The sequence below is a fragment of the Pseudomonas agarici genome, from assembly GCF_900109755.1.
In the GTDB taxonomy this organism is placed as follows: domain Bacteria; phylum Pseudomonadota; class Gammaproteobacteria; order Pseudomonadales; family Pseudomonadaceae; genus Aquipseudomonas; species Aquipseudomonas agarici.
Genome location: NZ_FOAR01000026.1, coordinates 1 through 57671, shown reverse-complemented (window position 1 = coordinate 57671; position 57671 = coordinate 1). Strand labels below are relative to the sequence as shown.

44 protein-coding genes and 3 pseudogenes (1 of these 47 running past the window's edge) are annotated in these 57671 nt (G+C 58.4%); 21 read left to right on the top strand and 26 right to left on the bottom strand.

Features of this window, described 5'->3' with window-relative positions:
• The 3 genes from der to BMX68_RS20490 form a co-directional block, all read left to right on the top strand.
• Positions 1-28: the final stretch of a ribosome biogenesis GTPase Der gene (der, locus tag BMX68_RS20500; protein WP_017131702.1), read on the top strand. The gene continues 1445 nt to the left of window position 1, outside the view; the window shows 28 of its 1473 coding nt (coding positions 1446-1473); its start codon lies off the left edge, out of view; the stop codon is at positions 26-28.
• Positions 29-148: 120 nt separating this feature from the next.
• Positions 149-1297: a pyridoxal phosphate-dependent aminotransferase gene (locus BMX68_RS20495; protein WP_017131703.1), complete on the top strand. Its 1149-nt coding sequence runs from the start codon at positions 149-151 to the stop codon at positions 1295-1297.
• Positions 1285-2079, top strand: coding sequence for an amidohydrolase (locus BMX68_RS20490; RefSeq protein WP_026013142.1), 795 nt, complete (start codon positions 1285-1287; stop codon positions 2077-2079). The genes BMX68_RS20495 and BMX68_RS20490 overlap by 13 nt, the downstream gene beginning before the upstream one ends.
• Before the next feature lie 84 nt (positions 2080-2163).
• On the opposite strand, the gene leuA is transcribed toward BMX68_RS20490, so the two are convergent.
• From leuA to xseA, 3 genes are all read right to left on the bottom strand, one after another.
• Positions 2164-3846 (bottom strand): 2-isopropylmalate synthase, encoded by a 1683-nt coding sequence (gene leuA, locus BMX68_RS20485; RefSeq protein ID WP_074862559.1) that lies wholly within the window; start codon positions 3844-3846, stop codon positions 2164-2166.
• A 367-nt stretch (positions 3847-4213) separates the two neighbouring features.
• Positions 4214-5035, bottom strand: a complete 822-nt coding sequence (locus tag BMX68_RS20480; protein WP_017131706.1) for a peptidoglycan DD-metalloendopeptidase family protein — start codon at positions 5033-5035, stop codon at positions 4214-4216.
• An 18-nt stretch (positions 5036-5053) separates the two neighbouring features.
• Positions 5054-6433: an exodeoxyribonuclease VII large subunit gene (xseA, locus tag BMX68_RS20475; RefSeq protein WP_026013143.1), complete on the bottom strand. Its 1380-nt coding sequence runs from the start codon at positions 6431-6433 to the stop codon at positions 5054-5056.
• Positions 6434-6565: 132 nt separating this feature from the next.
• On the opposite strand from xseA, the gene BMX68_RS20470 reads away from it, so the two are divergent.
• The 4 genes from BMX68_RS20470 to guaA all read left to right on the top strand — a co-directional run bounded on the left by BMX68_RS20470 (position 6566) and on the right by guaA (position 11171).
• Positions 6566-7333, top strand: a complete 768-nt coding sequence (locus BMX68_RS20470; RefSeq protein ID WP_017131708.1) for a sulfite exporter TauE/SafE family protein — start codon at positions 6566-6568, stop codon at positions 7331-7333.
• Positions 7334-7387: 54 nt separating this feature from the next.
• On the top strand, positions 7388-7936 hold the full coding sequence (locus BMX68_RS20465; protein ID WP_017131709.1) for a hypothetical protein: 549 nt from the start codon (positions 7388-7390) through the stop codon (positions 7934-7936).
• Positions 7937-8018: 82 nt separating this feature from the next.
• Positions 8019-9488: an IMP dehydrogenase gene (gene guaB, locus BMX68_RS20460; protein WP_017131710.1), complete on the top strand. Its 1470-nt coding sequence runs from the start codon at positions 8019-8021 to the stop codon at positions 9486-9488.
• A gap of 105 nt (positions 9489-9593) precedes the next feature.
• Positions 9594-11171, top strand: coding sequence for a glutamine-hydrolyzing GMP synthase (gene guaA / locus BMX68_RS20455; RefSeq protein WP_017131711.1), 1578 nt, complete (start codon positions 9594-9596; stop codon positions 11169-11171).
• Between the two features lie 355 nt (positions 11172-11526).
• Here guaA and BMX68_RS20450 read toward each other — a convergent pair.
• Positions 11527-12640 (bottom strand): annotated as a pseudogene (locus tag BMX68_RS20450) (IS3 family transposase).
• A gap of 419 nt (positions 12641-13059) precedes the next feature.
• On the bottom strand, positions 13060-13563 hold the full coding sequence (locus BMX68_RS20435) for a YybH family protein (protein ID WP_060782722.1): 504 nt from the start codon (positions 13561-13563) through the stop codon (positions 13060-13062).
• Positions 13564-13734: 171 nt separating this feature from the next.
• Here BMX68_RS20435 and BMX68_RS25680 point away from each other — a divergent pair.
• Positions 13735-14486 (top strand): annotated as a pseudogene (locus BMX68_RS25680) (IS5 family transposase).
• A 1045-nt stretch (positions 14487-15531) separates the two neighbouring features.
• Here BMX68_RS25680 and BMX68_RS20415 read toward each other — a convergent pair.
• The 10 genes and pseudogenes from BMX68_RS20415 to BMX68_RS20365 form a co-directional block, all read right to left on the bottom strand.
• Positions 15532-15891 carry a hypothetical protein gene (locus BMX68_RS20415; RefSeq protein WP_017131717.1) on the bottom strand — a complete coding sequence of 120 codons (360 nt, stop codon included), beginning with the start codon at positions 15889-15891 and terminating at the stop codon, positions 15532-15534.
• Between the two features lie 22 nt (positions 15892-15913).
• The gene (locus tag BMX68_RS20410; RefSeq protein ID WP_017131718.1) at positions 15914-16759 is read right to left on the bottom strand and encodes an RNase A-like domain-containing protein; all 846 of its coding nucleotides are present in this window, start codon (positions 16757-16759) and stop codon (positions 15914-15916) included.
• Positions 16760-16770: 11 nt separating this feature from the next.
• A pseudogene (locus BMX68_RS25675) lies at positions 16771-17265 on the bottom strand (Hcp family type VI secretion system effector).
• A 547-nt stretch (positions 17266-17812) separates the two neighbouring features.
• Positions 17813-19060 (bottom strand): phthiocerol/phthiodiolone dimycocerosyl transferase family protein, encoded by a 1248-nt coding sequence (locus BMX68_RS20395; RefSeq protein WP_017131721.1) that lies wholly within the window; start codon positions 19058-19060, stop codon positions 17813-17815.
• 110 nt (positions 19061-19170) lie between these two features.
• Positions 19171-19581 (bottom strand): nuclear transport factor 2 family protein, encoded by a 411-nt coding sequence (locus tag BMX68_RS20390; protein ID WP_017131722.1) that lies wholly within the window; start codon positions 19579-19581, stop codon positions 19171-19173.
• 163 nt (positions 19582-19744) lie between these two features.
• Positions 19745-19978 (bottom strand): tautomerase family protein, encoded by a 234-nt coding sequence (locus BMX68_RS20385; RefSeq protein ID WP_017131723.1) that lies wholly within the window; start codon positions 19976-19978, stop codon positions 19745-19747.
• Positions 19979-20035: 57 nt separating this feature from the next.
• Positions 20036-20746 carry an SDR family NAD(P)-dependent oxidoreductase gene (locus BMX68_RS20380; RefSeq protein WP_017131724.1) on the bottom strand — a complete coding sequence of 237 codons (711 nt, stop codon included), beginning with the start codon at positions 20744-20746 and terminating at the stop codon, positions 20036-20038.
• A gap of 636 nt (positions 20747-21382) precedes the next feature.
• Positions 21383-21649: a pentapeptide MXKDX repeat protein gene (locus BMX68_RS20375; RefSeq protein ID WP_017131725.1), complete on the bottom strand. Its 267-nt coding sequence runs from the start codon at positions 21647-21649 to the stop codon at positions 21383-21385.
• A 54-nt stretch (positions 21650-21703) separates the two neighbouring features.
• Positions 21704-22489 carry a molybdopterin-dependent oxidoreductase gene (locus BMX68_RS20370; RefSeq protein ID WP_017131726.1) on the bottom strand — a complete coding sequence of 262 codons (786 nt, stop codon included), beginning with the start codon at positions 22487-22489 and terminating at the stop codon, positions 21704-21706.
• On the bottom strand, positions 22486-23103 hold the full coding sequence (locus BMX68_RS20365; RefSeq protein WP_026013146.1) for a cytochrome b/b6 domain-containing protein: 618 nt from the start codon (positions 23101-23103) through the stop codon (positions 22486-22488). Before BMX68_RS20365 ends, BMX68_RS20370 begins: the two co-directional genes overlap by 4 nt.
• Positions 23104-23992: 889 nt before the next feature.
• Here BMX68_RS20365 and BMX68_RS20360 point away from each other — a divergent pair.
• Complete coding sequence (locus BMX68_RS20360; protein WP_074862556.1) at positions 23993-26716, top strand: AAA domain-containing protein; 2724 nt, start codon at positions 23993-23995, stop codon at positions 26714-26716.
• 139 nt (positions 26717-26855) lie between these two features.
• Here the strand turns inward: BMX68_RS20360 and treR are convergent, their stop codons facing one another.
• Positions 26856-27560: a trehalose operon repressor gene (treR, locus tag BMX68_RS20355; RefSeq protein WP_017131728.1), complete on the bottom strand. Its 705-nt coding sequence runs from the start codon at positions 27558-27560 to the stop codon at positions 26856-26858.
• Positions 27561-27787: 227 nt separating this feature from the next.
• Between treR and treP the strand changes: the two genes are divergently transcribed.
• From treP to tadA, 7 genes are all read left to right on the top strand, one after another.
• Positions 27788-29230 carry a PTS system trehalose-specific EIIBC component gene (gene treP / locus BMX68_RS20350; RefSeq protein WP_017131729.1) on the top strand — a complete coding sequence of 481 codons (1443 nt, stop codon included), beginning with the start codon at positions 27788-27790 and terminating at the stop codon, positions 29228-29230.
• A gap of 44 nt (positions 29231-29274) precedes the next feature.
• Complete coding sequence (gene treC, locus BMX68_RS20345) at positions 29275-30924, top strand: alpha,alpha-phosphotrehalase (RefSeq protein WP_017131730.1); 1650 nt, start codon at positions 29275-29277, stop codon at positions 30922-30924.
• A 99-nt stretch (positions 30925-31023) separates the two neighbouring features.
• A complete protein-coding gene (locus tag BMX68_RS20340) occupies positions 31024-32250 on the top strand; it encodes a maltoporin (protein WP_026013147.1) in 1227 nt (408 codons plus the stop codon).
• A gap of 63 nt (positions 32251-32313) precedes the next feature.
• Positions 32314-34848, top strand: a complete 2535-nt coding sequence (gene ptsP / locus BMX68_RS20335; RefSeq protein WP_017131732.1) for a phosphoenolpyruvate--protein phosphotransferase — start codon at positions 32314-32316, stop codon at positions 34846-34848.
• Positions 34849-34850: 2 nt separating this feature from the next.
• Complete coding sequence (locus tag BMX68_RS20330) at positions 34851-35141, top strand: PTS sugar transporter subunit IIB (RefSeq protein ID WP_017131733.1); 291 nt, start codon at positions 34851-34853, stop codon at positions 35139-35141.
• 239 nt (positions 35142-35380) lie between these two features.
• Positions 35381-36757 carry a multicopper oxidase family protein gene (locus BMX68_RS20325; protein WP_017131734.1) on the top strand — a complete coding sequence of 459 codons (1377 nt, stop codon included), beginning with the start codon at positions 35381-35383 and terminating at the stop codon, positions 36755-36757.
• The gene (tadA, locus tag BMX68_RS20320; RefSeq protein ID WP_017131735.1) at positions 36757-37251 is read left to right on the top strand and encodes a tRNA adenosine(34) deaminase TadA; all 495 of its coding nucleotides are present in this window, start codon (positions 36757-36759) and stop codon (positions 37249-37251) included. The genes BMX68_RS20325 and tadA overlap by 1 nt, the downstream gene beginning before the upstream one ends.
• Before the next feature lie 70 nt (positions 37252-37321).
• On the opposite strand, the gene cmoB is transcribed toward tadA, so the two are convergent.
• The 4 genes from cmoB to lon form a co-directional block, all read right to left on the bottom strand.
• Positions 37322-38278 (bottom strand): tRNA 5-methoxyuridine(34)/uridine 5-oxyacetic acid(34) synthase CmoB, encoded by a 957-nt coding sequence (cmoB, locus tag BMX68_RS20315; RefSeq protein WP_017131736.1) that lies wholly within the window; start codon positions 38276-38278, stop codon positions 37322-37324.
• Positions 38275-39018: a carboxy-S-adenosyl-L-methionine synthase CmoA gene (gene cmoA, locus BMX68_RS20310; RefSeq protein WP_017131737.1), complete on the bottom strand. Its 744-nt coding sequence runs from the start codon at positions 39016-39018 to the stop codon at positions 38275-38277. The genes cmoB and cmoA overlap by 4 nt, the downstream gene beginning before the upstream one ends.
• 214 nt (positions 39019-39232) lie before the next feature.
• Entirely contained in the window at positions 39233-39625 is a 393-nt protein-coding gene (locus BMX68_RS20305; protein WP_017131738.1) for a protease inhibitor I42 family protein, read from the bottom strand.
• Between the two features lie 70 nt (positions 39626-39695).
• The gene (lon, locus tag BMX68_RS20300) at positions 39696-42128 is read right to left on the bottom strand and encodes an endopeptidase La (protein ID WP_017131739.1); all 2433 of its coding nucleotides are present in this window, start codon (positions 42126-42128) and stop codon (positions 39696-39698) included.
• 489 nt (positions 42129-42617) lie between these two features.
• Here lon and BMX68_RS20295 point away from each other — a divergent pair, with 489 nt between their 5' ends.
• The gene (locus BMX68_RS20295; protein WP_017131740.1) at positions 42618-43640 is read left to right on the top strand and encodes an NAD-dependent epimerase; all 1023 of its coding nucleotides are present in this window, start codon (positions 42618-42620) and stop codon (positions 43638-43640) included.
• A gap of 163 nt (positions 43641-43803) precedes the next feature.
• Here the strand turns inward: BMX68_RS20295 and BMX68_RS20290 are convergent, their stop codons facing one another.
• Complete coding sequence (locus tag BMX68_RS20290) at positions 43804-45828, bottom strand: TonB-dependent receptor (RefSeq protein ID WP_017131741.1); 2025 nt, start codon at positions 45826-45828, stop codon at positions 43804-43806.
• A 265-nt stretch (positions 45829-46093) separates the two neighbouring features.
• On the opposite strand from BMX68_RS20290, the gene BMX68_RS20285 reads away from it, so the two are divergent.
• The 3 genes from BMX68_RS20285 (at position 46094) to BMX68_RS20275 (ending at position 47659) form a co-directional block, all read left to right on the top strand.
• Positions 46094-46318: a VF530 family protein gene (locus BMX68_RS20285; protein WP_017131742.1), complete on the top strand. Its 225-nt coding sequence runs from the start codon at positions 46094-46096 to the stop codon at positions 46316-46318.
• Positions 46319-46342: 24 nt separating this feature from the next.
• Positions 46343-47002 carry a Pr6Pr family membrane protein gene (locus tag BMX68_RS20280; RefSeq protein ID WP_017131743.1) on the top strand — a complete coding sequence of 220 codons (660 nt, stop codon included), beginning with the start codon at positions 46343-46345 and terminating at the stop codon, positions 47000-47002.
• A gap of 135 nt (positions 47003-47137) precedes the next feature.
• Positions 47138-47659: a C40 family peptidase gene (locus BMX68_RS20275; protein WP_081503026.1), complete on the top strand. Its 522-nt coding sequence runs from the start codon at positions 47138-47140 to the stop codon at positions 47657-47659.
• Here the strand turns inward: BMX68_RS20275 and BMX68_RS20270 are convergent.
• The gene (locus tag BMX68_RS20270; RefSeq protein ID WP_017131745.1) at positions 47561-50773 is read right to left on the bottom strand and encodes a transglycosylase domain-containing protein; all 3213 of its coding nucleotides are present in this window, start codon (positions 50771-50773) and stop codon (positions 47561-47563) included. The two genes, BMX68_RS20275 and BMX68_RS20270, sit on opposite strands and share 99 nt — an antisense overlap.
• 527 nt (positions 50774-51300) lie before the next feature.
• Here BMX68_RS20270 and BMX68_RS20265 point away from each other — a divergent pair.
• Positions 51301-52722, top strand: coding sequence for an amino acid permease (locus BMX68_RS20265; protein WP_017131746.1), 1422 nt, complete (start codon positions 51301-51303; stop codon positions 52720-52722).
• A 71-nt stretch (positions 52723-52793) separates the two neighbouring features.
• Here BMX68_RS20265 and BMX68_RS20260 read toward each other — a convergent pair whose 3' ends face one another.
• From BMX68_RS20260 to BMX68_RS20245, 4 genes are all read right to left on the bottom strand, one after another.
• On the bottom strand, positions 52794-53918 hold the full coding sequence (locus tag BMX68_RS20260; protein ID WP_017131747.1) for an OpgC family protein: 1125 nt from the start codon (positions 53916-53918) through the stop codon (positions 52794-52796).
• A gap of 420 nt (positions 53919-54338) precedes the next feature.
• Positions 54339-55958, bottom strand: coding sequence for an FMN-binding glutamate synthase family protein (locus tag BMX68_RS20255; protein WP_017131748.1), 1620 nt, complete (start codon positions 55956-55958; stop codon positions 54339-54341).
• A gap of 89 nt (positions 55959-56047) precedes the next feature.
• Positions 56048-57331, bottom strand: coding sequence for a glycoside hydrolase family 3 C-terminal domain-containing protein (locus BMX68_RS20250; protein ID WP_256218814.1), 1284 nt, complete (start codon positions 57329-57331; stop codon positions 56048-56050).
• 79 nt (positions 57332-57410) lie between these two features.
• Positions 57411-57671, bottom strand: a 261-nt coding sequence (locus tag BMX68_RS20245; protein WP_143063334.1) for a transposase, incomplete at its 5' end; no start/stop codon positions are given.

Genomic DNA, 57671 nt, shown 5'->3' with positions numbered 1-57671 from the left:
CGACAAGAAGCGCCGCGACAAGCGCTGATTGCCCGCTTGCCAAAGGGCGCTCATGGTTGGGCGCCCTTTTTCATGCGTGGCCGATACGTTATCCTCCAGGCTCCCCGTGCTGTCGTAGCGCCGGGTGCTCAGCAGGGAAAACAACCCCATGATCACCAGCAAGCTGCCGAATGTCGGCACCACTATTTTTACCCGGATGTCCCAGCTCGCGGCGCAAACCGGCGCGCTGAACCTGTCCCAAGGCTTCCCTGACTTCGATGGCCCGCAAGCGCTGCGCGATGCAGTTGGCTGGCATATCGCCAATGGCCACAACCAGTATGCACCGATGACCGGCCTGCCAGCCCTGCGCCAGCAGGTGGCGGCGAAGGCCTTCAACCGCTATGGCGTCCATGTGAATGCCGATACGGAAGTGACCATCACCCCCGGCGCGACCCAGGGAATTTTCTGTGCGATTCAGGCGGTGATTCATCCTGGCGATGAAGTCATTGTCTTCGACCCCAGTTATGACAGCTATGAGCCTTCGGTGGCGTTGGCGGGTGGGCGTTGCATCCATGTGCAATTGAGCCTAGGCGACTTCGCCATCGACTGGCAGAGACTCAGGGACGCCCTGAGCCCGCGGACCCGGATGATCATCCTCAACTCGCCGCACAATCCGAGTGGAGCACTGATCAGCCGTGCCGAACTGGATCAACTGGCGAGGCTGATCGCCGACCGGGATATCTATCTGCTCAGCGACGAGGTCTACGAGCACCTGGTATTCGATGGCGTGTCCCACGCCAGCGTGTTGGCCCATGAAGCACTGTATCAGCGCGCCTTTGTCGTCAGTTCGTTCGGCAAGACTTATCACATTACCGGTTGGAAGACTGGCTATGTGATCGCGCCGCCAGCGCTGACCACCGAACTGCGCAAGGTGCACCAGTACGTCAGCTTTTGTGGCGTGACCCCGCTGCAACATGCCCTGGCCGACTATATGGCGGCGCACCCGGAGTATGTCGAGCAATTGCCAGCGTTCTATCAGGGCAAGCGCGACCTGTTCTGCGACCTGCTCAGCCCGTCACGGTTCAGCTTCAAGCAGACGGCGGGGACTTACTTCCAATTACTCGACTATTCGCGGATTCGCCCGGATCTGAACGATATCGACATGGCCGTGTGGATGACCCGCGAGCATGGCGTGGCGGCGATTCCAGTCTCGGTGTTCTACCAGAATCCACCGGCAGGCCAGCAACTGGTCCGTCTGTGTTTTGCCAAACGCGAGGAAACGTTGCGCGAGGCGGCAGAGAAACTATGCGTGATTTGAGTGCACTGCCTGATCTAAACGTGGCGCTGGTACAGACCACCTTGGCCTGGCACGACCGTCAGGCCAACTTCGAGCATTTCGAGCGGCTGCTGGAGCAGGCGGTCGGGGCCGATTTGGTGATCTTGCCGGAAATGTTCACCACCGGCTTTTCCATGGAGTCACACACTTTGGCCGAAGCCGAAAACGGCCCGACCAGCCACTGGTTGCGTGAGCAGGCAAACAAGTTGGCGGCGGTGATCACTGGCAGCGTGATTATCCGTGCCGCCGATGGCAGTCACCGCAATCGGCTGTTATGGGCGCGGCCGGATGGCGAGGTGTTGCACTACGACAAGCGCCATCTGTTCCGCATGGCCGGTGAGCACAACCATTACACGCCCGGCGAGCGCCAGGTGCAGTTTGAACTCAAGGGGTGGCGGGTGCGTCCGTTGATCTGCTACGACCTGCGTTTCCCGGTCTGGAGTTGCGATGCCCAGGACACCGACCTGCTGCTCTACAGTGCGAACTGGCCGGGAGCCCGGCGCCTGCACTGGAATCGCTTGCTGCCGGCCAGGGCGATCGAGAACCTCTGCTATGTGGCGGCGGTGAATCGTGTGGGCACCGATGGCAAGGGTTTTTCCTATGCAGGTGACAGCCAGATTCTGGATTTCCAGGGCGAATTGCTCCTGGGGGCAGGGGAGGCCGACGGGGTCTTTCAGGCGACCTTGAGCGTGGCGGAGTTGGCTGCCTACCGCGCGCGCTTTCCGGCCAACCTGGACGCCGATAGTTTCGATCTGCATCACTGAGACCGCGTCGTCGTTGATCGTCGACAAGCCCACAAAAAGGCCCCGGGGTTTTCACCACCGGGGCCTCTTCATTTCAGCCCGCGCTTAGGCTGCCTTGCTGGCATCCAGCTGGCTCAGCGAACGGTTCAGCGCGCTGAACAGCGCCTTGAAACTGGCGGTGGTGATGTTTTCATCGATACCTACGCCATGCACTGCGCGTTCGCCGTTCACCCGCAGTTCGATATAGGCCGCCGCCTTGGCGTTGGTCCCGGCACCGATGGCGTGTTCGTTGTAATCCATGATTTCCACTGGAACCGGCAAACCGGCCACCAGGGCTTCCAGGGCGCCGTTGCCCTTGCCGCGCCAATGCAGGTTGGTTTCGCCCTGGCCTTTGCCGGAGACTTCCACTTCCACCGCGCTGTGGCCGTTCTCTTCCTGCAGGCGATGGCTAACCAGCGCATACGGAGTGTTGGCCTGCAGGTACTCGCTGTGGAGCAGAGCGTGGATCTGCTGTGCGGTCATTTCCAGGCCGAGACGGTCGGTTTCGCGCTGCACCACCTGGCTGAACTCGATCTGCATGCGACGCGGCAGGCTGATGCCGTATTCCTGTTCCAGCAGGTAGGCAATGCCGCCTTTGCCCGACTGGCTGTTGACACGGATCACCGCCTCGTAGCTGCGACCGATATCGGCCGGGTCGATCGGCAGGTACGGCACTTCCCACAGACCGTCGGCTTGCTGCTGGGCGAAGCCCTTGCGGATCGCATCCTGATGGGAGCCGGAGAAGGCGGTGTGCACCAGGTCGCCGACATACGGGTGGCGCGGGTGTACCTGGATCTGGTTGCACTCCTCGACCACCTTGCGCACGCCGTCGATATCGGAGAAGTCCAGCTCGGGGTTGAGGCCCTGGGTGTACATGTTCAGGGCCACGGTCACCAGATCGACGTTACCGGTACGTTCGCCGTTGCCGAACAGGCAGCCCTCGACGCGGTCGGCGCCGGCCATCAGGCCCAGTTCGGTGGCGGCCACGCCAGTGCCACGGTCGTTGTGAGTGTGCAGGCTGATGATCACGCTGTCGCGCCGGTTGATATGGCGACCGAACCACTCGATCTGGTCGGCGTAGATGTTCGGCGTGGCGCACTCGACGGTCGCCGGCAGGTTGAGGATCACCTTGTGCTCGGGCGTCGGGTTCCAAACCTCGATTACCGCGTCACAGACTTCCTTGGCGAACTCCAGTTCGGTGGCGCTGAAGGTTTCCGGCGAGTATTCGAACTGCCACTGGGTTTGCGGCTGCTGGGCAGCGTATTTGACGAACAATTTGGCGGCGTTCACCGCGATGTCCTTCACGCCCTGCTTGTCCTGGTTGAAGACAATACGGCGGAACGACGGGCTGGTGGCGTTGTAGAGGTGCACGATGGCCTTCTTGGCGCCGCGCAGGGATTCGAAGGTGCGAGCGATCAGGTCTTCACGGGCCTGGGTCAGTACCTGGATGGTGGTGTCGTCCGGGATGTGGCCTTCTTCGATCAGGGTACGGACGAAGTCGAAGTCGGTTTGCGAAGCGGCTGGGAAGGAGGCTTCGATCTCCTTGACGCCAACGCTGACCAGGGTTTTCCAGAAACGCAGCTTTTTCACCGCGTCCATGGGCTCGATCAGCGACTGGTTACCGTCGCGCAGGTCGGAGCTGCACCAGATCGGCGCGCGGGTGATGGTTTTCGACGGCCAGGTGCGGTCCGGGAGATCGATGGTCGCAAATGCGCGGTACTTCGAAGACGGGTCTTTGAGCATGCTCATGGAAAAATTCCTTGTTGTCAGGGCCGAAAAGAGGCGGCCAGCCGGTAAAACGTTATCAGGGAGAAACCTTGGGAATGAGGCACCGCGATTCAGCCCGGCAGTCGTGCGCTGACGAGGCAGAGGCTGCGGTGTTGACGGCGCTGAATGAGGGTATGGAACGTTTTCATGCGTTCAACCCTAACCACTGGGGTGCAAGATGGCAAGCCTGTGAGGGAAGTTGGGAGAAATACCCGACAAGTTGACTTGGGCGAGATTTTATTCTGCTTGAACGACGAAAAATCTAGAATAATTGCGCACTATTTTAGCGCTGCGCAATCTTCGTCGCGACGGAACGCAGTCGATGGGGAGGGCGACGCCGTCTCGGCGATCAGGGTTGGAACGCCCCGATAAAGATCGCCGGATCGACCCGGGTTTCATTCAGACTGATATTCCAGTGCAGATGTGGCCCTGTCGCCCGTCCTGTCGAACCGACCAGGCCGACTACCGTACCGCGTGTCAGGGATTGGCCTGCTTTGACGTCGATTCTGGACAGATGGCAGAACATGCTGATAAAGCCCTGGCCGTGATCGACGAAAACCGTGTTGCCGTTGTAAAAGTAATTTCCGGTCAGGATTACCTTGCCGTTCGCCGGTGCCTTGATCGGCGTGCCGGTTGGCACCGCGAAATCCAATCCCGCGTGTGGATTGCGTTCTTGATCATTGAAAAAACGCCGCACGCCGAACTTGCTCGACAGCCGACCGTTCACCGGTTTGTCCAACAGCAGGTTGCTTGGGACCATCGGACTGAAGGTGCGATAGGCCGCCAGTTGTGCGACCACCTCGGCATCAATGCGTTTGACGTCTTCGGGGTTCGGATTGACCTGGCGTTGGTTCTTCAGGGTAATGCGCTGTTCCTGGTATTGCTTGCTGCCGACAGTGAAGTCCAGGTGGCGATTGCCCGAACTGATCTGCTGGCGACCGGGCTTGACGGTCAGCGGGATACCGACAATCGCCAGCCAGGTGTCCTGCTCCTTGACCACCAGCACCGGTTTACCCTGGTAGCTGGCCTTGGGCGACTGGACCGCCGGGCCGAGATCGATTACGGCTACGCCGCCTGGCACCGGCTTGTTCAGCAGGCGGGTGATATAGCTGTCCGCATGGGCGTTGAAGGTTAGGCCCAGCACCAGCAGGGCGGCAAGAAAACGGGGCATGTACGGATCTCTTGAAATTCAGTCCAGTAGCGACAGGGTGACGGGCGTCAGGTGATTGTCCTCGACTCGGACCTGCAATTGCCCTTCAGCGAGTTTCGCCTTCAGACGCTGGCCGGCGTGGGTCTGCTCGGCGTTGCGGATCGCCTGGCCGCGCTCGTCCAGCAGGATACTGTAGCCTCGGCCCAAGGTGGCTAGAGGACTTACTACATGAAGTGTCTGCATCTGGCTTTGCAGTTGCAGGCGCCGGGCTTTGAGGCCTTCGCGCATGGCTCGGGGCAGGCGTTCGGACAGGCCGTCCAGGCGCTGGCGCAACAGCGCCAATTGCCGCCCCGGATGCTGCCCGGCGAGACGGGTTTGCAGACGGATCAGCTTTTCCTGACGAATGTTGAGCTGGCGCTCGAATGCCCGACGCATGCGCATGTCCAGGTCATCCAGGCGCTGGGCCTGCTGGCGCAAGCGTTCGCCGGGATGACTCAGCCGGCGGGCCAAGCCGTCGAGGCGCAGACGATCGCGCAGGAGACGGTCGCGGATGCGCATCACCAGGCGTCGATGCAGGCTTTCGACCCGGCGTTGCAAGTCGCTGGCGTCCGGGGCCAGCAGTTCGGCGGCGGCCGAGGGGGTCGGCGCCCGGACATCGGCGACAAAGTCGCTGATGGACACATCGGTTTCATGGCCGATGGCACTGACAATCGGTGTGACACAGGCGTCCACTGCCCGTGCCACAGCTTCTTCGTTGAAGCACCAGAGGTCTTCCAGCGAGCCACCACCACGGGCCAGGATCAGCGCGTCGAAACCCTTGGCATCGGCCAGCTTCAGCGCTCGGACAATTTGCCCGATGGCTTCGCGGCCCTGCACGGCGGTGGGGATCAGCGTCAGCTCGACCTGCGGTGCGCGGCGGCGGAACACACTGATGATGTCGCGGATCACCGCGCCGGTGGGCGAACTGATAATACCGATACGTTGCGGATGGGCGGGCAGCGCAACCTTGCGCTCGGCACTGAACAGGCCTTCGGCGCCGAGTTTTTCCTTCAGCGCATCGAAGGCCAGGCGCAGCGCGCCATCGCCAGCGGGTTCCACGCTGTCGAGGATCAACTGATAGTCGCCGCGACCCTCGAACAGCGAGACCTTGCCGCGTACCTTGACCGCCAGGCCGTCTTTCAGTGCCTGGCGCACGCGGGCGGCGTTCTGCCGGAACAGTGCGCAACGCACCTGGGCGCCGCTGTCCTTGAGGGTGAAATAGATGTGCCCGGACGCCGGGCGGGCGAGGTTGGAGATCTCGCCTTCGACCCAGACATGGCTGAACACGTCTTCGAGCAACACCCGTGCGCGGTTGTTGAGCTGGCTGACAGTGAGGACTTCGCGGGCGAGGCCCAGGCGTGAAAAGGGATCTTTAATCATGGCGGGCATGATAAAGGCATTCGCTGATCAATCTCCATGCCTGTTCGAGATGAGTGGCGAACGGTGAATGTATTGGCCGCCAGGCTCACTCCTGGTTAAAGTCAATCGAGCCCATTATGGAAATCGGTTTCCATGTCGCTTGTTGAACTGGTGAGTCTTTGGCCATTCACCGCCGCCGACTGGCTGGTGATGGAATTGGGCATCGCCCTGGCCTATATCGTCTTTGGCGTTGCAGGTTTTGGTACGGCGCTGGTGGCGGGGCCGATCCTGATCCTGTTCATGCCGCTGTCGAAGATCGTACCGCTGCTGGTGCTGCTGGATTTTGTCGCGGCGTTCGGCAACCTGCTGCCGTCACGCCAGGATGTAGTCAAGCCCGAGTTGCTGCGGTTGCTGCCGTGCATGGCGGTGGGTTGCATCCTGGGGGCGATTTTCCTGTTGAATCTCAAATCCGACATTCTGTTGCTGCTGATGGGCTTGTTTATCAGCACCTATGCGATCTACAGCCTGTTGGTGAAGGTGCGACCGAGGCAATTGGCAGCGGGGTGGGCGGTGCCCATGGGCACCGTGGGCGGGATGTTCGGTGCGTTGTTCGGCAGCGGCGGCTTTCTTTATGCAATCTACCTCAACAGTCGGTTGCCCAAGGAGGCGGCCCGCGCCACGCAAAGCGCGCTGATCAGCTGCAGTACGGTGGTGCGTCTGTCGCTGTTCGTGATCGCCGGGGTCTATGCCGAGTTACCCTTATTGCTGCTGGCGGTGTGCTTGCTGCCAGCGATGGCGGTAGGCTTGTGGATCGGTCGGCGCCTGACCCGCCGGCTGTCCCGCGAAGCCTTCGTGCGGTTGGTGACCTGGTTGGTATTGGCCAGTGGGATAGCCCTGATCAGCCGTTACTTGAGTACTTGACCTCGGGGTTTGAGCGATTAAGCTGCCGGGTCGCGAACGCTCCAGGCCGTACCCATGAACTCCCAAAGCATCATCGTCCCGAAGATTTCCACCTTGGCGGTCCACGAACCACGAGCCCGGGCCATCGTGCGTTGGCTGGTGCGCAAGAATATCATCGAGCAAGAACTGAGCACCTGCGGTCGCACCGGCAATCGCATGGGCCATGCCATTGCACTCGGCGCCCGCGAGGTTGTGCTGCATCCCGAGGCGTTGCCGTTCGGCGAACCGATCAACGGCCTGGAGATCATCACCCGGCGCTGCATCTACACCCCGGCCAAGGGCTTTCTCGAAGAAGCCGGCTGCGCCCAGTGCCGCCAGGAAATCGGCGAGGCATTGTTCGACAGCCTCGAAGAGTGGATGCCGGGACGCACCGAAAACTTCATCTGCCCATTATGCGGGCACGAAGACGATATCAACGGTTTCCTGTTCCTGCAGGAGTGCGGATTTTCCAACCTGGGGTTTATCTTCAATAACTGGGCGCAGGCGGGCTTCAAGCAGACCTTTCTCGATGAGTTCGCCGACTGGTTGGATCAGCCGGTGGCCTGGGTGAAAGTCGAGCTGTAAATAGGCCAAGGTTTACATTGAGCCGGAGGCCTTGTATGAGTATAATGGCGCGCTTCCATTTTCCCGCTCGGGAGCCCCCGCGATGCTGCGTATCAGCCAAGAAGCTCTGACCTTCGACGACATTCTCCTAGTGCCCGGTTATTCCGAGGTGCTGCCTAACGAAGTCAGTCTCAAGACTCGTCTTACCCGTGGCATCGAGCTGAATATTCCGCTGGTTTCCGCCGCCATGGACACCGTGACCGAAGCCCGTCTGGCCATTGCCATGGCCCAGGAAGGCGGGATCGGTATCATCCACAAGAACATGACCATCGAGCAGCAAGCGGCCGAAGTACGCAAGGTCAAGAAGTTCGAGGCCGGTGTGGTCAAGGACCCCATCACCATCGAGGCCGATGCCTCGGTACGTGACCTGCTCGAACTGACCCGCATGCACAACATCTCCGGTGTGCCGGTCTTGCACGACGGCGACCTGGTCGGCATCGTCACCTCCCGTGACGTGCGTTTCGAAACCCGCATGGATGTCCCGGTTCGCGAAGTGATGACGCCCAAAGAGCGTTTGGTCACTGTCCGCGAAGGCGCCAACAAGCACGAAGTCCGCGAGTTGCTGCACAAGCATCGCCTGGAAAAAGTGCTGATCGTCGATGACAAATTTGTTCTCAAGGGCATGATGACCGTCAAGGACATCGAGAAATCCAAGGCCTGGCCGCTGGCGAGCAAGGACGACCAGGGACGTCTGCGGGTCGGCGCCGCGGTCGGCACTGGCAAGGACACCGGTGATCGCGTTGCCGCGCTGGTCAACGCCGGTGTGGACGTGGTGGTGGTCGACACCGCTCACGGTCATTCCAAGGGGGTGATCGACCGCGTTCGCTGGGTCAAGCAGAACTTCCCGCAAGTGCAGGTGATCGGCGGCAACATCGCCACCGGCGCCGCCGCCAAGGCCCTGGCCGAGGCGGGTGCCGATGCGGTCAAAGTCGGTATCGGCCCTGGCTCGATCTGCACCACCCGTATTGTCGCCGGTGTCGGCGTTCCGCAGATCAGCGCCATCGCCAACGTCGCCGCCGCCCTTGAAGGTACTGGCGTGCCGTTGATCGCCGACGGCGGTATCCGTTTCTCCGGTGACCTGTCCAAGGCCATCGCTGCCGGTGCCTCTTGCGTGATGATGGGGTCGATGTTCGCCGGTACCGAAGAAGCGCCGGGCGAAATCGAGCTGTTCCAGGGCCGTTCCTACAAGGCCTATCGCGGCATGGGTTCGCTGGGTGCGATGTCGCAATCCCAGGGTTCCTCCGACCGCTACTTCCAGGACTCCTCCGCAGGGGCCGAGAAGCTGGTGCCGGAAGGTATCGAAGGCCGTGTCCCGTACAAGGGCACCCTGACCGCCATCGTCCATCAACTGATGGGCGGCCTGCGTTCCTCGATGGGTTACACCGGCAGCGCCAACATCGAGGAAATGCGCACCAAGCCTGAATTCGTGCGTATCACCGGTGCCGGCATGGCCGAATCTCACGTCCACGACGTGCAGATCACCAAGGAAGCTCCAAACTATCGCGTAGGTTGATAGTGATTGCCTCCTGGCGCTGGCCTGGAGGCGATTGATGAATTTGAACCGGGGCTGTTGATGACAGCCCCGTGTTGTTTCTGATTTCACAGACGAGAATGACTCATGGCCCTCGACATTCACGCCCACCGCATCCTGATCCTCGACTTCGGTTCCCAATACACCCAACTGATCGCCCGTCGCGTGCGTGAAATCGGCGTGTACTGCGAACTGCATCCGTTCGACATGGACGATGAAGCGATTCGCCAATTCGCTCCCAAAGGCATCATCCTCGCCGGTGGTCCCGAGTCGGTGCACGAAGCCAACAGCCCGCGCTGCCCGCAAGCGGTGTTCGACCTGGGGGTTCCGGTCTTCGGTATCTGCTACGGCATGCAGACCATGGCCGAGCAGATGGGCGGTAAGGTCGAAGGTTCCGAACTGCGTGAATTCGGTTATGCCCGAGTCGATGTGGTCGGCAAGAGCCGCCTGCTGGACGGCATCGAAGACCACATCGATGCCGATGGCCTGTTCGGCCTCGATGTCTGGATGAGCCACGGTGACAAGGTCACCCGGATGCCGGCAGACTTCCATATCCTGGCCAGCACCCCGAGCTGCCCGATTGCCGGCATGTTCAACGATGAACTGGGCTACTACGGCGTACAATTCCACCCGGAAGTGACCCACACCAAGCAGGGCGGTCGCATCCTGTCGCGCTTCATCCTCGATATCTGCGGCTGCGAAGCGCTGTGGACCCCATCGAAAATCGCCGAAGACGCCATCGCCCAAGTGCGCGCCCAGGTCGGTACCGACAACGTTCTGCTGGGGTTGTCCGGCGGTGTCGACTCCTCGGTGGTTGCGGCCCTGCTGCACAAGGCCATCGGCGACCAACTGACCTGCGTCTTCGTCGACAACGGCCTGCTGCGCCTGCACGAGGGTGAGCAGGTAATGGCGATGTTCGCCGAGAACATGGGCGTCAAGGTGATCCGCGCCAACGCCGAAGAGCAGTTCCTGAACAACCTGGCCGGCGAATCCGACCCGGAGAAGAAGCGCAAGATCATTGGCCGGACCTTTATCGACGTGTTCGATGCCGAATCCTGCAAGCTGGACAACATCAAATACCTGGCCCAGGGCACCATCTACCCGGACGTGATCGAGTCGGCTGGCGCGAAAAGTGGCAAGGCCCACGTGATCAAGTCTCACCACAACGTCGGTGGCCTGCCGGAAGAGATGAACCTCAAGCTGGTCGAGCCGCTGCGTGAACTGTTCAAGGACGAGGTTCGTCGCCTTGGCCTGGAACTCGGCCTGCCGTATGACATGGTCTACCGCCACCCGTTCCCAGGCCCGGGCCTGGGAGTGCGAATCCTCGGTGAAGTGAAAAAGGAATATGCCGACCTGCTGCGTCGTGCTGACCATATCTTCATCGAAGAACTGCGCAAGGCCGACTGGTACCACAAGGTCAGCCAGGCCTTCGTGGTGTTCCAGCCGGTGAAATCAGTGGGCGTGGTCGGTGATGGCCGTCGCTATGCGTGGGTCGTGGCCTTGCGTGCGGTGGAAACCATCGACTTCATGACCGCTCGTTGGGCGCACCTGCCTTACGAACTGCTGGAAACCGTCAGCGGCCGGATCATCAATGAGATCGAAGGTATCTCCCGCGTCACCTATGACGTGTCGAGCAAGCCGCCGGCGACGATTGAGTGGGAGTGAAAATACGTCCTTCGAGGACTATCGCCAGCTATCGAAAAACTGCCATAACGTGTTGATTTAGAACAAAAATGCGTCGCGGCAGCTATCGGTGACTATCGCCGGCCAGCAAAATAAGTTGGCGGTAAAGCTGACGGTAAGAATCGAGGCCGAATTAAGACTTTCTCATTCACTACTCAGACTTTTACCGTCTTTGACGGTAAAAGGAATCTCGGAGAAGCTTGTTTTACGCGGCTTCCCGGGCATCAGCAGGTCTCCTGATCCCTGACGGTAAAGCCGTCAAAAAAACAGGAGGAAAACCTCGATGCTAACCGACGCTGCACTACGCAATTTAAAGCCTAAGTCCAGGATGTAGTGGTCAACTGATCCCGGACACGACGTTAAGTTTTTTCTCGGCCTGAGCCGGTGGCAGCCCACCATTAAATTGGTGCGGTCGAATCCAGTTGTACCGGTGCATCAAAAAATGGCTGATATCCCGCTGAGCTTGTTGGACCGTCGTGTAGCCCATGGTCGGTATCCACTCGGTTTTCAGGCTCCTGAACACCCGCTCCATCGGCGCATCCCAACGGTTTCCTCGCCTGCTCATGCTCTGACCCATGCGATATCGCCAAAGGCGCTGGCGAAAACTCCGGCTTCCATATTGCGAGCCCTGGATGCCCTTCTAAAGGTCAAGCTGTAATTTGGCTCCGGCTTTCCCGACAAAGCCCAGCCCACAACACGGCGGGCAAAAAGATCTAGCACAACCGCCAGATACTGCCATTTCCCTTGAGCCCAGATGTAAGTGATATCGCCACACCAGACGTTGTCAGGAGCAGGCACATCAAACTCCCGGTTCAAAATATTAGGGATGTCGGGCCGCTCGATCGTCGCCTTTTTGTAAGCATGCGATCCCGGTTGTTTGCTGACCAACTCCAGCTCACGCATCAGGCTGCGTACCTTGAATCGCCCGATCTGCTCACCGTCGTCCTGCATCATGGCCATGATGCTACGGCTACCGGGAGCACTGCGGCCTCTGGTGAACAACTCGTTCACCCGACTGCGCAATCGAAGGCGTTCTATATCCGGTGTGCGGCGCCTGAGACGCCGAGCGTAGTAGCACGAGCGGGTCACTTCAAACACCTTGCACAGCCAATCAACCGGCTCGTGGATGCTCAACTGGTCAATCAGCGCGAACGCTCGAGATCTTCCGACATCAAGAGCGCGGTAGCCTTTTTTAAGATCGATTTTTCCCGCTCAAGGCGAGCAATTCGGGCTTCCAGCTCTTGGATTTTCTGCTGCTCCGGGGTCAGCGCTTTGCTCTGCGGGGTGACGCCCGTGCGTTCTTGCTGCACCTGGTCGACCCATCGGCGCAAAGCCGACTCGCCGATACCAAGCGAGCGGCTGGCCTCAATGAGGCTGTAATCCTGCTTGAGAACGAGGTCGGCAGCCTCGCGCTTGAATTCAGGGGAAAAGGTACGGCGTTGTTTGGTCATCTGACACCTCGTTCTGGCGAGCATTCTCGCCTAAATGAGTGTCCGGGATCATTAGACCACTACAAATTGACGGCTGAACCTCGGAAATCACTCGCCACAGCTCCTCGATGAAATTTGCGGGTCAGTTTGTGCTCGAAGAGATCAATCTGGTGCGCCTGCGGCCCGGCTAACGCGCCTATTCGCGCTGCTCCCGGGTTTGATCGAAAACAACCAACGCGCGGCCTGCTCTTCGGCGAAGTCCAGTGCTTCGCGAAATGTAGGGCAGTCGGCGATACACGTGACACCGTGCAAGCCGATCGGATCGTCTTGCCACTCCGGATCGAAATGGAGATAGACGCTGTAGAAATCGCCTACCCCGTCATCGCAGTGCTCAACCGCGCCCTCGACCTCGCGGCAACCCAAGGTCTCTCGCCAGCCCGCTACGGGGCCTTGGCCGGCGGAGCCGGCTGTTCAATGTTCCAGCTGTCCACCGCCGTGAGCCATTTCCCATCTTCTTTTACGAAGGTAAGGGCGAAACTGCCTTTGCTTCCCTCGCCCTTGTGCGGGTCGTTCGGGGTTGTGGTCCAATGACCGCTAATGGCAACAACTGTGTCGCTGAGCTTCTGGGCATGCTCGCAGACGCCTTTGAAAGTGACGTCTGCAGGTGATTCCGCATAGCTTTTTCGAATAGCTTCCCGACCGATCAGTATGCCTCCAGGTAGCGTCGGGCCGATGTACATCGCGTTTTCGGTGTAGAAGCCATTGACCAACTGGTCCGTAGTGCTCTTTGCAGCCAAAGCGCCGAAACCGTCGCATGCCTTTTTTGCACCGATCACCGGATCTTCATTATCCAGCGTCTGTTGAGTCTGCGCTTCGGCAGCGAAGGGGGGGCAAACCAATCCCACAGTCACAAGCGCGCCAATCAGAAGTAGTCCAGTTTTCATCGCGGTCGGCCCCTTCTCATGATTGAAAAATGAATGATAGCAGCATTGAGCAGCGTCAGTTCAAGACCCTCAATACGCTCCAGGACACCAGGACCGTAGACGAGATTTCTGAATAAATCGCTAGGGTCTGTGGCGATTCATAAATTGACGCGGATATGATTCATACTTCGGATGGATCGAGATGTTCTGACGGATGCCCAATGGGTGAAGATCGAGCCGCACTGCCTTGGTAAGCCAAGCGACCCCGGTCGCAGCGGGAAAGACAATCGACTGTTTCTGGAGGCAGTGCTGTGGATCGTGCGCACAGGCAGTTCGCGGTGTGATCTGCCGGATCGGTTCGGCAACTGGAACACGGCATTCCGTCGTTTTCGCGATTGGCGGGAAGCCGATGTTTTCAGGCGCATATTCGACGCGATCTCGGACGAACCCGACCTGGAATATGTCATGGTCGATGCGACAATTGTCAAGGTCCATGGCCATGGCCAAGGCGCAAAAGGGGAAGTTCGAGTCAGGCCATTGGCCGCTCCAAAGGTTGCATGACAACAAAGATACTGGCGCTCACCGATACCCTGGGCAACCTCGTGAGCTTCCGTCTGATGCCGGGTCAGCGCCATGACAGCGTCGAGGTACCACCACTGATCAATGGGATCGCCTTCGACGGGCTGATCGCCGACAAGACCTTCGACAGCAGCGCGCTGGTTGCCGAACTGAACGACCGCGGCGCCCGGGTCGTCAGCTCGCAGCACCCCGCACGTGCGCAGAAGCTCAGGATAGATGCTGACATCTACGCCTAGCGCCTCCTCATCGAGAACTTCTTCTGCAAACTCAAAGAGTTCAAACGCATCGCCATGCGGGCATGCAAAACCGATCAGAGTTTCGAAGCCATGGTCTACCTCGCTGGTGCTGTCGTCAACTCAAGATGAATCCCCACAGACCCTAATTCACGGTCGGCCTGCGGTTCGCAGAATCGAGCATGGTATTTTTCATGGTATCTTGAATTTTCGTGAAAATAACATGCTGATTTATATATAATTTTTATCGAAATTTATAATCGAGTGGGAGTAGAGGGTATCCTCAACTATCTAATTTTATTGTGAACATGAGAATAGATGGTGAATTTTACTGCATCATCAATGGCGTTTTTCATGGCGTACATTGTAGGCATTAGTAGAGAATGCCTACAATGTACGGCTTAGTAATGTCAGCATGATATCGAGAGTGCTAATATATCATGATTATGAGGCGACTCGCTTCTACTGTTTAGATTGCTACCAACTCGGAAAAACTTTGGTTGTGGATGACATAAAGCTTTCAGCCACGCCCTGTAAATCCTGATAAGAAATTTCGTGAGCGGGCTTTGTACTCGTTATCAAGCAAGCTTAAAACATTCGTTAGAAATGCATACAAGTCTCCTTCGAAATAATCTTCAATGAAGGATGTTTCTTGCCCAAACGGAGGGTGTACATATTCTAAACCCTCCGAAGTCATATGATTTTTAATACTCACTATCCTATGAATATCATTCTCCAACCGATTTTTTATAAGTTCTTGCCTCGCCTAATCGCACTTTCTTGGTGATCGTGCCCGAAATTCGATAGTTTAGGGTGCTCAAAGAAGACTTTAGTGATCCGGCTAGCGTCCGCGTCTACGCGGCCTTCACGGGTGTGGAATTTCTTCAGCGATTGATCTCAGAGTGTAGGGGGTATTCGCAACTATCTGATTTTGTTGTGAAAATAAGGATAGGTAGTGACTTTTACTGTGTCATTAATGGCGTTTTTCATGGCGCGGATGGTTGGCATCAGCACAAGTGCCTCGATACCATAATCGGCATTAGCAATGCCGGCATGGTATCGAGAGTGCTAAGCTTGGAGATGTCAGTCAGGAACTGAGTTGCCAGTATTAAATACTCTTTCCTGCCCATTCTCATGGTTTATGTAGCCGTTAGTATCATTCGTACACGTAGAATCTTTATTTGTAGCCTAACCAGCCAAAACACTTAACAAAGAAGGCTTTTCTCTTTTTCTCAATATGAAAATCAATCAAGCCGAGGATGCTAGTAAGAAAAATATGCTCTTCAACACCGAATCTCTCAGGGATGAAACAAAGGTCGTACCATGACAATATCTCATCAACTTCGAAATTTCCGGACCGTTGAAGCTTTATATAATTTGTAACATCCTTTCTTAGCGAAAGGGCGGAAAAATATGACTTTTTCGCCATCCATTGGTCGATTATTTCTTCGACGGTAAGCTGTCCGGTTCTTTGGTCTTCAGGGAGATAGTCGAGTATTCCGTCACCCAGACTCTTCATGAGGTCTATCAATTCCATATATCCACGCATTACAAAAACCTCAAAGTATCGGAAAGGCAGTAAGGATATATCTTGGCATATAGTTGTATTCTTCGAATTCTATGATAACTCTCAACTTTGTCATGCTGACTGGAGTATTTTGGGCGGAGCGATGGATACCCCATCCTACAACCTGTTTCGCGTCAAAATCCAAAATTAGCCGATTGCTCTTGCGAATAAATTGAGTTTTAGAATGCATCAAGATTCTAAGTCGATTTGCTTTCAGTGACTGGCTTACTGCCCATTCCGCAATATCCATTTTTTCGAATGTAGACATAACACTCGCTGATTTTACCTTTTTTAAGCGCAACTGCAGTGCTGCAATATCTTTTTGGAAGTGGAGCTTCTTAGTATGTCCGCCGATACTGTTGTTTGGTGCGTGGAGTGGCTTCTCGCTTGTAGTAATGCTCATCCTGCCAGCACGTACCGAGGAAACTCGAAAAGCGTTGTACATAGATGCAGTAGTTAAAGGCACTACGAACTCGGTAGCTAACCCAATAACCTGGCCTGTTGCTCGAGAGGCACCTAAAGCCTCAGCCGCCGTCGCTCCAGCTTTGAATGCATATGAGTCAGTTTGCTGGCCTGTCACAATTTGCGTAGAGGCAGCTGAAAGTTGATCAGAAGCGTGAACCCCCATTGCAACGCACCCGACTTTTGAAATCATCGTTGGCTCAGGTAACGCACACAGCACACTTGAACCTGCGAGCTCGATAATCCCGCCGACAAGCCGAAGGCTTCCAAATATACGATTGGACATAATCTCAGCGGGTGTAAGTGACTCGTGCGTAAGTATTGCAGCCATCTGAGCAAAATTGAGGATGACGCGAAAACTTCCATCATCAGACATAATGCGTTTCCTTACGCAAATGGCTTGTTAGCGGTCCTGTCCCAACCACCAGAAACGATGCCTGCGCTTCCACCATCGGCACGACGCTGTTGTGAGTATTCGAATTTGATACGTCCGTAATTTAGGGTTACGACTTCAACAGGGAAGCCGGACTGTTCTGCGCCCTGTCCGCTGACCAACGCGATCAGCACCTCTTCCAGCACGATGTCCAAGTACTTGAATTTTTCAGTCCCGGCACGATGGACTCGAATGGTCACGGTTTTGATATGCTACCCTCCGCAGCAAAGCTCAAATAGCTTAGGAGTCGCACGGTCAATGTACTTGCTGATTTGGAAGTCTCCGAGGGAAACACCTCCAGCGGAGGCACCACCACTGGAGCGGGCTGTTTGACTGATGGACTGCATGGCGTCGTAGTGGTATGAAAGCAGTTCGATCCAACCTTTGTGCCCATCGTCAAGCGACTCGCCCTCAACGCCATCAACCTTCATAAATGCATCAAAGGACATGGTAGCTCCCTGCTATTCACAAAATCTGAGGCAAAGACACTAACTGAATTTGCGCTCAAATTACCAGCCCGACGTGTGCTTGGGTTAGTCGCACGTTGAGAGATGACCATGAGCCTTGCCAATCGACAGGCGTGTGTGATCGGAATGCCTGCAAGCATCAGCCATGATCGGAATGGTATATTTCAAGGTGTCTGAGCTTATAAATTTTATAATTCAATGATTTATATCTATTTTTATTTGTTATTGATAATAGAGTGAGAATGATCCGGCATCCGGCATCCGGCATCCGGCATCCGGCATCCGGCATCCCGCATCCCGCATAGAACGGCAGACCGGCAGCGATTGGCAAAAATACCCCTGAAGCCCGCGTAATTGCGGATTTTTGGCTTTTTGGGTCTGGCAAATTCTGGCGGCTTTGTGCATCGCCAAGCGCCGTGTTTGTGCGGCATGGTACGGGGCGATTCAGGCTGCCCTCAATAAACGGACTTTTTCGTGCGCTAAGAGGAGGTGTTACTTAAGCTGCCGAGCCACATCATTCCGGATGCATTCAGCGCAGCTGCGAAATGATGAGATCTCTTGCCCCTATTAGAAGATCGGAAATGGGTTCGGCGCTGACATTGGTCATGCAGAGAAGTCCATCGAGTGTTGCGAGCGAGACGGTCTGCGTGTGCGAAACTCCACTGGTTATCATCGGGCGGATGAACAACAAGCGCAGCGGCCCATACTCAGACGGTATCGCAAGTCGCCCGTAATTGGTCACCATCAACGCCTGCGCACGCCGGTCAGCCGCTTCTGATATATGGCTGGGGGCCATTTCGGCGCTGAGCGTTTCTCGCAAAGGCGCAAAGCTGCGGGCAGCGGCCTGAATGTTTCCCAACGCTGAAACATCACTTCTCACCTGTCGCGCCAGATCCCAAAAGTCGTATGGCTTTGCCGATTCGAGTTCGGTGTGGGCGAGGGTCAGTAGAACACCCGGAATGTCACCGATGCCCAGCATTTTTCGGTTGTCAATGGGGCTTACACAGCGAATCGCTGTTTCGGCCCAACGCTGGGATTTTGCTCGCCCTGCAATTAAAATCCCGGCAGTCAGCGCACCATGAACGGTCGTTTGTTCTTGGCGTGCGCGTTCCGTTATCGCGGCCACGGTCTGCGGCGCTAACGAGATTTGCTCCAATTGATGTTGAGCTGCCAATTGAGTGACAGGGTGTTCAATCGGTTCGGAAAACCCGCTGTATGCTGGTGAGGGCGTTGAATAAATGTCTGCACCGTGCAAGCCAAGCAACTCGTCTAGCGAAGGCAAAAAGGGCTTTTGCTTTCCCAGATCCTTTCCTGCGAGCGAGCTAATTAAGTCGCGGATCAAGTAGACCAGCGATCTGCCATCGAAAGCCACATGATCGGCAGCCAGCACTAACGTGGAACGATGCTTTTCGTGCAGGACGGTAGCTCGTAAAAGCAGCTCATTCTCGGCGAAACCAGTTTCGAGTTCTTTCGCGCAGTAGTCGAGCAATGATTGGGCGGAGCCGAATGGCAATACTTCCAGCGGCAGATCGACGCCAGGAGCCGTGACAAAGCAAGGGCGAAAACCAGGGGACTTTCGAACGCGCGCCGAAAGTATTGGATGATGCGCTTGAAGTGCATTCAGTGCCGTTCGCCACCCGTCGATCGTTGTCGGGCCCTCCAGCGCGGCGACGACCACTATTGTGCGCGGCGTTTTTCGCTCCACAAGCCAGAAGTACTCTTCGAAAGTCCCGAGAGGGCGTAGTTTTGCCGCGATTCCAAGCTCGGATTCAAGCATATAGCTCTCTCATCAGTTGCGCCTTTCTCGGCGCAATCGGCTGCACTTGAAGTCTTAGCGAAAAAAATCCCTTTCTTGAGGGCCCTCTGATCGCCCGGCAGAGTGGTGGATTAAGTGGCCGACGCGGGGACGAGGCGCATCGGCTCGAAGCCCAGCTTGTTGGCGAACACCTCCTGGACGAGCACTGCGCTGGGAAGTGGCCGCCACGCGACCTCGATCTGGTCGATGAGACCGTGTTCGTCCAGGTGCAGATGCTCGTTCCCCTTGACCGTGATTCCATTGCACGTGAAAGTGAAAAAGACGGCCACGTCCCGATCCGATGTAAACCTCAGGTTGACCTCCAGGGTGTCGATGGTCTCGAGAAACCCGGAAAGGACCTCTGCGACCGCGTCCTTCCCTTCGGTGGGTTCAGGAAAGATAGGACCGAGAAGAACGATGTTTTCCGCAAGATGCGGAAGGATCTGCAGATTATCTTTGTTGCTCAGCGCCTTGAAATAGGCGTCTACATGCGTGGTTGTCATCTGAGACACTCCTCTGAATGGGGCCGGTAGTGGAGACATCGGATCGCGCGGGCTGACGTGGGCGGCCTGTAGGAGGCCACCCGGTCTTCACCGATGTTTCGGGGCGTTGTCATTTCGGCGTCTCGTGCCGGTGTCGCTTGCCCGAGACGCTCTGCGTCCCACGTCAGGAGTCTTTCTGACGATCCCCAGCGTGACGGCTTAGATACTCTGCCAGCGGCAGGCCGCCTTTTCCGAGGTCGTCTATCTCATGTTCGTGAAAGATAACGGTTGTCTCCTCACGCGGCTTGCCCATGACGTCGAAGAGCAGGTCGGCGACCCCTTTGTAGACTGCGGCCTTTTGCTCGCTGGTGGTGCGTTTCGCACCCTCACGGGTCACAAGTATGTTCACGATTGGCATATGTCTCTCCTAGAAGGTGGGGAGCGCACCCATTGCGCTCTCCCCTTGAGGGTTGGGTTAGCGACCGGCGATAAGGCCGCCATCGACGTGGAGGATTTCACCGGTCGAGAAAGTGGCGTCCTCAAGATAGAGCACAGCCCGAACGATGTCCTCGACTTCGCCCAGCTTGTTCATGGGGTGGAACGCGGCCAATTGTTCGACGATCTGCGGATCGTGCATGGGCGTGCGAATGATTCCGGGAGCAACGGCGTTCACGCGGATGCCGCGCTTGGCGTACTCGATCGCTAGACTCTTGGTGGCAGAGTTCATTCCGCCCTTCGTCAGCATGGCGATAAAGGCAGGGGAGCTCGAAACGGCGAATTCCGCCGCCGACGCCGTGATCTGGACGACATGGCCGCTGCCCTGCTCAAGCATCACGGGGATGACATGCTGGGTGGTAAAGAAAAAGCCATCGAGATTGGTCTTCAGCTTGAGCCGATAGTCCTCTTCCGTATATTCGGTGAACGGCTTGCCGATGAAGATACCGGCGTTGTTCACCAGTGTGTCAATGCGACCGAACCTGTCGAGCGCTGCCGCGACCAGACGTGCGCCTGTCTGCGGGTCGCCGATGTCGCCGCGGACGGTCACCAGGTCTGGATCGGTCGAGGGCTGGATCGAGCGCGACGTGGCGACGACGCCGTAACCGCGAGCACGAAACCCATTCACGATGCCCTCACCCATGCTCTGCGAGGCGCCAGTGATGATGGCTACTTTCTTGATCTCTGACATTGTTGAACTCCTTTATGTTTGCGCGTTGACCAGAATGTACGTCCCTATCGAGAGCTGGAAAATTAGCTATCTCCGATCAATGGCTGATAAAAAACGCACAGACATCGACTGGCTGGATCTCCGAATCTTCGTGGTACTGGCGCGTCGTAGCCTGTCTGCCGCGACCCTGAAGGCTATGTGCTGACGCCTGCTGGAACGCCCTCGCTCAAAACGGCAGGCGGCCCTGATCCCGAGATTTGGATGGTGCAATCCGATCTTTGAAATCGAGCTTGCGGCAGGCCGCCCAGGGCGGGCTTGGCTGATGCCTTGAAGGCGAGGAAGGCGTGTGCGGCACTGTGCGTGCTGGGGCTGCAGCGCACCCGCGAAGCGCAGTTGCGGTGACTGGAATTTACGGCGAAGGACGCATTCTGCTTGCTGCCTGGGCAACCAACGAATACGCGGTCAAGGTTGTGTCGTCTTGCTCTCCTTCGACCGGTCGAGACGCTTACGAAGGGAAAGAAAACTGGCAAGCCACAATGATCAAGTGAATCTGACCTGACAGTCATGGCCGCAAATCCAGTAACTGTCAGATCAGCTCAGAGCTTCTACAACGTGATCAATTCAGGCTCGGTCCCATAGGGACCGCGGTGATCGGAATTACTGCGACATTCCGCCTTTTTTCATGGCGTCCTTGGACATTTCATCTTTCTTCATCGCATCTTTGGACATGCCGTCTTTAGACATACCGTCTTTGGACATTCCATCTTTCTTCATTGCATCTTTCTTCATCGCATCCTTGGACATGCCGTCTTTGGACATAGAGTCTTTGCTCATGCTGTCGTGGCTCATAGTGTCAGCAGCAAAAACACTGGCGGCACCAACGGCCAGGCACATGGACAGAACAACGGTAGTCAACTTCTTCATGATGATACTCCTTGGAACATGGGTTTATGGACGGGTGAAAGGATTAGGCACTGATCAACTACCACCGAACCAGTTGTAGCCCTGGTCTTCCCAGTAGCCACCGCTGTAGGTGTTGCTGACGAAAATCGCCTGAATGTGTTTGGGATTCTTGTAGCCGAGTTTGGTGGGCATGCGCAGCTTCATCGGGAAGCCGTATTCGCGCGGCAGCACCGCGCCGTCATAGGTCAGCGTCAGCAACGTCTGCGCGTGCAACGCGGTGGCCATGTCGATGCTGGTGTAGTAATCGTCGGCGCATTTGAACCCGACATATTTGGCGTCGGTGTCGGCTCCAACCCGTTTCAGAAAGTCGCTGAAGCGCACGCCCCCCCAACGCCCGATCGCACTCCAGCCTTCGACGCAAATGTGCCGGGTGATCTGCTCGGTCTGGGCCATGGCGCGTAACTCTTCAAGGCGCCAGTTGCGCTTGTCGGCGACCAGGCCGGTGACTTCCAGGCGATAGCTTTCCTCTTCCACCGTCGGCGCTTCATCGATGCCGTAAAAGGCATTGAAGGGAAAGGGTCGGGTGATCATCGATTCGGGATAAGTCGGGGCCATCGCGTTTGGGTTGAACAGCCAGCCTTGCACCCGGTCATTAAAACGCGACATGGACGACAACGCGGTGTCGACGCTTTCGTTGTCGGTGATGTTGCAACCGGACAACATCGCCACACTTCCAAGGGTCAGGCCACGCAGCAGAAACGAGCGGCGCGAGCGGTCTTCGATTTGCGGGGCAAGGATCTTGCGGGCGTCGATCAGGATCGAAGTCTCGTCCAGCCCAGGTATCTGGATACGTTTTTTCATACCTGCTCCTTGCGGGTGACGATCATGGCCAACAGTGTTTTCGGAACCAGCGCGACCATCACCAAGTGCACCATCACGAAGGCCACCAACAGTGCCATGGTGAAGAAATGCACGCGGCGCGCCCCTTCGTAACCCCACAGCAGTTCACGCAGTAATGGAAACTGCACCGACTTCCACAACACCAGCCCGGACAGCACTAGCAATGCGATGTCGACCATCACGAACAGGTAAGCCAGTCGTTGCACTTGATTGTATTGATTGAGGTCGGCGTGCCCGAGCTTTCCGCGCGCGGCCGCCCACAAATCATGCAGTACTCCTTTGGGTGACACCGGGAAGAAACGCCGCTTCAGGCGCCCACTGAAGAGATTGAAGATCAAGTAAATCAGGCCGTTGATCGCCAGAAACCACATTGCCGCGAAATGCCATTGCAACGCGCCGCCGAGCCAACCGCCGAGGGTAATCGACTTGGGAAAACTGAATTCGTAGATCGGCGAGGCGTTGTAAATACGCCAACCGCTGGTGACCATCACCAGCACCGCCAACGCGTTGAGCCAATGAGTAAGCCTTAGCCAGCGTGGATGGTTGGCTCTGGGTGAAGCAGATGACTGCGACATATCTGGCTTCCATTCGTTATTCGTTGGGCCCGAGTATAGGCGATGGAATATTTCTGAGTCCTCACGCAAAATTAAATTAATCGTGATAACTCGCCTCTGACGATACTGGCGCTTGAACAGCTCACATCTGATCCGACGTTATGATCGGATCGAAAAGTATCATTCCGACATCATGTGGAAAGCTGGTTGAGGTGCTTTCTTTCAGAAATTCCAGGCTAGCAGGCATATGTCTATAGTGCTATGTAGATGTGACAATTAAGTTTCTCCGTACATGGTGACATGATGTTTCTCATGGCTCTGTGGGATAGCGTGTAGACAATGATTGAATGGATAAAATACCCTACTTTATAAGCGTGGAGATCGATAGGTATGGATTCATTAAGTTGCTGTAATTTCAGACCTTTGTGGCCCGCATATACTGTCTATGGTCGCGGATTGATGTTGTATTTCGGGGGATTTGCTGACGTCGCCCGGTCGACCGGGGCGTCAAAAAATCGGACAGATTTGGACGGCACTTAACTTAACCTTCTTCGGATGTCCGTTTTTTCTCAGCTCGGCCCTCGCATCTCTAGCAGTGTTTGCTCATCACCTCCCGTCAGGCGAACGGGAAACGCTCGTGAACATGACCTAGCGTCCGCTGGACCGGCGTATCGGCAAGACCGAGCGTGACCGCATCGGCTATTGGCTGGGCGAAACCCGTTTTTACCTAGGATGGTTTGCGGCTGTTGCGGGAGCATAAGAACACTCAGCCAGCCCCTATGGCGACGACGGCCATGACGAGTCACCGCAGGTCAGGAGTGGATGAATAATGGCGTAATGAGGCTATCCAGGGATATTCTGAAACCATTGTGACGTTTCCTTCCTCCGAGCAATTTTTGCATAAAATCATATGATTTCTATCTACATGGATGGTGAAGATCAAACCGGAAAGCTCCGTGACTGGAGGATACGGCCGAATACTCAAGGTACAGAGCCGATACTGACTTGTTATTTTCGCTCGGGCGGGGAGTCCAGTCGCCCATTGAGCGCTTGCCGAGTCGTCCCCACCCAGGTGCTACAGGGAAAGCTTCTCATGCAGAAAAAGCAGGCGGAGTTCAATCCCGTGGACAGTGCGCATATCTATGGGGAGAAGTATGCCGTCGTTAAATACCCGGGAGGGCAGAAGAGCTACGTCAACAAGCTGGATGATGTTGTGTTCGTTGCGCAGACCACGCTCAAGGACGAAGCAGTCTTTCGCTATTTCGTTTCTGTGGCAAATGCGCGGATAGAACGGGCAACGCCGCAGGACAAAGCCATCGCCGAGAATGTATTGCGCCAATTGGATAAGGTGCTCTCCCATGGCGATACGGCATTGCACGCCTATTGCACGGGGCAAAGTCAATCGCGGCAGTCTGAGGGCGGTTTTATCTACCCTTTCGGCGTCAACGAAAGCCAACTCGACGCAGTAGAACGGGCCTTCAGCTCTCAGATCAGCTTGATCGAAGGTCCTCCAGGCACCGGGAAAACCCAGACAATATTAAACATCATCGCCAATATTGTATTACGCGGAAAAACCGTCGCGATTCTGTCGAATAACAATGCGGCGGTGGAGAACGTCTATGAAAAGCTAGGCAAAGTCGGGCTGGATTATCTGCTTGCCAAGCTGGGTAGTACGGAGAATCGCAAAAGCTTTTTCAACGACCTGGCGGCCATACCCTCGGCAGCCAGCGGATCCGCCCCCGATATGCAGCACATTCAAGCCGTTCTCCAGCGCTTGAAGCAGTTTCTTCATGCCCAGAACGAGTTGGCGCGGTTGCAGGGCGAGATCGATGAGTTGACGATAGAGCAACAATATCTGTTGCAATGGCAGCGCGAGAACATGGCGACAGCCCCTGTTCCCTTGGGCAAGTACAAGTTGTCTGCAAAAAGCAGCGTGGATCTGATGGCTTATATGACCCACCTTGCGCACAACCGTATCAGGCTAAGGGACAGGATCGAGTTGCTGTTGAATTTCAGAATCCTACGCATGAAGCCTTTCGATGATTGGGGCAAGCGTCAATCCCTGATCTATTCCTTGCAGCTACATTTTTATGAGAGGTCGCTACAGGATAAAAAGTCTGCATGGGCAAGCTGTCGGGAAGTATTGGAGCGAGGTAACTTCAAGACATTGTTGGAGGAGCTGACCAGCGCTTCGATGGCCCATCTGAAACACCATCTTTATCAGCATGCCGGCGTCCACCAGGAATTCGATTCGGACAGCTATCGGAATAACTTTGATAAATTTCTGAAACGCTACCCGATCTTGGGTAGCAGCACGCATTCCATTATCAACTCGATCGGCCGTGGTGCACTTCTCGACTATGTCATCATCGACGAGGCTTCGCAGCAGGACATCGTGCCGGGAATACTGGCATTGGGTTGCGCCAGAAACCTTATTGTCGTTGGCGATCGCAAACAATTGCCGCATATCCCGGCGAAACTGGGTATCGCCGCTGCCGCCGACGCCTATGATTGCGAGAAATACAGCCTGCTCGATTCCTGCGTCAGTGTTTTCAATGACTCGGTTCCGATGACGCTGCTCAAGGAGCATTATCGTTGCCATCCCAGGATCATCCAGTTCTGCAATCAGCAGTTTTACGACAACCAGCTTATCCCGATGACATACGATTCAGGTGAAAAGCCATTGCAGCTGCTCGTCACCGCCCAGGGCAATCACACACGAAAGAATGCCAACCTTAGAGAGTTGGATTCAGTGCTCGAAATGCTGAAGTGGGATGGCGAGAGTGATTGGGACAATGCCAACAGCAGAGGATTCATTGCTCCGTACAGAGCGCAGGTTGCTCTTTCGCAGACGCATTTGCCAGAGCATTTCGTCAAGAATACCGTGCACAAATTCCAAGGGCGCGAGTGCGACGAAATTGTTTTTTCCACCGTGCTGGATAAAAAACAATACAGTCAGCGAAACCTCGGTTTTGTGGATAATCCACATCTGGTCAATGTGGCGGTATCGAGAGCCAAGACTCGCTTTACGCTAGTGACCGGCGACGACGTCTTTACCGAGAACAACGGTCATATCGCTGCCCTGGTGCGTTACATGGAGTATTACGCTGGCGAGCAACAGATTCATCGTTCACTGCTCATTTGCGCTTTTGATCTGCTCTACAAGGCATACGATCAATCCCTGGAAAGGCTCAATGCCCGATTGCGACCGAGCGACTCGCGATTCAAGTCCGAGCAGATCGTCGCACAGCTGCTGCGTGAGGCGTTATCTCGCGAAGGCAATCAGGCGATGACGTTCCATGCCCAGATCCGCTTGAATCAGTTGGTTTCAGCGGACAACGAGGCATTGACGCCGCCCGAGCGAAACTTCATGAGAAACCGCGCCAGTTGCGATTTCGTACTCTATTTCCGGGTAGGAAAAACACCTTTGGGTGTCATTGAAGTCGATGGTGGGTATCACGACACGACGCTGCAGGCTGCGCGGGATCAGTTGAAAAACAGCATCCTGATGAAGAGCGGTATACCGTTGCTCCGATTGCGAACCGTCGAGAGCCACATTGAGGACCGGATCGCGAAATTTCTGGCCCAGTGGGCAAGCGCCAACAATACCTCGGCATCGCCGCTTATGCCTTAGGCTCTGTACGAAATGCATCTGCGTTCGCCCATGCGGGGTTGAAGGTCGGCTCGTCATGCTCATTGAGCATCCGTCGACGGCGCTGGCTCGCCTGCTTTCGCCTGGCCTGGCCTTCGCTCGAAAACATTTCCTACAGATTCTAGCGCCTGGCCACGTCCGAAAAGTAGAACTTGTCCAGGGTATGCCGCGACTCGGTGTACTCGAATTGCCGGCCATCCTGCAGGAAGGTCTGGTTCTTCACTACGATCACATGGCTGGCTCCATCCAGGTCCAGGTGTTGCTGATCGTCCTTGCCACAACGCTCCGCTTCGATGGTGCGCTCGGCGAAACTGATGCTCAGTCGCAGGGTCTGCTCGATATAGGCATAGATCGAGTGCTCGGCAATGTCCCGCGTCAGGCCGGGAATCAGCTCGGCGAGGAAATGGTTGATATCGAGAATGATCCGTTTGCCATCAATGCGCCGCACCCGCTTGATGCGGATCAGCGGACTGTCGGGTTCGGCCTGAAAGCGTTCCCGCAGGGCGCCCGTCAGCGGGATTTCGCTGAACTCCACGACTTCGGTGCCGATATGGCTGCCCATGCTCACATGGGCTTCCTGGAAGCTGACGATGCCGCCGAGTTGGAACTCGATGGGGCTGCGTGACAGCACGAAGGTGCCCTTGCCATGGATTTTTTGCGCGAACCCGCGCTCCTGCAGTTGCTCGATAGACTTGCGCACCGTGCCGCGACTGGCTTGATAGCGGTTCATCAGTTCGGTTTCCGAGGGCAGCCGATCGCCTTTTTCCAATTGCTCCGTGGTGATGCTGGCAAGCAGATCGTTGTAGATCTGGTTGTATTTGCTCATGGTGTTCGCTCTGGATTGGACGTCGCCGGCTGATAGCGTAGCGGGCGCGGTGCCCCAAGGCATGAAACCTTAAGGGCAGGCCGAAGCTTTGTCCATTTGTCGGGTCGTTTGCCAATAAACGCTCAACTCGTCTATACGAGTTATTGCTTTAACTCGTATAGACGAGTATTTTTTGTTTCTATGTGCTGCCAAGCCTTTCCAATAACAAGAAACAGCGGAAGAAAAGTATGAGCCACGACTATCCGAATATCGCTCGCGAGCTGCTGCAAAGTCTCGGCGGCGCCGAAAACCTCGAGCAGGCCGCTCATTGTGTCACCCGTCTGCGGCTGGCGCTCAAAGACCCGAATAAGGTCGACAAGGTCGCCCTGTCCGCGATCGAGCTGGTCAAGGGCTCATTCTTTAGCGCTGGCCTGTTTCAGATCGTCATCGGCCCCGGTGAGGTGGAAAAAGTCTACGCCGCGTTGCGCGAGCTCACGGGCCTGGCGGTGTCGACCATTGCTGACGTCAAGCAGAAAGGGGCCGACAAGACCCACGCCATACAGCGGCTGGTGCGGGTGTTTTCCGATGTGTTCATGCCTATCCTGCCGGCGCTGATCATTGCCGGGCTGCTGATGGGGGTGAACAACCTCATGGGCGCCAAGGGCATGTTCATCGACGACAAAACGCTGCTCGAGGCCTATCCGTCGCTGGACGGCCTGTGGAGCCTGATCAATCTGATGGCCAACACGGCCTTCGTGTTCCTCCCGGCGCTGGTCGGCTGGTCGGCGGCCAAGCGCTTTGGCGGCAGCGAAATCCTCGGTATCGTCCTGGGCCTGATGCTGGTCCATCCGGACCTGCTCAATGCCTGGAACTACGGTAAGGCGGTCGCCGGCCTGGACGGCCAAAGCCTGCCGTACTTCGATATCTTCGGCTGGTTTCGTATCGAGAAAGTCGGCTACCAGGGACAGATTCTGCCGATCCTGATGGCCGCCTATGTCATGAGCGTGATCGAGAAGTGGCTGCGGGCGCGAGTGCCCAATGCCATTCAACTGCTTGTGGTGCCGATCACCACCATCGTCGTCACCGGTGTCCTGGCGCTGGCGATCATCGGTCCGGTGACCCGCCACCTGGGGATCCTGATCACCGAAGGGATGGTCTGGCTGTTCGACGTGGCGCCGGCGCTCGGTGGTGTGATCTTCGGCTTGCTCTATGCGCCGCTGGTGATCACCGGCATGCACCACATGTTCCTCGCGGTGGACCTGCAATTGATCTCGGGCCATGGCGGCACTTTTATCTGGCCGATGATCGTTATGTCCAATCTGGCCCAGGGCAGCGCGGCCTTCGCCGTGTTCTACATGAGCCGCAATGCCCGCGACCGCGGCATGGCCTCGACCTCGGCGATCTCCGCCTACTTCGGTATCACGGAACCGGCGATGTTCGGCGTCAACCTGCGCTACAAGTTTCCGTTCTACTGCGCGCTGATCGGCTCGGCACTCGCCAGCGTGTTGCTTTCGCTGAACCAGGTGCTGGCCTCGGCCATCGGCGTTGGCGGTTTGCCGGGGTTCATTTCGATCATTCCGTCGTTCATCCCGATGTTTATTGTCGGCATGCTGATCGCGATTGTCGTGCCTTTTGTCCTCACCTGCGGCTTGAGCGTGAAGATCGTCCGTCCCGGCTACCGCGTCGCTTGAGGTGCAAGCCCGATACCGACGCCACTGACGACAAGGGAATTCCCATGCAAGACTGGCAACATTCGGTGATCTATCAGATCTACCCGAAGAGCTTCCATAGTCATGCAGGCCAGGCCACCGGCGATCTGCTGGGGGTGGTCGACAAGCTCGACTACCTGAAGTGGCTGGGCGTCGATTACCTGTGGATCACTCCGTTCCTGGGGTCGCCGCAACGTGACAACGGTTACGACATCAGCGACTACTACGCCATCGACCCGAGCTACGGTACCATGGCCGACTGCGAGTTGTTGATCGCCGAAGCCGGACGGCGCGGCATCAAGCTGATGCTCGATATTGTGGTCAATCACACGTCCATCGAGCACGCCTGGTTCCAACAGGCCCGCAGCAGCCTGGACAACCCGTACCGCGACTTCTACATCTGGCGCGACCAGCCGAATAACTGGCAGTCCAAGTTCGGCGGTAGCGCCTGGGAGTACGAGGCGCAAACCGGCCAGTATTTCCTGCATTTGTTCGATCACACCCAGGCCGACCTGAACTGGGACAACCCCAAGGTGCGCCAGGAAGTTTTCAAGATGATGCGCTTTTGGCGCGACAAGGGCGTCGGAGGTTTTCGCCTCGACGTGATCAACCTGATTTCCAAACCGGCGGATTTCCCCGAGGACGCCAGCGACGGACGGCGTTTCTACACCGACGGTCCGAATGTCCATGAGTACCTGCGGGAAATGCATCGGGAAGTGTTTGCCGGTCATGATCTGATCAATGTCGGTGAAATGTCTTCCACCAGCCTGGAGCACTGCATCCGTTATTCGCGTGCGGAGTCGCGGGAGCTGTCGATGACCTTCAACTTCCATCACTTGAAGGTCGATTACCCGAACATGGAGAAATGGGTGCGCGCCGATTTCGACTTCCTCGAACTCAAGCGCATCCTTTCCGACTGGCAGCTCGGCATGCAGGCTGGCGGCGGCTGGAACGCCCTGTTCTGGTGTAATCACGACCAGCCACGGGTGGTCTCGCGATTTGGCAATGACGGCGAGTACCGCACGGTTTCGGCCAAGATGCTCGCCACCGCACTGCACTTTCTCCAGGGCACGCCCTACATCTACCAGGGTGAAGAACTGGGTATGACCGATCCTGGCTTTGACCATATCGCCCAGTACCGCGATGTCGAGACCCTGAACATTTACCGCATCAAGCGTGAAGCCGGCGAGTCCGACGCACAGAGCATGGCGGCGATCATGCAGAAGTCCCGTGATAACGGTCGTACACCGATGCAGTGGAGCGCAGGGCCGAACGCCGGCTTCAGTTCGGTGCAGCCGTGGATCGGTGTACCGTCGAATGCAGCGCAGATCAACGTCGAGCAACAGCGACAAACGCCTGACTCAGTGCTGCATCACTATCGTCGTCTGGTGGCCTTGCGCCGTACCGAAAGGCTGATGGTCGAAGGGGTTTATCGTCAGTTGCTTCCCGAGCATCCACGGGTCTGGGCCTATGTGCGCGAAGGGCAGGGCGAGCGTCTGCTGGTCATCAATAACTTTTACGCCGATAGCTGCGAGGTCCTGTTGCCTGAGGGAGTCTTCAGTCCGGGACAAGAGCTGCGCGTGGTGATCAGCAACTATCAGGATTGTCCTGCACACGGTCGCGAATTGTTGCTGCGACCCTACGAGTCTTTTGTGCTGTATCTGTCAGAAAAGTAGGAAAAATCCTTCGTCAAATACGGTTCGCACCACATCGTGCGCTGGGAGGTTGCGCCTGACAATTGAGCATTGATCACAATAAAAATAATGAGGTGGTTCATGAAAACAATAATAAATAGAAGCCTTGTGGTGGGCTGTGTATCCCTGGGGCTGCCATTCTCTGCTTACTCCCTGGAGTTCTCCGGATACCTGCGTAGCGGGTTGGGAAGTTCACTCAACAGCAGTTCGCAAAGTTGTTTCCAGTTACCGGGCGCACAATCCAAGTACCGCCTCGGCAATGAGTGCGAGCACTATGGGGAGCTGGAACTGCGCCAGGATCTGCTGACGCTCGACGATGGCTCGGTGTTCAGTGTCGATGCCATGGCCTCGCTCTATAACAAGTACGATCGTGACCTGAGATTCCAGGGCAATGACCACGGTTCAGCGCGTATGCCGCAAATGTACGCGCATTGGTCGAACATGCCGTCGCTCAATGGCGGTTCCCTGTGGACGGGGCGTCGTTACTACAAGCGAAACGATATCCATATCTCCGATTTCTACTACTGGAACCAGAGCGCTACCGGCGCTGGTGTCGAGGATGTGCGGATCGGCGACCTGAAGTACAGCTATGCGTTTTCGCGCAAGGACAACCTGTACCAGAAGGATTCTATCAATCGCCATGATTTCAACGTGGCAGGATTCAAGACCCACGCCGAGGGTGAGCTGGAGTTCGGTTTCAGTTACATCGATGCCCCTCGGCATGGCGATACCCAACGAGGGTGGGCGATCACCGCGCAGCATGTGCGCAACGACTTCCTGGGTGGCAAGAACAAGTTTGCCCTGCAATACGGCGAGGGGCCGGGCACCGGCCTGGGCTACACCGGCGATAAGCATCTGGATACCGGCAACAAAAGCTACCGCGCGGTGGAGTTCTTCGATTGGCAGGTGACCCGGCGTTTTGGCGGGCAGGTTGCGGCGGTTTATCAGAAGGACATTCGTCCCGATGGCCAGGGCCAGACCTGGATGTCTCTTGGCGTGCGCCCGTCCTACGCCATCAGCGAACAATTCAAGCTGGTTACCGAGCTGGGCCATGACCGGGTCGAGGCGCCAGGCGGCACCCGCAAGCTCAGCAAGTTTACCTTCGCCCCGACCTGGTCACCCAAGGGCGCGGATTTTTGGGCGCGTCCCGAAGTCCGTCTCTACTACACCTACGCTAGTTGGAACAAAGCAGCGCAGCGGGCGGCCAACGAGTGGGCGGCGGGCTCTGCGTTGTCCGATACCGGGGCTTTCGGTAGGGCGCGAAATGGCGCCAACGTGGGTGTGCAGATTGAGTACTGGTGGCAATAAGTTCATGCGGGTGGGGCATTTGCCCTGCCGGCGTTTCAAAGAATAACGATAGAAGGTGATGTCATGACCGCAACCTCTTCCCTGGAACTGCTCGCGCCGTTATCAGGGGTGCTGATGCCATTGGACCGGGTCCCCGATTCGGTGTTCTCCAGTCGCCTGATCGGTGATGGCCTGTGTATCGATCCGACGTCCAGCGTGCTCTGCGCACCGTTGGCCGGAGTGATTAGCAATGTTCAGGACAGCGGGCATGCCATCAGCCTTACCGATGAACATGGCGTGCAGGTTCTGTTGCATATCGGCCTGGACACCGTGAATCTGGCGGGCAAGGGCTTTACCGCACGGGTCCGCGCAGGCGAACAGGTACAGGCAGGGCAAGCGCTGATCGAGTTCGATGCGGACTATCTGGCCCTGCATGCCCGCAGTTTGTTGACCCTGGTGGTGCTGGTCAGCGGTGAGCCCCTTACCCTGCACGTGCCTGCTGACGGGCGGGTCGAAAGCGGCCAGACGTTGCTAAGCCTGAGCCTGGCCGCGACGCCCGGCATCGCGCCAGTGAAGGGCGAGGGCGAAGTGTTATTCTCCCGCCCCCTTAGCCTGCCCAATGCCAATGGCCTGCACGCCCGTCCGGCGGCGGTGCTGGCCCGGGCGGCGAAAGATTTTGCCGCCAGTATCCATCTGCACAGGCACCAGGACAGCGCCAACGCCAAGTCGCTGGTGGCGATCATGGCGTTGCAGACCGGTCCGGGCGATGTCCTGCAGGTCAGTGCCGCGGGCGAGGATGCCCAGGCTGCCCTCGATACGCTGACGACCCTGATTGCCCAGGGATGTGGTGAAACCATTACGAGCGAGAGCACCGTGGCAACCTTCGATGCCCCGCAGGCATCGTCCGCGACCCTCTTGCGCGGAGTCTGCGCCTCGCCAGGCTCGGCCTTCGGCAAGGTGGTGCAGATCTGCGAGCAAGTGCTGAGTGTCCAGGAGTCGGGTGTTGGCGAAGATCACGAACGTGCCGCCCTCGAACGTGCCTTGATGGAAGCGACCCAGGCCCTGCAGGCCTTGCAGGACAATGCGCTCGGCAGCACCCAGGCGCAGATTTTCCGGGCCCACCAGGAGCTTCTCGAAGACCCGAGTCTGCTGGAGCAGGCCCAGTCGCTGCTGGCCCAAGGCAAGAGCGCGGCCTTTGCCTGGCGTGCAGCCACCGCGCAGACCGCGGCCTTGTTCAAGCGTCTCGGCGGCGACCGGCTCGCCGAGCGCGCCCTGGACCTGGTGGACGTCGGCCAGCGCGTACTCCGTTTGATCCAAGGTGTCCAGGAACCGGCGACGGAGTTGCCGGACGATGCGATCCTGATCGCCGAGCAACTGACGCCGTCGCAAACCGTCGGGCTGGATACGCGCAAGGTGCTGGGGTTCGCCACGGTCGGCGGCGGTGCCACCAGCCATGTCGCGATCCTCGCCCGGGCCTTTGGCCTACCGGCGTTATGCGGACTGCCGGCGCAGGCTTTACACATTGCCTGCGGTACCCAAGTGCTGCTGGATGCCGATCTGGGGCAGTTGCATCTACAGCCCGAAGAGGCGGACGTCCAGCAGTTGCTGGTCAAGCGCCAGCAGCAGCGCCAGCGTCGCCAGCGCGAAACCGCACAGTCCCATCAGGCTGCGCGCACCCGCGATGGGCATCACGTCAAGGTCATGGCCAACGTAGCTTCGCTGGCGGAAGTGAAGCAGTCGCTGACGCTGGGCGGCGAAGGCGTCGGCTTGCTGCGCTCGGAGTTTCTTTATCTTGATCGCAGCAGCGCCCCGAGTATCGAAGAGCAGGGCACCACTTATTCTGCGATCGCCCAGGCCCTGGGTCCGGAACGCGCCCTGGTGGTGCGTACCCTCGATGTCGGTGGTGACAAGCCGTTGGCTTATGTGCCAATGGACAGCGAGGCCAACCCGTTTCTCGGCATGCGCGGCATTCGCCTGTGCCTGCAACGTCCCGAACTGCTGCGCCAGCAATTGCGGGCAATCCTCGCCTGCGCCGGACGGACCCGGCTGCATATCATGCTACCGATGATCACTCAGTTAGCCGAGTTGCATCAGGCCCGACTGTTTCTGGTCGAGGAAGCCCGAGCGCTGGGGCTGAGCGAACTGCCGAAACTGGGGATCATGGTCGAGGTGCCCTCGGCGGCCCTGATGGCCGATCTGTTTGCGCCGCAAGTGGATTTCTTCTCCATCGGGACCAACGACCTGACGCAGTACACCCTGGCGATGGACCGTGATCACCCGCAGTTGGCGAGTCAGGCCGATAGTTTGCATCCGGCGGTGTTGCGCCTGATCGCCACCACGGTGCAGGCGGCCCATGCCCATGGCAAGTGGGTGGGGGTCTGCGGCACCCTGGCCTCCGAGGTTCTGGCGCTGCCGGCCCTACTGGGGCTGGGGGTGGATGAGTTGTCGGTCGGCGTACCGTTGATCCCATCGATCAAGGCGGCGGTGCGCGAGGTCAGCCTGGAGGAGTGTCGGACGCTGGCGCAACGGATTCTTGGCCAGGAAAGCGCGGAGCAGGTCCGTGAGTTGCTGCGCCAGCATCAACAATTAACGGCGGTCGCGCCGGTCTTGGAGAACTGATCATGTTCGATACATTAAAGCGGGCGTTCTGGAAGGCCCTGACTCCGGACTTGGTGCCGGATCAATCGACGCTCGCCAGCGCCGCCCCGGCGCCAGCACTGGCCGCGCCGATCCTGACGGCCCTGGGCGGGGAGGCCAATCTCAAGTCCTGGCGGCGTGTGGCGCTGACGCGGCTACGGGTCGAGTTGCATGATGCGAGCAGAATCGATTCGTCGGGGTTGCGGGCAGCCGGTGTACCGGGGGTGATGGCATTGCCCGGTGGCGTGGTTCATTTATTGGTAGGGCTGGACTGACGCCATCGCCGGCAAGCCTGCTCTCACAATGTTGGGGCTGTACTCGACATTTGTTTACGAGTGAAAACCCGGGGGACCAGGCTTGTCGGGACACCGCATTGCCGCGAATGGGCCTGACTGACAGGACGCGCCTGCGGCCTATCGCCAGCTTGGCCTTACTGTTTCTCAACTGCGGGTGTATCGTATTTGCCTTTTGTGGGCCTTAGGCCCTCGGTTGATTCGGTGAGGTGGTTGAGTTCATGTCTTTTTCCCGTCGGCAAATACTCGGTGGCCTGGTCGGTGTGGCAGTGATCGGTGTGGGCGTCGGCGGTGCATCGCGGTACTGGCTGAGGAAGATGGCTGACGCCGAAATCGGACATGATTACCAACTGATCGCCGCACCGCTGGATGTCGAGCTGGTGGCCGGGCACCGGACTCCGGCCTGGGCCTTCGGTCCTTCGGTGCCGGGCACCGAGCTGCGGGTCCGCCAGGGGGAGTGGTTGCGAGTGCGTTTCATCAACCATCTACCCGTTGCCACCACCATCCACTGGCACGGCATCCGCTTGCCGTTGGAAATGGACGGGGTTCCCTATGTTTCACAACTGCCGGTCTTGCCGGGCGAGTATTTCGACTACAAGTTCCGCGTCCCGGATGCGGGCAGCTACTGGTACCATCCCCACGTCAACAGCAGCGAAGAGTTGGGTCGCGGGCTGGTCGGTCCATTGATCATCGAAGAGCGCGAGCCCACTGGTTTTCGCTATGAGCGTACCCTTAGCCTGAAAAGCTGGCATGTCGATGAAGAGGGCGCATTCGTGCCCTTCAGCATTCCCCGGGAGGCTGCGCGGGGCGGGACGGCGGGACGGCTGGCGACCATCAACGGTAGGCCGCAAGCGGTGGTCGAGCTACCGGCCGGACAGATCACCCGGGTACGTCTGCTCAATCTTGATAACACGTTGACTTATCGCATCAATATCCCAGGCGCCGAAGCGCGGATCTATGCTCTGGATGGTAACCCCGTGGTGCCACGGCCCCTGGGCAAGGAGTACTGGCTCGGGCCAGGCATGCGCATCTGCCTGGCGATCAAGGCCCCAGCGGTGGGTGAGGAGTTGTCCTTGCGCAACGGCCCGGTGCGGCTCGGCACCTTCCGTTCGGTCGCTAACGCCGACGCCCCGACCGAGTGGCCCCCCGCCTTGCCGGCCAACCCGATTGCCGAGCCGGACCTGGCGAATGCCGAGAAGCTCAACTTCAATTTCGAATGGGTGGGCTCGGTCTCGGTGAACCTCGATACTGGCCGTCCGCCGAGCCTTTGGCAGATCAACGGTAGAGCTTGGGACATCACCGACAAAACCTGCGCCGACCGGCTCATCGCCAAATTGGAGAAGGGCAAGAGCTATATTTTCGAATTGAAGAACATGACCCAGTACCAACATCCGATCCACCTGCACGGCATGAGCTTCAAGGTCATTGCCTCGAATCGCAAGACGATCATTCCGTACTTCACCGATACCTATCTGCTGGGTAAGAACGAGCGCGCGCGGGTGGCCCTGGTGGCGGATAATCCAGGGGTGTGGATGTTCCATTGCCATGTGGTCGACCATATGGAAACCGGCCTGATGGCCGCCATCGAGGTGGCGTGATGCGCCAGATTCGTCCCACCGCGATCATCGATCGCAGCCGCGACCAGGATTTCATGCGCGAGGCTTTGTCGTTGGCGAATCAGGGCGCGGCGCTGGGTGAGGTGCCGGTAGGCGCGGTGGTGGTCCAGGGCGGCGAGATTATCGGGCGCGGCTTCAACTGCCCGATCAGCGCCAGCGATCCGAGCGCTCATGCCGAGATGGTCGCCATTCGTGCGGCGGCCCAGGCTGCGGGCAATTACCGGCTGCCGGGCAGTACCCTCTACGTCACCTTGGAACCGTGCAGCATGTGCGCCGGGCTGATCGTCCATGCGCGGATTGCCCGAGTGGTGTACGGCGCGCTGGAGCCCAAGGCAGGGGTCGTGCAGAGTCAGGGACAGTTCTTCAGCCAGGACTTTCTCAATCATCGTGTGCTGTTCGAGGGTGGCGTGCTGGTCGAGGAGTGCGCAAGCATTCTCAGCGAGTTCTTCAAGGCCCGTCGTCGGGCCAGGTCCTGATTCACATCTGCCTGAGGTGCGAAGCTGGACCCGCTCGCCGCAGGGAGTCCAACTCTCTCAGGGGCGAGGTTTATTTGCGGGCGACGATCACCGCTCGCATCGGCGCCGGCAGTCCTTCGATGGTCTTGCTGTGATCCTCGGGGTCGAGAAAGTCGCTCAGTGATTGATACTTCATCCATTCGGTTCCACGTTGCTCCTGCACGGTGGTCACGCTCACGTCCACGCACCGCACATCGCTGAACCCGGCACGCCGCAACCAACGCTCCAGCGCTGGTACAGAGGGCAGGAACCAGACGTTGCGCATCTGCGCGTAACGATCCTCCGGCACCAGCACCTGGTTCGCGTCGCCTCCCACCACCAGGGTTTCCAGCACCAGTTCACCGCCTTTGACCAGGCAGTCCTTCAGCGCCAGCAAATGCTCGATGGGCGAGCGCCGATGGTAGAACACGCCCATGGAAAACACCGTGTCGAAGCCTTCCAGATTGGCCGGCAAGTCCTCGAACGGAAACGGCAGGTGCCACGCCGCAGGCTCCGACAGGTAGCGTTGGACCGCCTGGAACTGGCAGAAGAACAGCCAGTTCGGATCGACCCCGATCACTGTGTCGGCACCGGCACCGAGCATACGCCACAGGTAGTAACCATTGCCGCAGCCGACATCGAGAATGCGCTTGCCCTTGAGATCTAGGTGTGGAGCGACCCGCGACCATTTCCAGTCCGAGCGCCATTCGGTGTCGACATGCACACCGAACAGGTCGAACGGTCCTTTGCGCCAGGGGCTCAGGCCCATCAGGGCACTGCGCATCTGCACACGAGTGGCGTCGTCACAGTCGCCGTCGAGGATCAGCCCGTTGAGCAGGTCGACCGCGCTCGGCTGGATCTTCGGCAGAGCGTCGAGTGCACTCTGCCAGCGTTGCAGGTCGCCATGACCTTTGTCCATCCTGCTATCGAGTCGGGCTTGCAGGCCGTCGGCCCAAACGGCCAGCGGGGTGCCCGCCAGACGGCGGGCGAGGGGTGACAGATCGATCATGGCAGGGCAATCAACGAGGCAAAGTTAAGACACTGGAACCACGGCACGACTTTTGAGAAACCCGCCGCCAGCAGACGCTCTCGGTGTTCTTCGAGGCTGTCGGGCTTCATGACGTTTTCGATGGCACTGCGTTTCTGGGCGATTTCCAGTTCGCTGTAGCCGTTGGCGCGCTTGAAGGCGATATGCAGATCGGTGAGCAGCGTATGTTCCTCGACATCATTGAAGCGCAGTTTCTCCGACAGGATCAGCGCGCCGCCGGGCAGCACGGCCTGGCGGATGCGTCCGAGCAGGGCAAGGCGTTGCTCGGGGGCTATGAATTGCAGGGTGAAATTCAGGGCCACCACCGACGCGGGCTGGAAGTCCAGGGCGAGGATATCGCCTTCGATTACTTCGACCGGCAACAGCTCCTGGAACATCGAGTCCTGGCCGTTGAGGTACTCACGGCAGCGTTCGACCATGGCACGGGAGTTATCCACGGCAATCACCCGGCAGCCATCGAGGCGCACATGCCGACGCAGGGCCTGGGTCACCGCGCCGAGGGAACTGCCCAGGTCATAGAGCACGCTGCCCGGCTGGGCGAACTGCGCGGCGAGCACGCCAAGGTTTTCGACAATGGTCGGATAACCGGGCACCGAACGCTTGATCATGTCCGGGAACACCCGCACCACGTCTTCATTGAAGGCGAAGTCCGTTAACTGGGGCAGGGGTTGGGCGAAAAGGCGGTCGGGTTCTTTGCTCACGGCGGTTCCGGCGACGATCGAGAAAAAGGGTCGGCATTTTAGCCAAGTTGACACGGGGATGCGCGGTTTGTCGGATAAAGCGTTCGGGCACGGCGAAACTCAGGCCCACCCCGGCTCGGGAGCATGGGGCTTCTGGACAAACAGCCGCGAATCGATGTTCACCCCGTCGAGGAGCGCAACGGCATCCCTCGAGGCGAGAATCAACCGGGGCAGGTTACTTCACCACGATTGGGCAATCGAAGCTTTGTACGGGCGCAACTTCCGGTTCCCAGGGTTGTTGATAGGTCAGGCGCAAGCGCCCGGTGCCGGCGGCGAATGCCTGGAAGCGCCAGCTCGATTGGCCGGCGGCGCCGATCACATCACTGTTCTGCGGGTTACGGTAGACCTCCGGTCCGAGGCTCTTCAGCACGCCGCCGGCGGAGTCCTGGATGGCCCAGCGATAACCGCTGGTGGGGTTGCTCGGCAGGGTGAGGATCATGTTCTGCCCAGGCGTGAGTTGCATCGGGCACTCACGCTGGTTTTCCACCGTTACGTTTTGGCGGGGCTGCTGTGCGCAGGCGGCCAGCAGCCCCAGGCTTAACACAAGCAACAGGTGAATCGGGGTCATAGTATCTCCAATCATTGCAGCGATAACGGAGCATAACCCAAGATTCGCCGTGTGCCACGGGCAGTGACAATCAGAACAACACCTTCGCGACATCGGCGAAACGCTTGGCGAAGTGCACAGTGATGCCTTCCTTCAGGTAGTCCGGCAGTTCCTCGAAATGGCCCCGATTCGGTTCCGGCAGGATCAATTCGTGAATCTTCTGTCGCCGTGCCGCGATCACTTTCTCGCGCACGCCGCCAATCGGCAGCACATGTCCGGTCAGGGTCAGTTCGCCGGTCATGGCCACGCCTTTCTTCGGCGGCTGGTTCCTGGCCAGGGACAACAGGGCGCTGGCCATGGTGACGCCTGCACTCGGGCCGTCCTTCGGCGTGGCGCCCTCCGGCACATGCAGGTGAACAAAGGCCTCATCGAAGAACCCTGGGTCACCGCCGAACTGCTTGAGGTTGGAACTGACGTAGCTGTAGGCGATTTCCGCCGACTCCTTCATCACCTCGCCCAACTGCCCGGTGAGCTTGAAGCCGCGATTGAGCGTATGAATCCGCGTCGCCTCGATCGGCAGGGTCGCGCCGCCCATGCTGGTCCAGGCCAGGCCGGTAATCACCCCGGTGCCGCTCAGTACCTGCTCGTTGCGAAACACCGGTATACCCAGGGACGCTTCGAGATCCTTGTTGCCAATCTTGATCGTGCTGTCGGGCGCATCCAGCAGCTTGACCACCGACTTGCGCACCAGCTTGCCGAGCTGTTTTTCCAACTGGCGCACGCCGGCTTCGCGGGCATAGCCGTCGATCAGCGTGCGCAGGGCACCGTCGCTGATCGACAGACTGCTTTTGGCCACGCCGGCTTTCGCCAACTGCTTGGGCCACAGATGGCGCTTGGCGATCGCCAGTTTTTCTTCGGTGATATAGCCAGACAGGCGAATGATTTCCATACGATCGAGCAGCGGGCCGGGAATCGAATCCAGGGTGTTGGCGGTGCAGACGAACAGCACTTTCGACAGGTCCAGGCGCAGGTCTAGATAATGGTCGAGGAAGTCGACGTTCTGTTCCGGGTCGAGGGTTTCCAGCAGCGCGGAGGCTGGGTCGCCTTGGAAGCTCTGGCCCATCTTGTCGATCTCGTCGAGCATGATTACCGGGTTCATCACCTCGACGTCCTTCAGTGCTTGCACCAGCTTGCCCGGCTGGGCGCCGATATAGGTGCGGCGATGACCCTTGATCTCGGCCTCGTCGCGCATGCCGCCGACGCTGAACCGGTAGAAGCGCCGCCCGAGGGATTCGGCGATGGATTTGCCGATGCTGGTCTTGCCGACGCCCGGAGGACCCACCAGCAACACAATAGAGCCGCTGATCTCACCCTTGTAGGCACCGACCGCGAGGAATTCGAGAATTCGCGATTTGATGTCATCCAGGCCAGCATGGTGCTGGTCCAGTACCTTGCGCGCATGTTTGAGGTCGAGCTTGTCCTCGCTGTACACGCCCCACGGCACGGAGGTCGCCCATTCCAGGTAGTTGCGGGTGACGGCATATTCCGGCGAGCCCGTCTCGAGGATCGACAGCTTGCTCATTTCCTCGGTGATACGCTTCTGCGCCTGGGACGACAGAACCTTGCCCTGTAAGCGTTGCTCGAACTGCTCGATATCGGCGCTACGGTCGTCCTTGGTAAGCCCCAGCTCCTGCTGGATGACCTTGAGCTGTTCTTTGAGGAAGAACTCGCGCTGGTGTTCGCCGATCTTGCGGTTCACTTCGGCGGAGATTTCCTTCTGCAGGCGCGCAACCTCGACCTCCTTGCGCAGCATCGGCAGGACTTTTTCCATGCGCTTGAGCATCGGCACGCAATCGAGGACCTCCTGCAGCTCATTGCCTGTCGCCGACGTGAGGGCGGCGGCGAAGTCAGTCAGCGGCGACGGGTCGTTGGGGCTGAAGCGATTGAGGTAGTTCTTCAGTTCTTCGCTGTACAGCGGGTTGAGCGGCAGCAATTCCTTGATCGCATTGATCAGTGCCATGCCGTAGGCCTTGACCTCGTCGGTCGGCTCGCTGGGCTGGTGCGGGTATTCGACTTCCACCAGGTACGGCGGGCGATGATGCTTGAGCCAGGTGCGAATGCGCACGCGGGTCAAGCCCTGGGCGACGAACTGCAGCTTGCCGCCCTCGCGGCTGGCGTGGTGGACCTTCACCAGGGTGCCGTACTCAGGCAGGCTCTTGGTGTCAAAATGACGGGTGTCTTCGGGCGGCGTGTCGACGAAGAACAGCGCCAGGGAGTGATGTTCGGACTTGCTCACCAACTCCAGGGTTTCGGCCCAGGGTTCTTCATTGACGATGACCGGTAGCACCTGTGCCGGGAAGAACGGGCGATTGTGAATCGGGATGATATAGACCTTGTCGGGCAGATTCTGCCCCGGCAGGGCCAAGCCGGTACCGGCAGTGGCGCTGGTCTCGGGGTGGTCCGCGAGACGCTCGGCCTCGGCCTGTTGGGTCGGATGATCGGGGAATTCTTGCTGGTTGCTCATTGGGGCACCTGCACTGTTGAGTATGCAGGTTAGATGGGGCGGGCTTCTGCTGGTTTCAATGGGCTGGAGCGATAGCCAGGCTCAATCCGACCGATAGCTGTAGAAGGTAGTTTGTACATGCTTGTTTTTTTGTGGAAATTTTTCCAGGCAGCGTTCGTTCGTCGATTTGACCCAAATAGTAGCCAATCGCTTCGTTCGTCGTGCGATCTTTTGTGCGACGGTCGCTAATCTGCGCTCGCCGAATTTTTAGTACCCCGTCAGGCCAGCTTTTTTGGACCCGCTGAATCGTTGACGAACAAAGACTGGCCATTGGTCAGGACTGTCATTTCTGACAGTAGAGTCTTGTTCCGCGTTCTTCTAGGGTCCTATTGACTTCATGCATGCTCTATCTATTGGAGGCTTGCAACGAGAGTCGCGGCCATGGCGAATCTATCCGCCGGCCTGTTTCGTCTCTGTCCGGTGTACTGATCGACGGTACGAGGTAACACCATGAGCAAGATTCTCGTAACCGGAGTCGCGGGCTTTATTGGGTTTCATATTGCTCGGCGCTTACTGCAAGACGGTGACCAAGTGGTCGGTCTTGACAACCTGAATGACTATTATGACGTTTCGTTGAAAAGAGCACGGCTGGCGATGCTCCAAAAGTCGGCGGGTTTTCGCTTCGAATTACTGGATGTTGCGAACCAGGAGGATATGCACGCTCTCGCCAGCTCCGAGTGTTTCGAATATGTTGTGCATATGGCCGCTCAGGCAGGCGTTCGTTGTTCACCCAAGAACCCGGTGAGCGGTTATGTGGAGTCGAATCTCGTCGGTTTCATGAATATCCTGGAGATATGCCGACATACCTCTGTACGGCATCTGATCTACGCCTCGTCAAGCTCCGTATATGGTGCGAACACGCGGCTGCCTTTCTCAACTCACGATAATGTGGACCACCCTCTCAGCCTTTATGCCGCAACGAAAAAATCCAATGAATTGATGGCGCATACCTATTCACATCTCTATCGGCTGCCGACGACAGGGCTACGTTTTTTCACGGTCTATGGCCCTTGGGGGCGGCCGGATATGGCGTTGTTCGCCTTTACGAAGGCCATTCTTGAAGGACACCCCATCGACCTGTTCAATAACGGCGATATGCAGCGGGACTTTACGTTTATCGACGATATCACGGAGGTCGTGATGCGTTTGATGCGACGCGTACCGGAGGTCGATCCGACGTGGCATGGGGATCGCCCGGACCCGGCCAGCAGCGATGCGCCTTACCGGATCTATAACATCGGTACTCACCATGCGGTGCAGTTGATGCATCTGATCGAAATCCTGGAGAAGTTGCTGGGGCGAAAGGCGAAGCTCAACCGGATGACGCGGCCAGTGGAAGACATGACAGTGACGTGCGCAGACATCGGTGATTTATCGCGCGATATAGGATTTCGTCCGAATACGCTGATCGAAGAAGGCGCGATGCGCTTCGTGAAGTGGTACTGCAACTATTATGTTCGGTCAGGTGTTTGACAATCCATCCGTCTGTGTTTGCAATAACCGCGTTGTCTCCTTCGCCGGCTAGGTCTGTACGAAATGCCTTCGAACGAGGCCGGGCAAAGCTAGCCTGTTTTCAACGCTGCCTGGGCGAGCGCGGATACATTTCGTACAGAGCCAGGCTCCGCTCCCACAGTCCCTAGAACGTGGTACGCAAGCCGAACTCGACGCTGCGTCCCGGTGCCGGCGCGATATCGCGCAGGATCGAGCTGGCGTAGCGCACGGTCTGGTTGGTCAGGTTGTCGCCCTTGACGAAGGCCAGCCACTGGCTGCTACCGATATCGAAGTGATAACCGGCGCTGGCGCCGAAGGTGGTATAGCTGGAGGTGCCTGATTCGTTGTCCGGTACCCGACCTTGTCCCGCCGCGTGTTCGACATCGAAGCGGGCCTGCCAGCGATCCAGTTCCCACAGTAAACCACTGTTTAGGCGCAATGGCGCGATACGCGGCAGGGCTTCGCCGGTATCGAGATTGGTGGCGCGGGTGTAGTCCCCGGACAGTTCCAGGGCAAAGCTGCCATAAGCGCTTTCGCCGAGCTTCCAGTGATCCTGTGCCTCGAAGCCGGCGAAGCGTGCCCGCACGCCCGAGTAGCGGTATTCGGCAATCCCGTCAGCGTCCTCCAGGCCTTCGTCGTTGAGGGTGCGCCCGCTGCCCAACAGGCCGATGTAGTTGGAGAAATGGCTGTAGAACACGCCGAAGCTGCCTTTGTGAGTGCCGTTGTCGAAGCGCAGGGCCAGGTCGCTGGACACCGCTTTTTCCTTCGACAGGTTGGCATCGCCGACTTCATAAGTGCCGGTGGCCACATGGGCGCCGTTGGCATACAGCTCGTAGAAGGTCGGCGCCCGTTCGGTGTAGCCCAGCGTCGCGGCCAGGGACCAAATCGGTGTCAGGGTGTAGACCGCGCCGGAGGACAGGCTGGCAGCGGTGAAGCTGTTGCTGCGCTCGGCATTGGCAAAGCGTTCGTTGCCCTTGCTGTCCGGGTCGACCGTAGTGTGTTCCAGGCGGCCGCCGAGGCTGAAGGTCAGGCGGTCGCTGGCCTTGAGTTCTTCGAGCAGGAATAGTGCCCCGCTGTTGGTGTCGGTCTGCGGGACGAAGGCTTCCTCGCCCAGGGCGGAGAATTCGTTGCGGGTAACTTGCGCGCCGATCACTCCGTTAAAGGGACCGACCGGCAGGTGACGGGCTTCGACTCTGGCTTCATAACCCTTGTTCTTGAAGACCGTACCGACTTCGCCGCCTTCGATTTCGCGGTGTTCGTAGTCGGTGTAACCGGCATCGAGTTTCACCGAGCTGAAAGGCCCTTGCAGGTTGCGGACTTCCGAGGCGAAGGCGTAGTGATCCTGCTGCATGCGGATGCGTACATCCTGCTCGGCAGGGGAGCCGTAGTTGCTGTCATAGTTGCTGTAGGACAGGCCGGCGTAACCGTCCTCCCAAGTGTAGGAGCCGCCCACCGCGCCACCGTCCTGGCGACCGTCGCTGTTGCCCAGGCGACCATGGCGGCCTTCGCCGTCTTCACTGGCCGGGGCGTTGCGGTTGCGGGCGTCGCCGGGAATGCGCAGGTCATTGAATTCGCGGGCGTTGGCATCCAGGTGCAGGGCAAAGCTGCCGTTGCCGGCTTCCAGTTTGCCAGCGCTGCTGCGGGTGGTGTCGGCACCACCGTAACGCAGCTCGCCGGCCCCGTGGATGCCGTCGATGGGGCTGGTTGGAATTCGGTTGTCGAAGGTATTGACCACCCCGCCGATGGCGCTACCGCCATAGAGCAGGGCGGCGGGGCCTCGGACGATTTCGATTCGGTCGACAGTGACCGGGTCCAGTGGCACTGCGTGGTCGTAGGACAGCGACGAGGCATCCAGCGCACCGACGCCATTGCGCAACAGGCGGATGCGGTCGCCGTCCTGGCCGCGAATGATTGGTCGACTGGCACCTGGCCCGAAGTAGGACGACGATACCCCAGGTTGTTTGTTCAGGGTTTCGCCGAGGCTGCCTTGCTGTTGCAGGGTCAGGTCGTCGCCTTCGAGCACGGTGCTGGGAGAGGCGGTGTGTTCGCTGCCCAGCGGGTTGGCGGTGATGACCTGAGGTTGCAGCTCCAAGGCATGGGCCGGACCTGCCATCAACCAGGCGGCGGCCAGCGGAGTCAGATGAGTGCGTAGAGGAGAGGAGAAAAGCATGAATGTTTCCTTGGCAAGCGGGGTGCGGCGTGCACTTTTGAGTCGCAAGAACAGATTGAAAACGGCTGGGTTTGATCGATGAATAATGTTGAGTTGTTATAACGTAACATATTTTATCGGTTCGCAAACACGTTAGACTCAATTCTGAGCGCTTTCTGCGTTATCGCAGGGGTACACGGCCTCATCGTCCGCTGCGGCTCTTCCCCCTGGCGAAGGCCTCGGCTAAGGTGCCCGGCTTGTCCCATTTCGTCATTGAAGGTTTGGCATGACCGATACACCCAACAACCCCCTGCATGGGGTGACCTTGGAGCAGATTCTCAACGTCCTGGTGGCTCATTACCAATGGGCAGGCCTGGTCGAGCGCATCGATATCCGTTGCTTCAAGAGTGATCCGAGCATCAAGTCAAGCCTGACCTTTCTGCGCAAGACCCCGTGGGCGCGGGAGAAGGTCGAGAAGCTTTATGTGAAATTGATGCGCACCAAGCGTTGACGCCGCGTCGTGGAGTTCAAAGGCATGCCTGACCATCACGGTGCCACGGATGGTTGTTCGCGCCTCGCGTTGCTGGTCGCGGCGCTGCTGGGCTGGAGTGGCTTGGGCATCCAATTGCAGCTGATGCTGATTTCGCGTTGGCAGGTCGAGGCAAGTCTGTTGGGTGGGCTGCTGACATTCTTCAGTTTCTTCACGGTGCTGACCAACACCCTGGTGGCAGTGGTGCTGACCTATGAAGTGACGCCGAGGGAGTCGTCCGGCCGACGATTTTTTCTCAGGCCTTCGGTGCGTACCGCCATCGTGGCGAATATTGTGGTGGTGGGGTTGGCGTACAACCTGTTATTGCGTCCCCTGTGGCATCCCCAGGGATTGCAGTGGCTGGCGGATGAATTGCTGCACGACCTGATGCCGCTGCTGTTCGTGACCTACTGGTGGCGCTGCGTGCCGAAGGGCACTTTGCGTTGGTGGCAGGTGGTGCCGTGGATGGTTTACCCACTGATGTATTTCGCCTATGTGCTGTTGCGCGGTCATGTGATCGGGGCGTATCCGTATCCCTTTGTCGATGTCGATAGCTTGGGTTATCCACAGGTGTTCATCAATGCCGGGCAGATCCTGCTGGGGTTTGTGCTGGTAGCGCTGCTGTTGATCGGCGTGGACCGCTGGCGTGGACGGCACTCACACTGATCACCCGACGCAAGGGTGGATGTTTTCGTGTTTATTATTGGGATATTTCCTACATAAAGCCGAGAAAAGCACTCTAAGCAAGCCCTGGACAGCTCCGTACCATGCCGCCTGATGTCAACAAAGGCGACGTTTATCATGTCCAGGTCAGTGTTAGCTGTGCTGTTTTTACTGGTGTTGGGAAGCTTCTGGCCAGCCCATGCCACCCTCAAATCAGCGAAAAATTCTTCGGTCAAGGCCACCCAGGTCCGGGCCACCGATGGGGCGGTGGAACCATCCATCGACAACGTTATTGACCGTGCCCATCAATTGATCGGGACGCCTTATCGTTGGGGCGGCATGTCGGTCAAAGGCTTCGATTGCAGTGGCCTACTGGTCTACCTGTTTCAGAACGAGGCCGATATCCATCTGCCGCGCACCACGGTGGGGATGCGCCGCTCCAGCGCCAAGACTATCCAGCGCAGCAGCCTGAAGCCCGGTGATGCGGTGTTTTTCAACCGCAACGGTCGGGGCAGTGTGAGCCATGTCGGGCTCTATGTGGGAGGGGGCAAGTTCATTCACTCACCGCGCAGTGGCAAGACCGTGCGCATTGATTCCCTGAGCAACGCCTACTGGAAAAAGAGTTACACCCTGGCCAAGCGTTTTCATGCCGAAGGCTGAATGGGGCTGTTTCTCGGCGGCGGTTGCGACGCTCGTGGCGGTGCATAAGGTGTTGCTGCCTGGCTGCAGATAGGGCGTCAGGATCGGCGCCATGCCCTTGAGCACCTGGACCGGCAATGCCGAGGTGAATTTGAAGGTTTCAGCCGAGCGCCCCGGAACGAAGGCGGTCAAGGTGCCAAAGTGATGGTCGCCGATGTAGAAGACAAAGGTCGCGGTGCGGTTGATCGACTTCGAGCTCAAGACTCGCCCGCCCGCGCCGATGGCTTCGATCCGGTTATCCCCCGTCCCGGTCTTGCCGCCCATGGCCAGCGAGGTGCCGTCCGGCTGTTTGAAACTGCCGGAAACGCGCCGGGCGGTCCCGGCATCCACCACTTGTGACAACGCCAGGCGCAAGGCTGTGGCCACCTCCGAGGGCATGACCCGCTGGCCCCTGCCTGGGTCATTGAGCAATTGTGTTTCATAGGGCGTGTCGGCGGCGAAGTGCAGGCTGTCGATGCGCAGTATCGGCATCCGTATCCCGTCGTTGAGGATGATCCCCATCAGTTCGGCCAATGCCGTCGGGCGGTCGCCGGAACTGCCGATAGCCGTCGCCAGGGACGGTACCAGATGGTCGAAGGGATAGCCGACCTGTTGCCAGCGCTGGTGGATATCGAGAAAGGCCTCGATCTCCACCATCACCCGGATTCGGCTGTCGCGGGCGCTCTTGTGCTTGCTCTTGAACAACCAACCATAGACTTCCTGGCGTTCGAACTCGCTGGCGCTCACCACCTGGCTGAACTTGGCCTGGGGGTTTTTCAACAGGTAGCCGAGCAACCACAGGTCTAGCGGGTGAACCTTGGCGATATAACCCTGGTCCGGTAGGTCGTAGGTCCCGGGACCGTAGCTGTTGTAGAGCTTGGCAAGGCGTTCGTCGGTGACCTTCTCGGTTTTCAGGTGGGACCGGACAAAGGCGTTGAACGCCGCTTGCGGTGCTTGCGGCAGCAGGTAGCGATGGACGGCCGCCAGGCGAATCGGCGTCGGGCGCATGCTGTCGAGGAAGGTTTCCAGGCGTTCCTGGGAATCCTTGTTCTGGTATTTTTTCCAGAAGCGCAACATGAAGGCCGTGCCTTCGCGGTCGGCGAAGCGCGCCAGGTATTCCTGGCGGCGCGGATTGTCATCGTCCTTGAGCAACTCGGCACTGTTGTTCGGACCCTGGTAGGTGCTGTAGCGCACCAGGTCGCGCATTAGCCGGATAAACGGCAGGTTGATCGACTCGCGTAGCGCCTCAAGCAAGGTCGGGCGGCGGCCATTGTCTTCGTTGCGGAAGTTGTGGAAACGATGCAGGCCGCCGCCGGTAAAGAAGCTTTCGCCAGGACTCGCCGAATACTGGCGGTTAAGCGCTGCCTCGAGCATTTTCGGCAGGTTGCGGTCGCTGTTTTGCGCCAGGTAGTCAACGGCCCAGCGGGTGATGCGGTCCTGCTCGTTGATCTCGACTTTCTTCAGTGCCGTCGGGGATTGATCGCCGTAGCGATCATGCAGTTCGGCGATGATCTGCAGGTAGGTGGTGAGGACCCGCAGCTTGGCGGTGGAGCCCAGCTCCAGTTTGCTGCCTTCGTTGATGTCGAAGGGCTGGTCGGTGCTGTCGGTCTGTACGCGGACCCGGTAGCTGTCGGCAGTCAGTTCGAACAGAGTGAAGCTGTAGCGCACCTGTTGGGTGCTGCTGGCGGTGAGCAGGCGTTCGCCCAGCAGGCCGATAGAGTCGGCGAACTCCGGGTTTGCCAGGCGGCGCAGGTAGTCACTGACCTGGCCTTGCAACTGTGATTGCAAGGTGCTGGTGGCCGACAGGTCAAGGCGATCGAGGTCGTACAACGAACGGTTGAGCATCGCCGCCAATCGACTGCGGGCCACGCTGATGCCCTTGTTCGATTCCACCGGCTGGATGGTTGGCTCTTGCAGCCAGTCCCGGTAGCTGACCTTGCTCGCCAGCGCGGCGGCGGCCAGCGGTGCGTCGATCACGCCATTCTGGGCCAGCAGGCGCAAGTGGCTGTCGGTCAGTTCGGCCAGCTCATTGCGACCTCGCGCGAGGTAGTGTGACGGACGCCGCTGGGCGATCATCAGCGACAGCACCTCACGCAGCGCCAGCCCACGTTTGGCCAGGCTCGTCGGATCGCTGGCGGCGCTGTTCAACTGTGCGTTGACCTGGGCGAAGTCCGCGCCGTACCAGACCCGCAAGCCCTCGGCCATGCCATGGACTTCACCGTGACCGGGCACCGCCGACAGGGGCACGCTGTTGAGGTAGTCACGCACCACGTTCTGCCGCACCTGCAGGGTCTGTGGCCCGTCCTGGTAAGCCCGTACACTGGCGGAAATCATCTGCCGGATTTTCTCGCCTCCTGACAAGGTCAGGCCATCCGGAGAGTGGCGGTACTTCTCCAGTTGCGTTGCCAGGGTGCTGCCGCCAGCGGTCTGGCCGCCGATATGCAAGATCTTGGCAATCTGCGACAGCACCGCTTTGCCGAAGCGCGGCCAATCCACGGCGGGGTTGGCCATGGGGTGAGCAGAGTCGAGCAAATCGCGGTTTTCGATAAACAACAGGCTGTTGACCACCAGCGGCGGGATGGCGGCGAAGTTAGCATAGAGCTGTTGTGGATAGTTGTACTGGTAGAGATCGGCGCCCCGGCAGTCGGTGATCGACAGGCCGGCCTGGATTTTCTCCACGTAGGGCACAAAAAAGCCCGCCTCGCTGTAGTCGAGCAAGGCGGGGGAGAAGCGTGCCTGTGCTTCGACCAGGTAGCCGCGCTTGGCCAGCCGGGTGAGGAAAGTCCCTATGTCGCTATAGCCCATGCGTTTGTCGAAAGGGCCGTCGCCGGGGTACAGCAGTGAGTCGCTGGGGCCATGAGCCAGGGAGTAACTCAGGTCAGCGGCAAAACGGCTGAACTCCCGTGCCTGGATTTTGGAGGTATGCATTTCGTGGGAGGCGGCGACCCCGAGCAGAATCAGGGCAATCAACACCGCCAGCCAGAACAACGGCCACCAGGGCCTGCGTCTACGTTTTTTTTTCGGTAAAGGCGCCTCATCCGAACTGTGGGTTGGCACCACATTCTTGGTCGAATCGGAGTTCCATTGAGCACCCATAGTCGATTCATCCATTCACGCAGATTGATCGCACTTGCCTGAAGCTTAGACGCTGCCAGAGGGCGAGGAAAATTTTGTGAGGGCGGTCAGGTATTTCCTGCCTGTGAACGGCTTGTTAGCGGGAATACGTCGGGAATACGACGTCACGCATATTGTCGGACTCTGGGCTGAAAGGCTTGAGCCAGAGCCTTAAGCGGATTAAGGTCGGCCTCGGCTTGGAGTATGACGTTGCCTCATTGCCGTGCAATACTCCTCCGCGTTTTTTGTGCGACAGGGCTGGTAGAACCCAGGTAACGTACCTCTGTTTTCAGCGCTTTCGCCGAGAGTTATCGCTGAAACTTGTAGTTTATAGAGTGAAAAATCCTGCTCCCCGCTTTTTATACTGCGCACCCCGCTGATCCTGCAGGTTTGTCTTGTGGGATGGCATCGCTCACGAAGCGGCCCCGGTATCCGGGAGTCCGGGCTTATCTGTCCGTCGCTCCTTGGCTCGGTGGTTCATATCCAATAACAAGACGAGGTTGTCCCCTATGCCTGTTGGCACTCACCTGCCCCCTGGCGAGACCGCTCAAGGCGGCCCGCTCAAACGCGAACTCGGTGAACGACATATTCGCCTGATGGCGCTCGGCGCCTGCATCGGCGTGGGCCTGTTTCTCGGTTCTGCCCAGGCTATCGAAATGGCGGGGCCGGCGATCATGCTGTCCTACATCATCGGTGGCCTGGCGATCCTGGTGATCATGCGTGCCCTCGGTGAAATGGCCGTGCACAATCCGGTCGCCGGCTCCTTCAGTCGTTATGCCCAGGACTATCTCGGCCCGCTGGCGGGGTTTCTCACCGGCTGGAACTACTGGTTCCTTTGGCTGGTGACCTGCGTGGCGGAAATCACGGCGGTCGCGGTGTACATGGGCGTCTGGTTCCCCGATGTGCCCCGCTGGATCTGGGCCCTGGCGGCGCTGGTCAGCATGGGCACGATCAACCTGATCGCCGTGAAGGCCTTTGGCGAATTCGAGTTCTGGTTCGCCCTGATCAAGATCGTCACCATCATTGCGATGGTCATCGGCGGCATCGGCGTGATTGCCTTCGGCTTTGGCAATGACGGTGTGGCCCTGGGCATTTCCAATTTGTGGAGCAATGGCGGCTTCATGCCCAACGGCATCAGCGGTGTACTGATGTCCTTGCAGATGGTGATGTTCGCCTACCTGGGCGTGGAAATGATCGGCTTGACCGCTGGCGAGGCGCGCAACCCGCACAAGACCATTCCGAATGCCATCGGCTCAGTGTTCTGGCGCATCTTGCTGTTCTATGTCGGCGCGTTGTTCGTGATCCTGTCGATCTACCCATGGAACGCCATTGGCACCCAGGGCAGCCCGTTCGTGATGACCTTCGAGCGCCTGGGGATCAAAACCGCCGCCGGTATCATCAACTTCGTGGTGATCACCGCTGCATTGTCCTCCTGCAACGGTGGCATCTTCAGCACCGGGCGTATGCTCTACAGCCTGGCGCAGAACGGCCAGGCGCCGGCAACCTTTGCCAGGACTTCGAACAATGGCGTGCCCCGCCGTGCGCTGCTGTTGTCCATCGGGGCTTTGCTGCTCGGTGTGCTACTTAACTACCTGGTGCCGGAGAAAGTCTTTGTCTGGGTGACATCCATCGCTACCTTCGGCGCGATCTGGACCTGGGTGATGATTTTGCTGGCGCAACTGAAATTCCGCCAGGGCCTGACGGCTTCACAGCGTGCTGGCCTGCAGTATCGTATGTGGTTGTATCCGCTCAGTTCGTATCTGGCGTTGGCGTTCCTGGTGCTGGTGGTCGCGTTGATGGCCTACTTCCCCGACACCCGCGTCGCGCTGTACATCGGTCCGGCCTTTCTGGTACTGCTGACGCTGCTGTTCTATGTGTTCAAGCTGCAACCGAACAACGTATCGACTGGTGTCACGAGTCCGACTTCCTGAGCGCGGTATGAAATGAACAAGCCCGTGGACGAGCAATCGACCGCGGGCTTGTTGTTGGCGGTATCGCGCTTCTACGCCGTTACTGTCCGAGCCGGTTGTCCCAGCCGTTGGTTGAAATCCAGCCAGGCGCCCAGCAGGGCCATCAGTGCGGCACCGAACAAGGCGGTGAATACTTGCATGGCGAAGGCGTCGTCGGCCATGGCATTGATCATGTCCGCCAGGGGCGCCAACAACACCCCCAGGCAAAAGACCTCCAGCGAGTAACGGCCCATGCGGCAGGTCTGTTGTGCCAGCCAGTTTTGTGTCCAGCTACCCTTGGGCAGCAACTTTGCGGTGACATAGGCCAGCGCCAGGAAGTGCAACAGGCGCATCGGTGACAGATCGGTCTTGCTGATGGGATAAATCAGCTCACTCAGCGCCACCGGCATCAAGGCGTCGTGGATCTGCGGCCATCTCCAGGAAATGGTGAGCACGGCGCACACCAGCACATAGAGGGCCGCCACGACAAATAGCGGTTGGCGGGACAGTGCCCGTGCTGGCGCGGGCTTGGATTGCCGGGCGCGAATCGCCGCCGCGCCACCGAGTACAAACAGCAACTGCCAGGTGACAGGGTTGAAGTACCACACACCGTCGGCAATCGCCGCCAGATTCCAGCCCAGCCTTGGCGCCAGCAGGTACACCGTCAACGACACCAGCACCACCAGCCAGGTCTTGTGCAGCAGCAAGGGTAACACCAGCGGCAGACCGGCCAGCAGCACGATATACAACGGTAGCGGGTCCATCAGATTCGGTTTGAAACGCAGCAGTAATTCATCCACCAGGGCTTGTTGCGGGTGGGTGACGAAATGCGTAAGACCCATTTCCTGGGCCAGATCGCGAGTCTCGACATGGCTGTTGGCGAAGAACACGATCCCCATCAGCATCGCCAGCAAGAAAATATGCACCACGTACAGCACCCAGGCGCGGCGCAGGATTTTCAAGGTGGCGAGCCAATAACCCTCGCGTTGTAGGATCTTGCCGTAGGCGAGAATCGCCGCATAGCCGGCGAGAAACACGAAGACCTCTGCCGCATCACTGAATCCGATATTACGCAGAGTGATCTGGCCGAGGGGGTTGTGGGGCACGTGATCCCAGAAAATGAAGATCAGCGCCAGTCCCCGAAAAAAGTCGATGCGTGGGTCGCGTCCGTTTAGCATGGCAGCGGGCTCTGTGGGCGAATGTTGAATATGACCGGCGCGGCCGTCGGAATTTGCGCACTGCGGGTCGGCGGCGCGCAGGGTGGCGGGATTTTCGGGTAATTGCAAAAGTGGGCTATTACCAAATGTCACATTTTTCTGCTCTGGTGGCCTGTACGGTGAGTTCGTTAGCTCAAGTTCGGATGCCCTAAGTTCATGGCTAAGGCGCTGTGACGAGTCATAGCCGGGCTATGGCGAGGAACAGCAACGCAAGCCAGGGATTTATGGCGCCGAAATTGACTCATAGAACTAACCACACAGGCCACTAACCTGTGGGGCAGGCCCGGTTCTTTATTATCCTCAAGTAAATGCAGGGCAGCGGCATTGAAGTATGCCGCTGCCTGAAGAAACGCGACGTGGCTGGCATCAGCCGGCCTGACCTCAGGCCGCGACCACTTGGTGGGGTTCGAAGCTGTCGGCTCGGGCCATTTGCCACATGCGCGAATAGAACTCGCCGTTCACTTCACCGGTGAGCAATTCACCCGGCTTGAGGAACACATGCAGTTGCGAGAACAGCTTGATCTCGGTCGCCGACATGCGGCGGACCAGATGCTTGGCTTCCAGTTGGGACGGATGATCGAGCCCCGCCGCCGCGAGCATTTCCGCCAGGGCCTTGAGGGTGTTGCGATGGAAGTTGAATACCCGCTGGGCCTTGTCCGGTACCACCAGCGCACGCTGGCGCAAGGTGTCCTGGGTGGCGACGCCGGTTGGACACTTGTTGGTGTGGCAGCTCTGTGACTGGATGCAACCGATGGCAAACATGAAGCCACGCGCCGAGTTAGCCCAGTCGGCGCCGATGGCCAGGACACTGGCGATATCGAAAGCGCTGACGATCTTGCCACTGGCCCCGAGCTTGATCTTGTCCCGCAGATTCAAACCCACCAGGGTGTTGTGTACGAACAGCAGGCCCTCGCGCATGGGCACGCCGATATGGTCGGTAAACTCGACCGGTGCCGCGCCGGTGCCGCCTTCCTTGCCATCGACTACGATGAAGTCCGGGTAGATGCCGGTCTCCAGCATCGCCTTGGCAATGCCCATGAATTCCCACGGGTGGCCCAGGCAGAATTTGAAACCCACCGGTTTGCCACCGGACAGCTCACGCAGTTGGGCAATGAACTGCATCATCTCGATGGGTGTCGAGAAGGCGCTGTGACGTGATGGTGAGACGCAGTCCTCGCCCATCATGACCCCGCGCGTTTCGGCGATTTCCTGGGTCACCTTGTGCTTGGGCAGGATGCCGCCGTGGCCGGGTTTGGCGCCCTGGCTCATTTTGATTTCGATCATCCGTACCTGTGGGTTCTGCGCCTGGGCGGCGAAGCGCTCTGGGTCGAAGCGGCCGTCGGCGGTACGGCAACCGAAATAGCCACTGCCCAGTTCCCAGGTGAGGTCGCCACCGTTTTCCCGATGATATGGGCTGATGCTGCCTTCGCCGGTGTCATGGGCGAAGTTGCCGAGCTTGGCGCCCTGATTCAAGGCGCGGATGGCATTGGCACTGAGGGAGCCGAAGCTCATCGCCGAGATATTGAATATCGAGGCCGAGTACGGTTGCTTGCACTGCGGCCCGCCGACAATCACCCGAAAGGCGCTAGGATCGCTCAACGGTGCCGGACGCATCGAGTGGCCGATGAATTCGAAGCCCGACTGGTACACGTCGATCAGGGTGCCGAAGGGCTTGTCGGCGCTTTCATTCTTGGCCCGCGAGTACACCAATGAGCGTTGAGCGCGGGAGAAGGGCAGGGCGTCGCTGTCGGATTCCAGCAGGTACTGGCGGATCTCCGGACGAATGCCTTCGACCAGATAACGGATATTGCCCAGGATCGGGTAGTTGCGACGCACCGCGTGACGGCATTGCAGCAGGTCGAACAGGCCCAGCAAGCTAAGCAGGCCAGTGACCAGGGCGAACGGCCAGAGCCAGTCATGCTTGAGGAATGGCAGGCTGGCGAAGGTGAAGATCACGCAGCCGGCAAAGAAGGCATAGCGGCTCAGAAGGGACAGGCTCATACGGTTTCCTTTGGGTCGGACTCATCAGGTCGGTCAGGCATTTTGCGCTTGTCGGGAAGACGACACAAAGTGTGTCGTCCCGGTTCGTTTCACTCTTGCGCGTTGTTCACGGGAGCACGTAGCGTGCGTGGAATCGTCGAACCCTGGCCTTCTACCCTGGCCAGGCCGGTCACTTCGAAGCTTGCTTGATTGTCGGTAGTGGAGCTGCCACCCACGAAAACGGTGAAGGTGCCGGGCTCCACCCGCCATAGAAAGTAGCGGTCCAGCAGGGCGAAGTCGTCTTTGTCGAGTAGGAAGCGCAGTTTACGAGCCTCGCCCGGCATCAGCTTCACTCGGGTGAAGCCGCGTAGGGCCCGCACGGGACGAGTCACGCTGGCGATATTATCGCGCAGGTAGAGCTGCGCGATTTCTTCGCCCTCGCGTTGCCCGCTGTTGTGGACGGTGACGTCCACCTGCAAGGTGTCCGCGGCTGTCAGTTGCGTGGCACTCAGCCGAGGTGGGTCGTAGGTGAAGCTCGTGTAGCTCAGTCCATGACCGAATGGATAGAGCGGTTTCCAGGACTGGTCAATATAGGACGAGGTGTAGGGCGGATCGGCACTTGGAGGTCGTCCGGTGTTCTTGTGGGCATAGTAGATCGGTATCTGCCCTACCGACCGGGGAAAGGTGATGGGTAGCTTGCCACTGGGGTTGCTGTCGCCGAATAGGACATCGGCCACCCCATTGCCCATTTCCGTGCCGAGGAACCAGGATTCGAGGATCGCCGGGACCTGTGCGTCCATCCTGGGGATGGCCAGTGGGCGACCGTTCATGAGGACAACCACCAAGGGCTTGCCGGTTTCGATCAGTCGTGCCAGCAGGGCATCCTGTGCTCCAGGTAAATCGAGAGTGGAGCGACTGTGTGCTTCTCCGCTCATGTTCGCACGCTCGCCGAGTACGGCAATAATCACATCGGCGCTGGCGGCAGCCTGCTGCGCCTCCTCGATTGCATGAAGGTCGGCGTTATCGGGCGACGCCCCCGGCAGGTAGACCACCTGTGTGGCGGGCGAAACCGCCTGTCTGATGCCTTGCAGAACACTGATCGATTCCTCGGCGCGCCCGACGCCTGACCAGGGGCCCAGGGTCGAGAGTTTGTCGTCGGCGAGCGCGCCCACTACCAGGAGCCTGGACAGATCCTTGGGCAAGGGCAGCAGTGCCCCCTGGTTTTTTAACAGGACTATGGATTTGCGCGCCGCTTCCCTCGCCAGCGCCCGGCTGCCCGCGGTCAATAGACTGGCGTTTTCACGGGCTGCATTGATATAGCGATAGGGGTCGTCGAACAACCCAAGTCGTTGCTTGGCCTCCAATACGCGCCTTACCAGACTGTGTGAAAACACACTAATGGTGGTTCCAGCAAACGCCCCGACTTGTTCGGGGCGTTTGCTTTTGTGCTCACAGCAGACGAAAAAAGGCTTTTCAGCCCATCAACGCCATCAACTGACGTGCGCCAAGCACGTTAATCGCTCTTTTCAGGTTGTAGGCGTTCACCGCCAGGGCCATTTCAGCCCTCGTGCCCTCAAGCTGTCGCAGTAAGAAGCGAGCGTTGCCAAATAACCACTGTTTAAGGTTGCCGAAGGGATGCTCGACGATGGATCTTCGGCTGACCATCATTTCGGGGTGCGCCTGCATTCGCTGTTCCATCCGCTCGAAAGCCTTTTCGTGCAGGTGGCGTGAGAT

Coding starts and splice junctions, on each gene's coding strand:
- BMX68_RS20325 (WP_017131734.1), top strand. CDS start 35,381: ATGTCTTTTTCCCGTCGGCAAATACTCGGTGGCCTGGTCGGTGTGGCA.
- BMX68_RS20470 (WP_017131708.1), top strand. CDS start 6,566: ATGTCGCTTGTTGAACTGGTGAGTCTTTGGCCATTCACCGCCGCCGAC.
- BMX68_RS20390 (WP_017131722.1), bottom strand. CDS start 19,581: ATGACAACCACGCATGTAGACGCCTATTTCAAGGCGCTGAGCAACAAA.
- BMX68_RS20305 (WP_017131738.1), bottom strand. CDS start 39,625: ATGACCCCGATTCACCTGTTGCTTGTGTTAAGCCTGGGGCTGCTGGCC.
- BMX68_RS20395 (WP_017131721.1), bottom strand. CDS start 19,060: ATGCTTGAATCCGAGCTTGGAATCGCGGCAAAACTACGCCCTCTCGGG.
- BMX68_RS20380 (WP_017131724.1), bottom strand. CDS start 20,746: ATGTCAGAGATCAAGAAAGTAGCCATCATCACTGGCGCCTCGCAGAGC.
- leuA (WP_074862559.1), bottom strand. CDS start 3,846: ATGAGCATGCTCAAAGACCCGTCTTCGAAGTACCGCGCATTTGCGACC.
- BMX68_RS20415 (WP_017131717.1), bottom strand. CDS start 15,891: ATGGAATTGATAGACCTCATGAAGAGTCTGGGTGACGGAATACTCGAC.
- BMX68_RS20370 (WP_017131726.1), bottom strand. CDS start 22,489: ATGAAAAAACGTATCCAGATACCTGGGCTGGACGAGACTTCGATCCTG.
- BMX68_RS20270 (WP_017131745.1), bottom strand. CDS start 50,773: ATGGGTGCTCAATGGAACTCCGATTCGACCAAGAATGTGGTGCCAACC.
- BMX68_RS20280 (WP_017131743.1), top strand. CDS start 46,343: ATGCCTGACCATCACGGTGCCACGGATGGTTGTTCGCGCCTCGCGTTG.
- BMX68_RS20360 (WP_074862556.1), top strand. CDS start 23,993: ATGATTTCTATCTACATGGATGGTGAAGATCAAACCGGAAAGCTCCGT.
- guaB (WP_017131710.1), top strand. CDS start 8,019: ATGCTGCGTATCAGCCAAGAAGCTCTGACCTTCGACGACATTCTCCTA.
- BMX68_RS20375 (WP_017131725.1), bottom strand. CDS start 21,649: ATGAAGAAGTTGACTACCGTTGTTCTGTCCATGTGCCTGGCCGTTGGT.
- BMX68_RS20385 (WP_017131723.1), bottom strand. CDS start 19,978: ATGCCAATCGTGAACATACTTGTGACCCGTGAGGGTGCGAAACGCACC.
- BMX68_RS20285 (WP_017131742.1), top strand. CDS start 46,094: ATGACCGATACACCCAACAACCCCCTGCATGGGGTGACCTTGGAGCAG.
- BMX68_RS20275 (WP_081503026.1), top strand. CDS start 47,138: ATGTCCAGGTCAGTGTTAGCTGTGCTGTTTTTACTGGTGTTGGGAAGC.
- BMX68_RS20495 (WP_017131703.1), top strand. CDS start 149: ATGATCACCAGCAAGCTGCCGAATGTCGGCACCACTATTTTTACCCGG.
- treP (WP_017131729.1), top strand. CDS start 27,788: ATGAGCCACGACTATCCGAATATCGCTCGCGAGCTGCTGCAAAGTCTC.
- BMX68_RS20465 (WP_017131709.1), top strand. CDS start 7,388: ATGAACTCCCAAAGCATCATCGTCCCGAAGATTTCCACCTTGGCGGTC.
- BMX68_RS20255 (WP_017131748.1), bottom strand. CDS start 55,958: ATGAGCCTGTCCCTTCTGAGCCGCTATGCCTTCTTTGCCGGCTGCGTG.
- BMX68_RS20290 (WP_017131741.1), bottom strand. CDS start 45,828: ATGCTTTTCTCCTCTCCTCTACGCACTCATCTGACTCCGCTGGCCGCC.
- tadA (WP_017131735.1), top strand. CDS start 36,757: ATGCGCCAGATTCGTCCCACCGCGATCATCGATCGCAGCCGCGACCAG.
- BMX68_RS20340 (WP_026013147.1), top strand. CDS start 31,024: ATGAAAACAATAATAAATAGAAGCCTTGTGGTGGGCTGTGTATCCCTG.
- ptsP (WP_017131732.1), top strand. CDS start 32,314: ATGACCGCAACCTCTTCCCTGGAACTGCTCGCGCCGTTATCAGGGGTG.
- BMX68_RS20410 (WP_017131718.1), bottom strand. CDS start 16,759: ATGTCTGATGATGGAAGTTTTCGCGTCATCCTCAATTTTGCTCAGATG.
- BMX68_RS20435 (WP_060782722.1), bottom strand. CDS start 13,563: ATGAAAACTGGACTACTTCTGATTGGCGCGCTTGTGACTGTGGGATTG.
- cmoB (WP_017131736.1), bottom strand. CDS start 38,278: ATGATCGATCTGTCACCCCTCGCCCGCCGTCTGGCGGGCACCCCGCTG.
- BMX68_RS20480 (WP_017131706.1), bottom strand. CDS start 5,035: ATGCCCCGTTTTCTTGCCGCCCTGCTGGTGCTGGGCCTAACCTTCAAC.
- treR (WP_017131728.1), bottom strand. CDS start 27,560: ATGAGCAAATACAACCAGATCTACAACGATCTGCTTGCCAGCATCACC.
- lon (WP_017131739.1), bottom strand. CDS start 42,128: ATGAGCAACCAGCAAGAATTCCCCGATCATCCGACCCAACAGGCCGAG.
- guaA (WP_017131711.1), top strand. CDS start 9,594: ATGGCCCTCGACATTCACGCCCACCGCATCCTGATCCTCGACTTCGGT.
- BMX68_RS20265 (WP_017131746.1), top strand. CDS start 51,301: ATGCCTGTTGGCACTCACCTGCCCCCTGGCGAGACCGCTCAAGGCGGC.
- BMX68_RS20365 (WP_026013146.1), bottom strand. CDS start 23,103: ATGTCGCAGTCATCTGCTTCACCCAGAGCCAACCATCCACGCTGGCTA.
- xseA (WP_026013143.1), bottom strand. CDS start 6,433: ATGATTAAAGATCCCTTTTCACGCCTGGGCCTCGCCCGCGAAGTCCTC.
- BMX68_RS20260 (WP_017131747.1), bottom strand. CDS start 53,918: ATGCTAAACGGACGCGACCCACGCATCGACTTTTTTCGGGGACTGGCG.
- BMX68_RS20295 (WP_017131740.1), top strand. CDS start 42,618: ATGAGCAAGATTCTCGTAACCGGAGTCGCGGGCTTTATTGGGTTTCAT.
- treC (WP_017131730.1), top strand. CDS start 29,275: ATGCAAGACTGGCAACATTCGGTGATCTATCAGATCTACCCGAAGAGC.
- BMX68_RS20490 (WP_026013142.1), top strand. CDS start 1,285: ATGCGTGATTTGAGTGCACTGCCTGATCTAAACGTGGCGCTGGTACAG.
- BMX68_RS20330 (WP_017131733.1), top strand. CDS start 34,851: ATGTTCGATACATTAAAGCGGGCGTTCTGGAAGGCCCTGACTCCGGAC.